General features: G+C 67.8%; 47 protein-coding genes (1 of these 47 only partly in view). 24 read left to right on the top strand and 23 right to left on the bottom strand.

All coding sequences use genetic code 11. The features are described 5' to 3' along the window. The 3 genes from fdxH to lipC all read right to left on the bottom strand — a co-directional run. Window positions 1–266, bottom strand: the 5' end (the start) of a protein-coding gene (gene fdxH / locus HMPREF3014_RS31950) for a formate dehydrogenase subunit beta (protein ID WP_003106793.1). It extends 664 nt beyond the left edge of the window; the window shows 266 of its 930 coding nt (coding positions 1–266); it begins with the start codon at window positions 264–266; its stop codon lies beyond the left edge, outside the window. A gap of 8 nt (window positions 267–274) precedes the next feature. Continuing rightward, complete coding sequence (gene fdnG / locus HMPREF3014_RS31945) at window positions 275–3,355, bottom strand: formate dehydrogenase-N subunit alpha (RefSeq protein WP_010895684.1); 3,081 nt, start codon at window positions 3,353–3,355, stop codon at window positions 275–277. 307 nt (window positions 3,356–3,662) lie between these two features. Further along, complete coding sequence (gene lipC / locus HMPREF3014_RS31935) at window positions 3,663–4,592, bottom strand: lipase LipC (protein ID WP_003095318.1); 930 nt, start codon at window positions 4,590–4,592, stop codon at window positions 3,663–3,665. A gap of 359 nt (window positions 4,593–4,951) precedes the next feature. Between lipC and HMPREF3014_RS31930 the strand changes: the two genes are divergently transcribed. The 4 genes from HMPREF3014_RS31930 (at window position 4,952) to HMPREF3014_RS31915 (ending at window position 9,517) form a co-directional block, all read left to right on the top strand. Then, a complete protein-coding gene (locus HMPREF3014_RS31930) occupies window positions 4,952–6,997 on the top strand; it encodes an NADPH-dependent 2,4-dienoyl-CoA reductase (RefSeq protein WP_016852172.1) in 2,046 nt (681 codons plus the stop codon). Window positions 6,998–7,205: 208 nt separating this feature from the next. Continuing rightward, window positions 7,206–7,655, top strand: coding sequence for a DMT family transporter (locus HMPREF3014_RS31925; RefSeq protein ID WP_003095321.1), 450 nt, complete (start codon window positions 7,206–7,208; stop codon window positions 7,653–7,655). Window positions 7,656–7,811: 156 nt separating this feature from the next. Continuing rightward, on the top strand, window positions 7,812–9,047 hold the full coding sequence (locus HMPREF3014_RS31920; protein ID WP_003116093.1) for a DUF1835 domain-containing protein: 1,236 nt from the start codon (window positions 7,812–7,814) through the stop codon (window positions 9,045–9,047). Next, the gene (locus HMPREF3014_RS31915) at window positions 9,023–9,517 is read left to right on the top strand and encodes a YkgJ family cysteine cluster protein (RefSeq protein ID WP_016852173.1); all 495 of its coding nucleotides are present in this window, start codon (window positions 9,023–9,025) and stop codon (window positions 9,515–9,517) included. Before HMPREF3014_RS31920 ends, HMPREF3014_RS31915 begins: the two co-directional genes overlap by 25 nt. A gap of 2 nt (window positions 9,518–9,519) precedes the next feature. Here HMPREF3014_RS31915 and HMPREF3014_RS31910 read toward each other — a convergent pair whose 3' ends face one another. The 3 genes from HMPREF3014_RS31910 to HMPREF3014_RS31900 are packed head-to-tail and all read right to left on the bottom strand — an operon-like array spanning window position 9,520 to window position 12,286. Beyond that, the gene (locus HMPREF3014_RS31910) at window positions 9,520–10,956 is read right to left on the bottom strand and encodes an ArnT family glycosyltransferase (RefSeq protein ID WP_023086687.1); all 1,437 of its coding nucleotides are present in this window, start codon (window positions 10,954–10,956) and stop codon (window positions 9,520–9,522) included. Then, a complete protein-coding gene (locus HMPREF3014_RS31905; protein ID WP_003107470.1) occupies window positions 10,953–11,927 on the bottom strand; it encodes a glycosyltransferase family 2 protein in 975 nt (324 codons plus the stop codon). Before HMPREF3014_RS31905 ends, HMPREF3014_RS31910 begins: the two co-directional genes overlap by 4 nt. Further along, window positions 11,924–12,286, bottom strand: coding sequence for a GtrA family protein (locus tag HMPREF3014_RS31900; protein ID WP_003095326.1), 363 nt, complete (start codon window positions 12,284–12,286; stop codon window positions 11,924–11,926). Before HMPREF3014_RS31900 ends, HMPREF3014_RS31905 begins: the two co-directional genes overlap by 4 nt. A 236-nt stretch (window positions 12,287–12,522) precedes the next feature. Between HMPREF3014_RS31900 and HMPREF3014_RS31895 the strand changes: the two genes are divergently transcribed. After that, on the top strand, window positions 12,523–13,884 hold the full coding sequence (locus tag HMPREF3014_RS31895) for an MATE family efflux transporter (RefSeq protein WP_003095327.1): 1,362 nt from the start codon (window positions 12,523–12,525) through the stop codon (window positions 13,882–13,884). On the opposite strand, the gene HMPREF3014_RS31890 is transcribed toward HMPREF3014_RS31895, so the two are convergent. From HMPREF3014_RS31890 to HMPREF3014_RS31860, 7 genes are all read right to left on the bottom strand, one after another. After that, entirely contained in the window at window positions 13,860–14,228 is a 369-nt protein-coding gene (locus tag HMPREF3014_RS31890) for an SLOG family protein (RefSeq protein ID WP_003104321.1), read from the bottom strand. The genes HMPREF3014_RS31895 and HMPREF3014_RS31890 overlap by 25 nt on opposite strands. Then, window positions 14,216–15,883, bottom strand: a complete 1,668-nt coding sequence (locus HMPREF3014_RS31885) for a Na/Pi cotransporter family protein (RefSeq protein WP_003104322.1) — start codon at window positions 15,881–15,883, stop codon at window positions 14,216–14,218. Before HMPREF3014_RS31885 ends, HMPREF3014_RS31890 begins: the two co-directional genes overlap by 13 nt. A 42-nt stretch (window positions 15,884–15,925) precedes the next feature. After that, window positions 15,926–16,135 (bottom strand): hypothetical protein, encoded by a 210-nt coding sequence (locus tag HMPREF3014_RS31880; protein ID WP_003104324.1) that lies wholly within the window; start codon window positions 16,133–16,135, stop codon window positions 15,926–15,928. 50 nt (window positions 16,136–16,185) lie between these two features. Next, on the bottom strand, window positions 16,186–16,962 hold the full coding sequence (locus tag HMPREF3014_RS31875) for a hypothetical protein (protein WP_023087848.1): 777 nt from the start codon (window positions 16,960–16,962) through the stop codon (window positions 16,186–16,188). A gap of 97 nt (window positions 16,963–17,059) precedes the next feature. Continuing rightward, window positions 17,060–19,771 carry a magnesium-translocating P-type ATPase gene (gene mgtA / locus HMPREF3014_RS31870; protein WP_003095335.1) on the bottom strand — a complete coding sequence of 904 codons (2,712 nt, stop codon included), beginning with the start codon at window positions 19,769–19,771 and terminating at the stop codon, window positions 17,060–17,062. 226 nt (window positions 19,772–19,997) lie between these two features. After that, entirely contained in the window at window positions 19,998–20,216 is a 219-nt protein-coding gene (locus tag HMPREF3014_RS31865; RefSeq protein WP_003095337.1) for a hypothetical protein, read from the bottom strand. Between the two features lie 329 nt (window positions 20,217–20,545). Continuing rightward, window positions 20,546–21,385, bottom strand: coding sequence for an arylamine N-acetyltransferase family protein (locus tag HMPREF3014_RS31860; RefSeq protein WP_003112337.1), 840 nt, complete (start codon window positions 21,383–21,385; stop codon window positions 20,546–20,548). Between the two features lie 124 nt (window positions 21,386–21,509). Here HMPREF3014_RS31860 and HMPREF3014_RS31855 point away from each other — a divergent pair, with 124 nt between their 5' ends. After that, the gene (locus HMPREF3014_RS31855) at window positions 21,510–21,965 is read left to right on the top strand and encodes a DUF2214 family protein (RefSeq protein WP_003112336.1); all 456 of its coding nucleotides are present in this window, start codon (window positions 21,510–21,512) and stop codon (window positions 21,963–21,965) included. Between the two features lie 4 nt (window positions 21,966–21,969). Here the strand turns inward: HMPREF3014_RS31855 and lpdA are convergent, their stop codons facing one another. After that, the gene (lpdA, locus tag HMPREF3014_RS31850) at window positions 21,970–23,373 is read right to left on the bottom strand and encodes a dihydrolipoyl dehydrogenase (protein ID WP_003095344.1); all 1,404 of its coding nucleotides are present in this window, start codon (window positions 23,371–23,373) and stop codon (window positions 21,970–21,972) included. A gap of 172 nt (window positions 23,374–23,545) precedes the next feature. Here lpdA and HMPREF3014_RS31845 point away from each other — a divergent pair, with 172 nt between their 5' ends. After that, a complete protein-coding gene (locus HMPREF3014_RS31845) occupies window positions 23,546–24,085 on the top strand; it encodes a PaaI family thioesterase (protein WP_003095346.1) in 540 nt (179 codons plus the stop codon). Window positions 24,086–24,152: 67 nt separating this feature from the next. Beyond that, window positions 24,153–24,713, top strand: a complete 561-nt coding sequence (locus HMPREF3014_RS31840; RefSeq protein WP_003112334.1) for a TetR/AcrR family transcriptional regulator — start codon at window positions 24,153–24,155, stop codon at window positions 24,711–24,713. A 4-nt stretch (window positions 24,714–24,717) separates the two neighbouring features. On the opposite strand, the gene HMPREF3014_RS31835 is transcribed toward HMPREF3014_RS31840, so the two are convergent. Then, entirely contained in the window at window positions 24,718–25,515 is a 798-nt protein-coding gene (locus HMPREF3014_RS31835) for an SDR family NAD(P)-dependent oxidoreductase (protein ID WP_003095350.1), read from the bottom strand. Between the two features lie 230 nt (window positions 25,516–25,745). Between HMPREF3014_RS31835 and HMPREF3014_RS31830 the strand changes: the two genes are divergently transcribed. Beyond that, complete coding sequence (locus HMPREF3014_RS31830; RefSeq protein ID WP_003095352.1) at window positions 25,746–26,363, top strand: PAQR family membrane homeostasis protein TrhA; 618 nt, start codon at window positions 25,746–25,748, stop codon at window positions 26,361–26,363. A 44-nt stretch (window positions 26,364–26,407) separates the two neighbouring features. Here the strand turns inward: HMPREF3014_RS31830 and cntI are convergent, their stop codons facing one another. Genes cntI through cntO form a run of 4 tightly spaced genes read right to left on the bottom strand, consistent with a single transcriptional unit; the run spans window position 26,408 to window position 31,489 of the window. Beyond that, window positions 26,408–27,262, bottom strand: a complete 855-nt coding sequence (cntI, locus tag HMPREF3014_RS31825) for a pseudopaline transport inner membrane protein CntI (protein WP_003104336.1) — start codon at window positions 27,260–27,262, stop codon at window positions 26,408–26,410. Further along, window positions 27,244–28,545, bottom strand: a complete 1,302-nt coding sequence (cntM, locus tag HMPREF3014_RS31820) for a pseudopaline biosynthesis dehydrogenase CntM (protein ID WP_003095356.1) — start codon at window positions 28,543–28,545, stop codon at window positions 27,244–27,246. The genes cntI and cntM overlap by 19 nt, the downstream gene beginning before the upstream one ends. Further along, window positions 28,542–29,333: a pseudopaline biosynthesis protein CntL gene (gene cntL / locus HMPREF3014_RS31815; RefSeq protein WP_004347777.1), complete on the bottom strand. Its 792-nt coding sequence runs from the start codon at window positions 29,331–29,333 to the stop codon at window positions 28,542–28,544. Before cntL ends, cntM begins: the two co-directional genes overlap by 4 nt. Window positions 29,334–29,362: 29 nt before the next feature. Next, the gene (cntO, locus tag HMPREF3014_RS31810; RefSeq protein WP_004347776.1) at window positions 29,363–31,489 is read right to left on the bottom strand and encodes a pseudopaline transport outer membrane protein CntO; all 2,127 of its coding nucleotides are present in this window, start codon (window positions 31,487–31,489) and stop codon (window positions 29,363–29,365) included. A 141-nt stretch (window positions 31,490–31,630) separates the two neighbouring features. On the opposite strand from cntO, the gene HMPREF3014_RS31805 reads away from it, so the two are divergent. Continuing rightward, window positions 31,631–32,785, top strand: coding sequence for an acetyltransferase domain-containing protein (locus HMPREF3014_RS31805; RefSeq protein WP_004347775.1), 1,155 nt, complete (start codon window positions 31,631–31,633; stop codon window positions 32,783–32,785). Between the two features lie 242 nt (window positions 32,786–33,027). On the opposite strand, the gene speA is transcribed toward HMPREF3014_RS31805, so the two are convergent. The 4 genes from speA to HMPREF3014_RS31785 all read right to left on the bottom strand — a co-directional run bounded on the left by speA (window position 33,028) and on the right by HMPREF3014_RS31785 (window position 37,374). Then, complete coding sequence (gene speA / locus HMPREF3014_RS31800) at window positions 33,028–34,938, bottom strand: arginine decarboxylase (protein WP_003121112.1); 1,911 nt, start codon at window positions 34,936–34,938, stop codon at window positions 33,028–33,030. Window positions 34,939–35,188: 250 nt separating this feature from the next. After that, complete coding sequence (locus HMPREF3014_RS31795) at window positions 35,189–35,560, bottom strand: translation initiation factor Sui1 (RefSeq protein ID WP_003106225.1); 372 nt, start codon at window positions 35,558–35,560, stop codon at window positions 35,189–35,191. Window positions 35,561–35,763: 203 nt separating this feature from the next. After that, complete coding sequence (locus HMPREF3014_RS31790; protein ID WP_003095369.1) at window positions 35,764–36,300, bottom strand: NUDIX hydrolase; 537 nt, start codon at window positions 36,298–36,300, stop codon at window positions 35,764–35,766. Between the two features lie 3 nt (window positions 36,301–36,303). Beyond that, on the bottom strand, window positions 36,304–37,374 hold the full coding sequence (locus HMPREF3014_RS31785; RefSeq protein WP_003106226.1) for a DUF2333 family protein: 1,071 nt from the start codon (window positions 37,372–37,374) through the stop codon (window positions 36,304–36,306). 352 nt (window positions 37,375–37,726) lie between these two features. Here HMPREF3014_RS31785 and gcbA point away from each other — a divergent pair, with 352 nt between their 5' ends. The 14 genes from gcbA (at window position 37,727) to retS (ending at window position 56,638) form a co-directional block, all read left to right on the top strand. Continuing rightward, window positions 37,727–39,355, top strand: coding sequence for a diguanylate cyclase GcbA (gcbA, locus tag HMPREF3014_RS31780; RefSeq protein WP_003106227.1), 1,629 nt, complete (start codon window positions 37,727–37,729; stop codon window positions 39,353–39,355). A 77-nt stretch (window positions 39,356–39,432) separates the two neighbouring features. Next, window positions 39,433–41,406 (top strand): methyl-accepting chemotaxis protein CtpL, encoded by a 1,974-nt coding sequence (ctpL, locus tag HMPREF3014_RS31775; protein ID WP_023087849.1) that lies wholly within the window; start codon window positions 39,433–39,435, stop codon window positions 41,404–41,406. A gap of 159 nt (window positions 41,407–41,565) precedes the next feature. Continuing rightward, on the top strand, window positions 41,566–43,341 hold the full coding sequence (locus HMPREF3014_RS31770) for a protein-disulfide reductase DsbD (RefSeq protein WP_003106232.1): 1,776 nt from the start codon (window positions 41,566–41,568) through the stop codon (window positions 43,339–43,341). A 143-nt stretch (window positions 43,342–43,484) separates the two neighbouring features. Next, complete coding sequence (gene aroQ, locus HMPREF3014_RS31765; protein ID WP_003095385.1) at window positions 43,485–43,928, top strand: type II 3-dehydroquinate dehydratase; 444 nt, start codon at window positions 43,485–43,487, stop codon at window positions 43,926–43,928. 23 nt (window positions 43,929–43,951) lie between these two features. Continuing rightward, window positions 43,952–44,422, top strand: coding sequence for an acetyl-CoA carboxylase biotin carboxyl carrier protein (gene accB, locus HMPREF3014_RS31760; RefSeq protein ID WP_003110495.1), 471 nt, complete (start codon window positions 43,952–43,954; stop codon window positions 44,420–44,422). A 17-nt stretch (window positions 44,423–44,439) separates the two neighbouring features. After that, entirely contained in the window at window positions 44,440–45,789 is a 1,350-nt protein-coding gene (gene accC / locus HMPREF3014_RS31755; RefSeq protein ID WP_003095391.1) for an acetyl-CoA carboxylase biotin carboxylase subunit, read from the top strand. A 110-nt stretch (window positions 45,790–45,899) separates the two neighbouring features. After that, the gene (locus HMPREF3014_RS31750; RefSeq protein WP_004347772.1) at window positions 45,900–46,766 is read left to right on the top strand and encodes an EI24 domain-containing protein; all 867 of its coding nucleotides are present in this window, start codon (window positions 45,900–45,902) and stop codon (window positions 46,764–46,766) included. Window positions 46,767–46,846: 80 nt separating this feature from the next. After that, window positions 46,847–47,731, top strand: a complete 885-nt coding sequence (gene prmA, locus HMPREF3014_RS31745; protein WP_003107506.1) for a 50S ribosomal protein L11 methyltransferase — start codon at window positions 46,847–46,849, stop codon at window positions 47,729–47,731. Window positions 47,732–47,826: 95 nt separating this feature from the next. Then, window positions 47,827–49,104 carry a DUF3426 domain-containing protein gene (locus tag HMPREF3014_RS31740; protein ID WP_003161322.1) on the top strand — a complete coding sequence of 426 codons (1,278 nt, stop codon included), beginning with the start codon at window positions 47,827–47,829 and terminating at the stop codon, window positions 49,102–49,104. Window positions 49,105–49,307: 203 nt separating this feature from the next. Next, on the top strand, window positions 49,308–50,306 hold the full coding sequence (dusB, locus tag HMPREF3014_RS31735; RefSeq protein ID WP_003095402.1) for a tRNA dihydrouridine synthase DusB: 999 nt from the start codon (window positions 49,308–49,310) through the stop codon (window positions 50,304–50,306). Then, window positions 50,303–50,626 (top strand): DNA-binding transcriptional regulator Fis, encoded by a 324-nt coding sequence (gene fis, locus HMPREF3014_RS31730; protein ID WP_003121116.1) that lies wholly within the window; start codon window positions 50,303–50,305, stop codon window positions 50,624–50,626. Before dusB ends, fis begins: the two co-directional genes overlap by 4 nt. Window positions 50,627–50,705: 79 nt before the next feature. Beyond that, window positions 50,706–52,313, top strand: a complete 1,608-nt coding sequence (gene purH, locus HMPREF3014_RS31725) for a bifunctional phosphoribosylaminoimidazolecarboxamide formyltransferase/IMP cyclohydrolase (RefSeq protein ID WP_003105151.1) — start codon at window positions 50,706–50,708, stop codon at window positions 52,311–52,313. 103 nt (window positions 52,314–52,416) lie between these two features. Next, the gene (gene purD, locus HMPREF3014_RS31720; protein WP_003121117.1) at window positions 52,417–53,706 is read left to right on the top strand and encodes a phosphoribosylamine--glycine ligase; all 1,290 of its coding nucleotides are present in this window, start codon (window positions 52,417–52,419) and stop codon (window positions 53,704–53,706) included. Between the two features lie 103 nt (window positions 53,707–53,809). Next, on the top strand, window positions 53,810–56,638 hold the full coding sequence (gene retS, locus HMPREF3014_RS31715; RefSeq protein WP_023087850.1) for a hybrid sensor histidine kinase/response regulator RetS: 2,829 nt from the start codon (window positions 53,810–53,812) through the stop codon (window positions 56,636–56,638). The last annotated feature ends 230 nt before the right edge of the window (window positions 56,639–56,868 follow it).

Below are 56,868 nucleotides of genomic sequence, written 5' to 3'. Positions count from 1 at the left end.
CACTCGAGGTTGCCGGCCTCGTTCTCGTGCTCGGTGAAACGCATCACCGTCCACGAGTCGGCCGTCAGGTCCATGGGGTTGTCGTAGGTGCCGTGGTTGTGGCCGACCTCGTCGCGCAGCTCGTTCCATTCCGAGCAGGCGACCTGGCAGGCCTTGCAACCGATGCACTTGGACACGTCGATCAGTTTCGCCACTTCCTCCTGATTCCGCACCGAGGGCATCGGCGTGGTGGTCGCGGAGCGGGCGTGGATGTCCTGACTACTCATGTTTCACCTCACGCCTTTTCCACGTTGACCAGGAATGACTTGAACTCCGGCGTCTGGGTATTCCCGTCGCCCACGAAGGGGGTCAGGGTGTTGGCCAGGAAGCCGTTGCGCGCCATGCCGGCGAAGCCCCAGTGGATCGGGATGCCGACGTGGTGCACGGTCTTGCCGTCCACCTGCAGCGGGCGGATGCGCTTGGTCACCACCGCCACCGCCTTGATGTAGCCGCGGTTGGAGGAGACCTTGACCTTGTCGCCGGCATTGATGCCCAGCTCCTTGGCCAGCGCCTCGCCGATCTCGACGAACTGCTCGGGCTGGGTGATCGCATTCAGCCGGCAGTGCTTGGTCCAGTAGTGGAAGTGCTCGGTGAGCCGGTAGGTGGTCGCCGCGTAGGGGAACTCGTCGGCCGTGCCGAACAGTTCCATGTCGTTCTTGAACACCCGTGCCGCCGGGTTGCTGATCGCCTTGCGGTTGTCGCGGTGCAAGGGGTTCACCCCGATCGGCGTCTCGAACGGCTCGTAGTGCTCGGGGAACGGGCCTTCGGCCATCTTGTCGACGGCGAACAGGCGAGCCACCCCTTCGGGGTTCATGATGAACGGGTTCATCCCGGCTTCCGGCGGTACGTCGGCCTTGTAGTCGGGCACGTCGGTGCCGCCCCAGGACTTGCCGTTCCACCACACCAGGCGCTTCTTCTCCGGGTCCCACGGCTTGCCGCTGACGTCGGCCGAGGCGCGGTTGTAGAGAATCCGCCGGTTCGCCGGCCAGGCCCAGGCCCAGCCGAGGGTCTGGCCCATGCCGTAGGGGTCGCTGTTGTCGCGGCGGCCCATCTGGTTGCCCTGCTGGGTCCAGGAGCCGGCGAAGATCCAGCAGCCGCTCGCCGTGCTGCCGTCGTCGCGCAGCAGGGCAAAGCCCGGCAACTGCTCGCCGGCCTTGGCCAGGATCATGCCGTTGGCCGGGTCGACCAGGTCGCTCAGGGCCTTGCCGTTGAACTCCCGGGCCAGTTCGTCCGGGCCCGGTTCGTCGGGCTTGAGGTAGGACCAGTCGAGGCCGAGGATCGGGTCGGGGAAGGCCCCGCCGTCCTTGCGGTACATCTCGCGCAGGCGGTGGAACAGCCCGGCCATGATGGCGATGTCCGGACGCGCCTGGCCCGGCGGCTCGGCGCCCTTCCAGTGCCACTGCAACCAGCGGCCGCTGTTGACGATCGAGCCGTCTTCCTCGGCGAAGCAGGAGGTGGGCAGGCGGAACACCGTGGTCTTGATGCTGGCGGTGTCGACGTCGTTGTACTCGCCGACGTTGCGCCAGAACTCCGAGGTCTCGGTCACCAGCGGGTCCATCACCACCATCCACTTCAGGCGCGCCAGCGCGGCGCCGACCTTGGCCTTGTTGGGGAACGAGGCGATGGGGTTGAAGCCCTGGCAGAAGTAACCGTTGACCTTGCCCTGGTACATCATGTCGAAGTAGCGCAGCACGTCGTAGCCGGCGCCCGGCATGTCGAGCTTGGGCAGCCAGTCGTAGCACCAGTTGTTTTCCTTGGTCGCCGACTTGCCGAACCAGGCCTTCATCAGGCTGACGTGGAACTTGCCGTAGTTCTGCCAGTAGGACAGCTGTCCCGGGCGCAGCGGCTTGGCCGTGCGCTTGGCGATGTAGGCGTCGTAGTCCTGCTCGGCGTCCATCGCCAGGGTCAGGTAGCCCGGCAGCGAGTTGGACAGCAGGCCGAGGTCGGTCAGGCCCTGGATGTTGGAGTGGCCACGCAGGGCGTTCATGCCGCCGCCGGGCATGCCGATGTTGCCCAGCAGCAGCTGGACCATCGCGCCGGTGCGGATCATCTGCGCGCCTACCGAGTGCTGGGTCCAGCCCAGGGCGTACATGATGGTCATGACCTTGCCCGGCTTGGAGGTCTCGGCGATTTCCGCCCAGACCTTGAGCATCATGTCCTTCGGCGTACCGCAGATGTTGCTCACCACGTCCGGGGTGTAGCGGCTGTAGTGCTGCTTGAGCAGGTTGAACACGCAGCGCGGGTGGGTCAGGGTCGGGTCGACCTTGGCATAGCCGTCCTCACCGATCTCGTAGCCCCAGGAGGACTTGTCCGGGTAGGTCCGCTTCTCGGCATCGTAGCCGTTGAACAGGCCGTCCTCGAAGCTGAAGCCTTCCTTCACGATGAACGAGACATCGGTGTAGTTGCGCACGTATTCGTGCTGGATCTTGTCGTTTTCCAGCAGGTAGTTGATCAGGCCGCCGAGGAAGGCGATGTCGGTGCCGGTCCGGATCGGCGCGTAGTAGTCGGCGACCGAGGCGGAACGGGTGAAACGCGGATCGACCACCAGCAGCCGCGCCTTGTTGTGCGCCTTGGCTTCGGTGACCCATTTGAATCCGCACGGGTGGGCTTCGGCGGCGTTGCCGCCCATGATCAGCACCAGATCGGCATTCTTGATGTCGGTCCAGTGGTTGGTCATGGCTCCACGGCCAAACGTCGGGGCAAGACTTGCCACCGTCGGGCCGTGTCAGACACGCGCCTGGTTGTCGAATCCCAGGATGCCGAGGGAGCGCATCACCTTGTGGGTGATGTAGCCGGCCTCGTTGGACGAGGCGGACGCGGCGAGGAAGCCGGTGGTCAACCAGCGGTTGACGGTCTGGCCCTGCTCGTTCTTCTCGACGAAGTTGGCGTCGCGGTCTTCCTTCATCAGCTTGGCGATGCGCTCGAGGGCTTCGTCCCACTCGATGCGCTTCCACTCGCTGGAGCCGGCCTCGCGCACTTCCGGATACTTCAGGCGGTTCGGGCTGTGGATGTAGTCCAGCAGGCCGGCGCCTTTCGGGCAGAGGGTGCCGCGGTTGACCGGATGGTCGGCGTCGCCCTCGATATGGATGATGTTCTGCGCGACGTTCTTGGCGCCGTCGCCCTGGCTGTACATGATCAGGCCGCAACCGACCGAACAGTAGGTACAGGTGTTGCGGGTCTCGACCGTGTGCGCCAGCTTGAAGTGGCGGACCTGGTCGGCGAAGGCCTCCGTGGGGGCCATCCCGAGCGCCGCAAGGCTCGATCCTCCAAGGCCTATACCGCAGACCTTGAAGAATTGCCGACGGTTCATATCCATCGTGCATCTCCTGCATCAGGCAAAGGACACCCGGGACATGGCCGGATGTCTCTGGTTAAAAGATAGCCAGCCTGGCGCGGTACGCCAGCCGGGCATGGCTACGGGGCAGCGAACCCTACACGAACGCTGGGTTTTTCTGCCTTGACCGGAGTCATTACACGGCGGCGCAAACCTTGTCCAGCAAGGTGCGCGGAATCGGGACAGGTCCGAACGCCGCGAGGCGCGCGAACAGGAGGTGATATCCAGGTGCCATTAGACCAAAGACTAATGCCGGGTCGCCTAGGGCTGCGGCGACCCGGCGAGCGGATCAGAGTCCGACGTTCCTGAGGCGATTGGCATGCTGCCGATAGACCTGGGTCGGGTCGCTCTCGAACAGGCTGACCAGGCCGAGCAACTGGTTGACTTCGTCCAGATGGTCCATCCGGTAGTTGTCCTTCACCACGCTGCCCAGGTGGCTGGAGCATTGGCCGACCAGACCGTCGTTGGCCTCGCCGAACAGCAGCCCGGTCACCGCCAGGCCGGCGGAGCTCGGGTCGAGCGCATTGGTCAGGGAGCCGGTGCCGCTCATCGAGTAGTAGCGCACCCCGGCTACCGTCTCCGCGCCCTGGCCACAGGCGCTGGCCGGGATCGCCTGCGGGAAGCGCTGGTTGAACCGCGCGGTGCCGGGAGTGTTGAGACTGTTCAGGGCAGCCAGCGCGTCGCCCTTGACCCACTCGCCGCCGTCGACGATGTCGACCACCGAGAACAGCGCCTCCACCGCCGAGGCGATCACCTCGGTGCCGATCGGCCCGAGGAACTCGCTGAAGCCGGTCACCGCGTCGGCTACCGGCGTGCCCTTGTGCGGCGTGCCCATGGTGGTGACCGAGGCCACCAGTTGCGGCGCCACCCCGGCGACGTAGCGCACGGTCATGCCGCCCTGGCTGTGGCCGATCAGGTTGACTTTCTCCGCGCCGGTCAGGGCCAGGACTTCCTCCACCTGCGCCAGTAGCTGTTCGCCGCGCACCTCGTTGCTGTTCACCGGCGACTGCGAGGTGGCGAAGACCTTCGCGCCGTCCTTCTCCAGGGCCGGCACGATAGCGTGCCAGTAGTCCACCGGGCCGACGCTCTTGAAGCCGAACAGACCGTGGGACAGCACGATGGGATAGCGCGTGCGGGTGTAGTCGGTCGCAGCGTGCACGGGAAGGCTGGCGGCCAGCGCTACCAGCGCCGCCGCGAGGAACGTCTTGTTCTTGTTCATCGTCGAGACTCCGTTCGGATTGGACAGGCAGTTGGCAAGGCACGTGCTGGGCGGGCCGGAACCCCAGCCTGACAGCGCCGCCAAAGGCGTCGAGCCGTGCTTAAGTTGGGCTCCCGGCGCACGCCATTACCCCGGGTAACAGCGCCGCCGTTCCCATTCCGCCCGCCGCGCCGCAAGTGCTGTCGGAGAGCTTTCGATGCCTGTCACCCGGGGCCACAGCGGTGCAGCGCAGCGAGCACCTATCCGATCAGCCAGTCCGCCGGCTTGACCGAAATGCCTGGCGGTTCCGGCAAGCGGGCCGCATTCGGCGGCGGCGCAACTTCCTATGGTGAAGCGTCCCTGGCTACCGGAACCGCGCCATGCGCAACCCCTACCCGCCGCTCGCCGCCGCTCCCTATCCGCACCTGCTGGCCCCGCTGGACCTGGGCTTCACCCGTCTGCGCAACCGCGTGGTGATGGGTTCGATGCACACCGGGCTGGAGGATCGTCTGTGGGACTTCGGCAAGCTCGCTGCCTACTACCGCGAGCGTGCCCGGGGCGGCGTCGGGCTGATCGTCACCGGCGGCTTCGCGCCCTGCCGCGAAGGTTGGCTGCTGCCCTTCGGCAGCAGCCTCACCAGCGCCCTGGAGGTGCCCGCCCATCGTCGCCTGACCCAGGCGGTGCATGCCGAGGGCGGCAAGATCCTGCTGCAGATCCTCCACGCCGGGCGCTATGGCTACCACCCGATGGCGGTGTCCGCCTCGCCGTTGAAGTCGCCGATCAGTTGGTTCACCCCGCACGAGCTCTCCGAGCGCGGCATCCGCAAGACCATCCGCGCCTTCGTCCGTTGCGCGCGGCTGGCCAAGGCCGCCGCCTACGACGGCGTGGAGGTGATGGGCAGCGAAGGCTACCTGCTCAACCAGTTCCTCTGCCCGCGCACCAATCGCCGCGACGACCAGTGGGGCGGCCCGCTGGAAAACCGCATGCGCCTGGCGCTGGAGATCGTCCGCGGCATCCGGCGGATCGTCGGCCAACGCTTCATCCTCTGCTATCGCCTGTCGCTGCTCGACCTGGTCGAGGGCGGCAATACCTGGGACGAGGTGCGGCGCATCGCCCTGGCCCTGGAGGAAGCCGGAATCACCCTGCTCAACACCGGCATCGGCTGGCACGAGTCGCGCGTGCCGACCATCGTCACCTCGGTGCCGCGCGCGGCCTTCGCCGAGGTCAGCGCACGGCTGCGCCACGAGTTGAAGGTGCCGGTGATCGCCAGTAACCGGATCAACACCCCCGAGGTCGCCGAATCCCTGCTCGCCACCGACAAGGCCGACCTGGTGTCGATGGCCCGGCCGCTGCTGGCCGACCCGCAGTTCGTGGCCAAGGCCGGCGCCGGCCGGGCCGAGGAGATCAACACCTGCATCGCCTGCAACCAGGCCTGCCTCGATCATGCCTTCGCCAACCGCCGCGCCACCTGCCTGGTCAACCCGCGGGCGGCCTTCGAGACCGAATTGCGCTACCGCAAGGCGCGCACGCAGAAGCGCATCGCGGTGATCGGCGCCGGCCCCGCCGGGCTCTCCGCCGCCTGCGTGGCCGCCGAGCGCGGGCATCGGGTCAGCCTGTTCGAGGCGAGCGGGGAAATCGGCGGGCAGTTCAACCTGGCCAAGCGGATTCCCGGCAAGGAGGAGTTCCGCGAAACCCTGCGCTACTTCCGCGTGCGTCTGGAACGCCTCGGCGTCGACCTGCGCCTCGGCCACCGGGTGCGCCAGGGCGAGCTGGACGGTCAGTTCGACGACGTGGTGGTGGCCACCGGCATCCAGCCACGCCGGCCAAGGATCGACGGCATCGGCGGACCGACCGTACTCAGCTACGTGGACGTGCTGCGCGGCGCGCCGGTGGGCGCGCGGGTCGCCATCGTCGGCGCCGGCGGCATCGGCTTCGACGTCGCCGCCTTCCTCGTCGCCGCGCCCAGCGACGGCCAGCCGCGGGCGCTCGGCGAATGGCTCGCGGAATGGGGCGTGGACCTCGACAACAGCCAGCCCGGCGGTCTCCGCGAACCCGCTCCGACGCGGCCGGCGCGCCAGGTCTGGCTGCTCCAGCGCAAGCCCGGCGCTCCCGGCGCGCGGCTCGGCAAGACCAGCGGCTGGGTACACCGCGCGCACCTCAGGCACAACGCCGTACGGATGCTCGGCGGGGTGGAGTACCTGAAGATCGACGAACGCGGCCTGTTGATCCGCGTCGACGGCGAGGAACGCTGGCTGGAGGTGGACAACGTGGTGATCTGCGCCGGCCAGGAGCCGCTGCGCGAGTTGCAGATCAGCCAGGCGGCGGAAAGCCTGCGCTTCCACCTGATCGGTGGGGCGCGGGTGGCAGGGGAACTGGATGCCAAGCGGGCGATTCGCGAGGGGGCCATGCTGGCGGCGCGCTTGTAGGGGGATAACGCCGCTGGCGGTATGGCTGCCGTAGAGCGAACAACCGCTCGCGGTTACCCGCCGGGCGGAATCCGAGGGCGTGCGATGGGGTCTCGCGTTTTCCTCCTCCGCCCCCGCCTGGTGCATACTGTGCGACTCCCCGTACCACTCCGGCCCGTCCCTCGCCATGCGCGGGGCGCGCTCGCCGTCATCGTTCCAGGAGTCTTGCATGCCCACTCCACCCTGGTGGCTGTTCGTCCTGCCCCTGCTCGCCGGCGCCTGCCTGCCGCTGCAGGCAGGGATCAACGGCCAGTTGGCCAAGCAGGTGTCCAGCGTCCTCGCCGCGGCACTGATCTCGTTCTTCGTCGGCACCCTCGGGTTGCTCGCCCTGACCCTCTCGCAGCGCGAGTTTCCCGGCCTGGCGGCATTGCGCGGGCTGAGCTGGTGGCACTGGTGCGGCGGTTTCCTCGGCATGTTCTTCATCTTCATCGCCGCCTTCGCCGCACCGCGCATCGGCGCGCTGATGTTCATGGTGCTGGTGCTTGCCGGCCAGCTGGGCATGGCCATGAGCCTCGACCACTTCGGTTGGGCCGGCTTCCGCGAGGCACCGATCAGCGCGCTGAAGCTGGGCGGGTTGGCACTGATCGGCGCCGGCATCTGGATGATCCGCAAGGGCTGAGTGCGTCTTGCCGCGGACGCGTCGGCCGGCCTATAGTCGGCCTCGGCGTTCTCCACGCCTCCCGTCCGCGGAAAGGGCAGCGCCCAGGCGATCCACCCCACGCATCGCGCATGCGACTCCAGGCCTGATGGCGGACAAGGCTGCAGAGGAGATCGTATGTCCTTTTCCCGCATTCTCGGCGACGGCCGGATCAATCTCGAACAGCAACGCAAGCGCGCCAAGGAGCTGTTGCGCCAGTGGCGCCGCGACCCGGCCAGCCGTACAGGGCTTCCGGGGCAGGCGCCGCGCCTGGCCGACGCCCAGTGGCAGGTGGCGCGCGAACTGGGCTTCGCCAGTTGGCCGCGACTCAAGGCGCATGTCGACGCCATCGCCTTCGCCAGCCGCCACCCCGATCTGGTCGGCGGCGATGAGGCCGCGACCCTGCACCTGCGCTGCGGCAACGACATCGCCCACGGCCTGAAGCTCGCCGGCTTTCGCGGCGGCTTCCGGATGTTCGCCGACCCGCTGACCATGGGACCGGTGCCGAACCTGCCGTTGCCCGAGTTCCTCGCCCTGCGCAGCGACTACCTGAGCCGCGCCTTCGACCTCGACCCGGCCGACGCCCAGGCCCGCCAGCGCCAGGAATACGCCGGGCTCGAGCGGCTCGGCGAATACTCGCGGGTGGCGCTCTGGTGCGAGGCGGATGCCTACGACCAGTTGTTCCTGGTCCGGGTGCTGGCAGGAATGCAGACGCCGCCGGAGCACCTGGAACTGATCGAGATCGACCGCGTGCCAGGCGTCGAGCGCTTCGTCGGCATCGGCCAACTGGCGCCTGAGCTGCTCGCCTGGCTATGGACCCGGCGTCGCCCGCTGGACGCCGAAGCCCTGGCGCTGGCCCGCGCGGCCTGGGACGCCTACCGCGATCCGGCGCCACTGCGCTGGGCGCAACTGGCCGCCGCGCCGACCCCGGCGCTACCGTTGCTGGGGCCGGCGCTGCGTCGGCAACTGCATGAACTGCCGGCCCTGCGCGACGGCCTGTCGCTGAGCGAACGGCTGACCCTGGAGATCGTCCGCGACAGCGAGCGGCCGAGCGCCGGCCAGGTCTTCGCCGAGCTGACCGCACGGCGCGAGCCGCTGCCCTATCTCGGCGACCTGATGTTCCGCGTCCTGCTCCGCGCGCTGCTGGAAGAGCCCGGCGCGCTGCTGCGCACGCCGGCGCCGGAACTGCCCTGGGAACGCCAGCCGCTGGCCCTGACCGCTGCGGGCCGCGAGGTCCTGGCCGGGCGGCGCTACCGCCTCGACCTCGGCGCCCCCGAACGCTGGGTCGGCGGCGTATGCCTGCGCGCCGGCACCGCGCACTGGGCGCTGGACGAGCAGGACCGGCCGGTATGGCGGGAGGACCCACGGCACTGACGCTCATCGCCCGGACGAGCGCAACGGGCGCGCAGCCACTATCATTGCGCGCCCGTTTTCCCCGCACCCGCCCGCCGATGAAGAAAATCCCGCTCGCCGCCGCCGACCCCGACCGCCTGGATACCTGGGTGAAATACCGCGAAGGCCTGTGCGGCGAGTGCAACGCGACCTGCTGCACGCTGCCGGTGGAAGTGCGCATCGACGACCTGATCCGCATGCGACTGGTCGACGAGTTCGAGCGCGAGGAGCCGGCCAAGCGAATCGCCAAGCGACTGGAAAAGGATGGCGTGATCGAGCACTTCAACCACAAGCGCGAGATCTTCACCCTCACCCGCATGGCCAACGGCGACTGCCTGTACCTCGACCGCAAGACCCGCCTATGCACCATCTATGCCCGCCGCCCGGACACCTGCCGCAACCACCCGCGCATCGGCCCGCGTCCCGGCTACTGCGCCTACCGGCCGAGGTAGTCTCAGCCAGGCGGCGCCACGCCCTGGCATAACTGGTACTGTCCCACCGGCGGCCGGCAGCGCAAGCGCTGGCGCACCTCGTCGGGCAAGGCGCCGAACGAACGCGAGCGGATCGCCAGCAGGGCGTCGCGACGCAACCAGCCGGCCAGCTCGCTGTCCTCCGCCCGTTGCGCCCGCCCGCCGCTGTAGAACACTGCCGAGTACGGCCGCTTCGGCCAGAACACCAGCGGCCGCTCGCGCCAGCCGGCGTCGCTGGCCAGCAGCGCGGCGGTGGACTTCTGCTCGGCGCGCGAGCCCAGCAGCAGGGAGCCGAGGAACAGCGCGAACAGCAATGGGGTCAGTGCCAGGCAAGCCAACCCGCCACGCCGCAGCCAGGCGCTGCGCGCCAGCGGCGCGCGCAGCAGGTCGGCGGCGAGCAACGCCAGGGCCGGCAGGCCGGGCAGCACGTAGGTCCAGAGGACGTTGCCGGCGAAGGTGAAGAACAGGCACGGCGCCAGTCCCCAGAACAGCCAGTAGCGCCTGCGCGAGGCGACGCCATCGACCACCTCCCCGCGCTGGCGCCAGCCCAGCCAGAGCAGCAGCGGCAGCCAGAGGCTCCAGGGAAACGCGGCGGCCAGCAGGAACAGCCAGACGCTGCCGTAGGGATAGGCGTGGGCATTGCCGTAGCGGTCGCCGTCCCAGCCGGCGGTGACGAAGCGCTGCCAATGCTCGCCGAGCAGGAAGTACTCGAGGAAGCCCGGCGTCTTCAACTCCGCCAGCAGGTACCAGGGCGCGGCCACCAGGAGCATCAGCAGGCTTCCGCGGATCCATGGCAGGCCTCGCCAGAGCGCGCGCCAGCGCCACTCCAGCAAGGCCCACAGGCCGATCGGCAATCCGGCGAGGATCAGCGTCAGCGGCCCCTTCGCCAGCAACCCGAGGCCGAGGCCGAGGAACATCAGCCAGCCCTCGCGGCGCCGGATTCCCTCCGCGCCATGCAGGCCCAGCCAGAAGCCGCGCATGGCCAGGACCAGCGCCAGGGCCAGGGCCATGTCGGTCATTACCGCCCCGGAGGCGACGAAGAACAGCGCCGAACTGCCCAGCAGGACGCAGGCGATCCGCGCCTGCCGACGATCTTCGCGAGCCTGCCAGTCCCATACCAGCCACAGCACCAGCACGCCCAGCAACCAGTGCGGCAGGCGGCTGGCGAACTCGTTGGCGCCGAGCAGAAGCTGGCCGCCGGCGCTGAGCCAGAAGGCCAGCGGCGGCTTGCCCCAGAACGGCACGCCGACGTCGTACCAGGGCGTGATCCAGTCGCCCAGTTCGGCCATCTTCCGCGCCACCTCGCCATAGCGGGCCTCGGTGGTGTCCATCAGCGGATAGCTGCCCAGGCTCAGCAGGCGGATGGCGAAGGCCAGGGCGAGCAGGAGCCAGGCCAGCGGCCAGCCGCGCAGCGCCCTCACGGATTGGCCCCGCCGACCTGAGCCGGCAGGTAGCGGTCGATCAGGTAGAGCGGGCGGCGCCGCGCTTCCATGGTCATCCGCCCGAGGTATTCGCTGCACACGCCGATGGCCAGCAGTTGCAGGCCGCCGATCAGGAACAGCGCGGCGATCACCGGCCAGTGTTCGTGGATCTCCTGCTGGCCGAAGATCCCGGCGAGCAGGGTCGCCAGGGCCGCCAACAGGCTGAGCAGGCCGAGGTAGCCGGCGACCTTCAGCGGCGCGGTGGAAAACCCGGTGATGCCTTCCAGGGCGAAGTTCCACAGCCGCCAGTAGCGCCACTTGCTGTGGCCGGCGACGCGGGCGGCGCGGCTATAGGCGATATCGACCTGGCGGAAACCGACCCAGGCGAACAGTCCCTTCATGAAGCGATTGCCTTCCGGCAGCTCGCAAAGGGCATCGACCACCCGCCGGTCGAGCAGGCGGAAGTCGCCGACGTCGCGCGGGATCGGCACCTCGCTGAGGCGGTTGATCAAACGGTAAAAGGCGCTCGCCGAGGCGCGCTTCAGCCAGCTTTCGCCGGCCCGGCTGCGGCGGCGCATGTTGACCATTTCGGCGCCGCCGATCCAGGCGTCGAGCATCTGCGGGATCAGTTCCGGGGGATCCTGCAGGTCGGCATCGATGACGATCACCGCGGCGCCGCGCGACAGCTTGAGCCCGGCGCTCATCGCCTGTTCCTTGCCGAAGTTGCGGGTGAAGCGGGCCACGCCCACCCGGCGGTCGGCGGCCTGTAGCTGGGCGAGGATCGTCGCGCTGCGGTCGGTGCTGCCGTCGTCGACATAGAGCACCTCGCAATCGTCGCCAAGGTCGCCGAGCACGGCGCCCAGGCGCTGGTGGAAGGCCGGCAGCACCGCCTCCTCGTTGAACACCGGCACTACCACGCTGAGCAGGCAGGGGGCCTCGAGCTTCGACGCCAGGGAAGGTTCGATCATCATGAGAAGGTCCAGAGTCGATGAAGGTGATAGGTCGCCAACAGCAGTGCGCCGGTCGCGGCGAGCTGGGCCAGGCGGTAGTCGAGTCCGGCGAGGTCGCCGAGCAGCAACACCAGGACGGCGTTGCCGAGTACGCAAAGCAGGCTGACGGCGAAGAAGCGCGGCAGCGAACGGAACACCGGGCCACGGTGGCGGAAAGTCTTCCGGCGATGCCCCAGGTAGGCAGCCAGAGCCCCGCAGCCTGCTCCCGTCGCGGCGGCCACGGCGGCGCCGACGGCGAAGCCCTCGACCAGGAGGGTCAGCACCAGGTAATGAACGGCGGTGGCACCGGCGCCGACCGAGACGAAACGCCCCAGGAGCATGCATGGCTTCCTCTGGAAACAACCGACGCCGGCATTCTAGGAAGGTGCGCAAAGCCCCGCGGTTAGCGCTGCGCAAGCTTCCTGACAGGTTTTCGCAGGGTTCCCCGCGGCAGGCCTGGAAGCCGCGTCGGACAAGGAATACACGGCAGGCAGAGGTCTGTTACCGGATATGAAAAACGGGTTTTCCGCAGGCCTCGCCGCCGTCGCTATACTGCCCGGCCGATCCGGAGGACCCCATGAGCCTGTTGCGCGATGCCTGGCGCCACGCCCCGACCCACCACAGGGTCTGGGCGCTGGCCGGGCCGATGATTCTGTCGAACGTTTCCGTTCCCCTGGTGCACCTGGTGGACAGCACGGTGGTCGGCCACCTGCCGCACGCCTACCAGCTCGGCGCGGTAGCCGTGGGCGGCAGCCTGTACACCCTGATGGTCGGCGTGCTCGGCTTCCTGCGCATGGGCACCACCGGCTTCGCCGCCCAGGCCGCCGGCCGCGACGATGGCGGCGCGCTGCGCCTGATCCTCGCCCAGGGCCTGGGCATGGCGCTGCTCCTGGCCCTGCTGCTCGGCGCGCTGGCCCTGCCCCTGAGCGGCTGGGCCCTGCAACTGATGCAACCTTCGGCGGAACTGACCGGCGAGGCCCGCGCCTTCTTCCATACCCGCCTGCTCGGCCTGCCGGCGGCCCTGGCCAGCTACGCACTGGTCGGCTGGTTCCTCGGCACGCAGAACGCACGGGCGCCATTGGCGATCCTGTTGACCACCAACCTGAGCAACATCGCCCTGGTGCTCTGGTTCGTCCACGGCCTCGACTGGGGCGTGCAAGGCGCGGCCCGCGCCTCGGTGCTGGCGGAATGGAGCGGCGCCCTGCTCGGCCTGGCCCTGACCCGCCGCGACCTGGCCCGGCGCCCCGGGCGGGCGCAGTGGCAACGCCTGCGCCACTGGCTGTCGTGGCTGCCGCTGCTGATGGTCAACCGGGATATCTTCATCCGCAGCCTGGCCCTGCAACTGGTGTTTTTCCTGCTCACCGTACAGGGCACCCGCCTCGGCGACGCCACGGTAGCCGCCAACGCCCTGCTGCTCAACGGCCTGCTCCTGACGTCCTACGCCCTCGACGGTCTCGCCCACGCGGTGGAGGCGCTCTGCGGCCACGCCATCGGCGCCCGCGACCGAGCCGCCCTGCGCCGCGCGCTGGTGGTAGCCGGTGGTTGGTCGCTGCTGGCAAGCCTGGCGTTCGCCGCGCTGTTCGCCTTGTTCGGCCACCTGTTCATCGACCTGCAGAGCGACATCGCCGGCGTCCGCGAAGTCGCCTACGCCTATCTGCCGTACCTGGCCTGCCTGCCGCTGCTGGGGATGTGGAGCTATCTGCTCGACGGCCTGTTCATCGGCGCCACCCGCGCCCGCGAGATGCGTAACGCGATGCTCGTCGCGGTGGCCGCCAGCCTGCCCCTCGGCTGGCTGTTGCAGGGGCTGGGCAACCACGGGCTATGGCTGGCGTTCCTCGCCTTCATGCTGCTGCGCGGGCTGGTCCTGGCCGCCTACGGCTGGCGCCTGACCCGCCGCGATGGCTGGTTCGCCGCTCAGGGCGCCGACAGCGGACGATAGGCGAGCATCAGCGGGACGTCGGCAGCGTGCGCGACCTGTACCAGTTCGCTGGCCAGGCGCCCACCGGGAAACACCAGCACCAGGTCCGGCGCGGCCTCGCCGAGGACGCCCTCGCCATACTCGCGCAGGGCGTTGTCGCTGCCACTGCGCTCCGGATAATCGTAGGCGCGCGAATCCGCGCCACGCTCGCGGCACCAGCGCTCGGCCTCGTCCGGCAGGCCGCTGCCGGCATGCAGCAGGTGGCCGAGCAGCGCCACCGGTTGCAGGCCGTGGCACTGGTCGAGCGCCAGGCGCAGGCGTTCGGCGTCCTTGAAATGGCGTCCGGCGCAGATCAGGAGGCGCATGCCGATCCCTCCCCTTGCCCTGGCTCGTCCGGCCGCTTCGCCATCGGATCGATGCCGCTGCGTTCGAGCAGCGGATAGGCCAGGGCGGTGACATGATGGTGGATGCGTCGGTAGTCGCGGAGAATGCGCTGGAACACGTCACCGGACTCCACCCAGGCACCACGATCGTCGCGCAGGCGACGGAAGCGCTCGCGACTGGCATCGGCCTCCAGTCGCTGCAGCAACTTCTTGCGCGCCACCAGGCGCAGCGCGGCGTCCAGGTCTTCGCGAAGGAACGCGCTGATCGCCAGGTGCAGGCTCTCCTCGATCGCCGCCTGCAACGGCAGCATGCGGCCCAGCTCGAACTCGCTGCCGGCGCGGCTGCGCCCGGCCCAGCGCATCGCCAGGGGCAGCAGGCTGTTGGCGACGAGATCGCCGATGTGCTCGATGTTGATGGCGAACAGAAGGATTTCCTGGGCACGATCGGCGTCGCTGTCGCCGAGGCCGTCCTGGCCGAGGTCTGCCAGGTAGGCGCGGATCGCCGCACTCAACTGGTCGAGGGCCTGGTCCTGGCGACGGATTTCCGCCGCCACCTTCGCCTCCGGTCGCTGCAACAGGCCGCTGGTGGCGCGCAGCATCAGACTGGCCATGTCGGCCAGCCGCAGGACTTCGCGAGTAGCGTTGGCCAGGCCGATGTTGGCCACCTCCAGCCCGGCTTCGTCGAGGTAGCGCGGCATGCCCGGCTCGTCGGACTGTGCCTCTTCCGGCAACAGGCGCGCGAGCAGCGCCGCAAGGGGTCCGGTGAAGCCGATCGCCAGCAGTGCCAGGGCCAGGTTGAAAGCACTGTGGAACCAGACCGCCGCCGCACCGCCGAGTGCGTTGGCCGGTTGCGCCAGCGCCGTCAGCCAGGGCAGCACCAGCAGGCAACCGAGCAGGCGCACCAGCAGGTTGCCCAACGGCAGGCGCCGCGCCACCCGGCTACCGGCCACCCCCAGCGCCGGCAAGGCGCCGCCGAGGTTGGCACCGAGCACCAGGGCCAGGGCGATGGGCAGCGAGACCAGTCCGGCCTGGGCCAGGGACGCCACCAGCAGTACCACCGCGACACTGGAATGGCAGGCCCAGGTCAGCAGCGCGGCGAGCAGCAGGGCGATCAGCGGATCGCCTTCGAGGCCGTGGATCACCGCGACAAAGGCTGGCGAGGCCTCGATCTGCTGCAGGGAATGGCCGAGCAACGCCAGCGCCAGAAGCATCAGGCCGAGTCCGATCAGGCACTGGCCAAGGCTCTCCAGGCGTGGACCGTCGCCCAGGCGGAACAGCAGCAGGCCGGACAGCAGGGCCAGCGGCGCCAGCAACGAGGTGTCGAAGCTGAGCAGTTGCACCACCAGGGTGGTGCCGACGTTGGCGCCGAGCATCACTGCCAGCGCCGGCGCCAGGCCCAGGGTGCCACTGGCAGTGAAGGACGCTGCCATCAGGCTGGTGGCGGTGCTGCTCTGCAGCAGGCCGGTGATGCCGAGCCCGGCGAGCAGGGCCAGCCAGCGGTTGCCCAGGTGGCGGCCGAGCCAGTTGCGCAGCACAGTGCCGAAACCGCGCAGCACGCCGCTGGAGACCATGTGCGTGCCCCACAACAGGAGGGCCACGGCACCGGCCAGGTTGATCAGGAGGATGGTTCCCAGCATGGCGGAACTCCCGGTTCGGAATGGATCGTGAAGGGAACGGGCTCATTGACCCATGGCCAGCCTGAGCGATGCACGGTTGAGCGCGCTCGAGCAGTCCAGCAGGTATTTCACTTCGACCTGGCTCAGGCGGCCGCTGGCGTATGCGCGCACGCTGACCACCATCAGCAGGTGCGCGGCCTTCGCCAGCAGCCGTGCTGCCAGGCCACAGAGCGCGCGGCGAGACGCGCCCAGGCATTTGCGTACGACGTTCATGGCTGCTTCCTCGGTGGAGGAGCGCGCCGCAGCGCGGCACGCCCTTGGGCTCAGAAACGCAAGGTCGCTCCCGAGACCAGCCATCGCTCGCGCTCGCCGCGCAGGTGGCCGCCGAGCAGCAGATCGAGGTCCAGCCGTTCGCCCAGGTGCAGCCGCGGTCCGGCCTGCCAGCCGCTGTCGCCGGCCGACTCGCCGAAGCGTTCGGCGATCAGGGTCAACGGCTGGCCGACCCGGTATTCCATGCCCACGCCCCAGTTCCAGCGATGCCGGCGCTCGCCCTCGGCGTAGGCATGCCCCAGGCCGACCCCGGCGTTCAGGCGCAGGGCCTCGAACGGCTGGTAGCTCAGCGGCAGGTTGAAGCCGGCGCCTTCGAAGGCGTGCCGGCGGTCCAGGTAGAGATCCGCCGAGAGCGCGAAGGCCAACGCCAGGCCGAGGTCGTCGCGGGCCAGCAGCGGTGTCTTCAGCTCGGGGCTGAGGCGGCTGTGCCGATCGCCTGCGTCGCCCTCGCGCACCAGCGCCGCGCCGAGCTGCACCGATGGTAGGGCGGAGAAGGTGCAGGCTGGCGACAGCACCGACTGGTAGCGGTTGCCGTGGTGGCGTTCGCGCTGGTGCCAGGCGTCCAGGTTGCATTCGCCGACGGGGTCGATCTCGCCGTCGTCGACCCGGTAGGCGCCGCCCGCGGCGCGAGCCTCGGACAGCAGCGCCAGCAGCAGGACGCAGGCGAGCGCGGCGGCGACGAAGCCCAGGCGCCAGGACAGGGCGCGTCGCAGCGCGGCCGGCAGCGGTTGGAAAAGGGGCGCCCGCGGGCGCCGGTCGTGCAGGGTCATGATGCGTCTCTCCATGCGTGGGTCCGGTGTGCGTTGCGCGGCGCGGCGAGGCTTGCCGACGCGCCGGGAAAGGCCGGGACGAAGCCCGGCCGATCGCTCAGAACCACTGGCCGAAGCGGCGGATGTAGAGGGTCTTCATGGTCTGCGCGGTGACGCAGTAGCAGAGCAGCGTGCCCACCAGCCAGGGGAAGTACTCCCACGGCAGCGGCTGCAGGCCGACCATCGCTCCCAGCGGCGAGAACGGCACGTAGATGCCCAGCGCCATCACCAGCCCGGTCATCAGCATCACCGGCAGCGCCGCGGTGCTCTGGATGAAGGGAATCTTCTGGGTACGCAGCATGTGCACCACCAGGGTCTGCGAGAGCAGGCCCTCGATGAACCAGCCGGACTGGAACAGCGACTGCATTTCCGGGCTGTTGGCGGCGAACACGAACCACATCAGCGCGTAGGTGGTGATGTCGAAGATCGACGAGGTCGGGCCGATCCAGACCATGAAGCGGCCGATGTTCTTCGAGTCCCACTTGCGCGGCTTGGCGAGGAATTCCTTGTCCATCTTGTCCCACGGCAGCGACAGCTGGGAGATGTCGTACATCAGGTTCTGCAGCAGCAGGTGGATCGCCAGCATCGGCAGGAAGGGGATGAAGGCGCTGGCCACCAGTACCGAGAACACGTTGCCGAAGTTGGAGCTGGCAGTCATGTTCAGGTACTTCATGATGTTGCCGAAGGTCTCGCGGCCCTTGATAACGCCCTCCTCCAGGACCATCAGGCTTTTTTCCAGGAGGATGATGTCGGCCGATTCCTTGGCGATGTCGGTGCCGCTGTCCACCGAGATGCCGACATCGGCATCTCGCAGCGCGGGGGCGTCGTTGATGCCGTCGCCGAGGAAGCCAACGGTGTGTCCGTTGCCCTGCAGGGCCTTGAGCACCCGCGACTTCTGCAGCGGCGTCAGCTTGGCGAACACCGTGCGCTCCTCGGCCAGGCGTTGCAGGGTGGCATCGTCCATCAGGTCGATGTCGCGACCGAGCAGCGGCTCGCCGACGTCCAGGCCGACCTCGCGGCAGATCTTCGCGCTGACCACCGGGTTGTCGCCGGTGAGCACCTTCACCGCCACGCCGTTCTCGCGCAACGCGGCGATGGCCGGGCCGGCGGTTTCCTTCGGTGGATCGAGGAAGGTCAGCAGGCCGGCGATCACCAGGTCGCGCTCGTCGCTGGCGCCGTACTGGGCCTGGGACTCCGTGCGCGAGAGGCTGCGGGTGCCGAGCAGGAGCACGCGGAAGCCGTCGCGGTTGTATTGCTCGGCCAGCGCCAGCAGGGCCCGGCGGCGTTCCTCGTCGAGCGGCAGGTCGACACCGTCCTGGTGCACGCGGGTGGCGATCTCGAGCATTTCCTCGACCGCGCCCTTGCACACCAGCAGGTGTTCGCCGTCCTTGCCCTCGAGGATCACCGAGAGACGCCGACGGACGAAATCGAAGGGCAGTTCGTCGACCTTGCGCCAGGCATCCGACGGCGTGATGCGCGGGTTCTGTTCGACGAAGGCGACCACCGCGCGGTCCATCAGGTTCTTCATCCCGGACTGGTGGAAGCTGTTCAGCCAGGCCATTTGCAGGACCCGGTCGCAGCGCCGGCCGGCAACGTCGACGTGATGCTCGAGGATGATCCGGTCCTGGGTCAGGGTGCCGGTCTTGTCGGTGCAGAGCACGTCCATGGCGCCGAAGTTCTGGATCGCGTTGAGGCGCTTGACCACCACCTTGCGCCGCGACATCGCCACCGCGCCCTTGGCCAGGTTGGCGCTGACGATCATCGGCAGCATTTCCGGGGTCAGGCCGACCGCCACGGCGAGAGCGAACATGAACGCCTCGGTCCAGTCGCCCTTGGTGAAACCGTTGATCAGCAGCACGATCGGCACCATCACCAGCATGAAGCGGATCAGCAGCCAACTGACGCTGTTCACCCCACGGTCGAAGGCGGTCTGCGCCCGCGAACCGACGATGGAACGGGCCAGCGAACCGAAATAGGTGCGCGCACCGGTGGCGACCACCACCGCGGTGGCCGTGCCGCTGACCACGTTGGTGCCCATGAAGCAGATGTTCGGCAGTTCGAGCAGGTCCTGCTGGTCGGCGGCGATCCGCTTGGCGGACTTCTCGCGGACCGCGCCGAGGGTGTCGTATTTCTCCACCGGCAGCGCCTCGCCGGTGAGTACGGCCTGGCTGATGAACAGGTCGCGCGATTCGATCAGGCGGATGTCGGCGGGGATCATGTCGCCGGCGGACAGGCGCACGATGTCGCCGACCACCAGTTCGCCCATGGGGATTTCCCGCAGCTCGCCGCGCATCCCGCGCTCGTCGCGGCGCAGCACGGTGGCGGTGTTCCGCACCATGGCCTTGAGCGCCTCGGCGGCCTTGCCCGAACGGTATTCCTGCCAGAAGCGCATCAGGCCGCTGACCAGGACCATGCAGAGGACGATGATGACGCCGGTGAGATCGGTTTCCTCACCGTCCTGCAGGGGCAGCCAGAAGTCGGTGAAGAAGCTGATCGCAGAGAGCGTCATCAGCACGTAGATGAAGGGGTTGTTGAACGCCTGCAGCAATTGCACCAGGACGTGTGGCGGACGGTCGTGGGCCACTTCGTTGGGGCCGTCGGCGTGCAGCCGGGCGGCGGCCTCGGCCTGGTCGAGGCCATCCTGGCGACCGCGGACGTTGGTGAGGGTGGTTTCCAGGCTGTTCTGCGCTTCGCGGGCGGCGCGCATGGACAGTCGGTCGTTGCGGCGCTCGGTATCGAGCTGGGTATTGCGTTGGGTCGCTACGCTCATGACTCGGTCTCCTGTCGCGAGCTGCGCGACGGCGACACGAGTCGGTTGCCGGTCAGGTGACAGGCAAAGGCGTGCCGGGTCGCGATGTTCGCGATCGGTGGGAAGAATGTTCGGCTTGTCCGGGTGAGGCCCACTGCGCGCGGCCGCTCAGGCGGCACGCAGCAGGCCGACTTGGTGGTTCGTCCATGGCAGGCTCCTTGTGCGAAGGGTTGGGCAGGAGAAAGGGTCAGCCGCGCATCGGGCGGCGACCGCTCTCAGGGTTCTCTTCGACCTGCGTCTCCAGGCGGCGATACTCCAGGCGACCGCCGGCCGGGTCGACACGCCAGGCGAGGCTCGCAGGATGGCCGTGGCCGGGAAGGATCGCGCCGGGGGACTGCGCGGCGCGCACGCGCATCTTCGCCACGAAGGCGGATACGCCGGGGGATACCGAATTCTCGAAGTTCATGACTCACCTGTACCCGGCGTGCCGGACACGGGTGAGAAGCAGTGGGTCAGCCCAGGATGCCGCTCAACCGACCGACCCGTTGCGGGTTCCGTCGTGCGTTGGTTTGGGTCATCGCACCAGCCGGCATCTGCTGGGCCGGGCGACGACTACTGGGAATACTGTCCATGGCTCTCTTCGTAGGGGGAAAGAAAGTGCCCGGCTCTGCGGGCGGGGGTTTTATAGACCTCTTGCCAGACGAGGTCAACCGAAAAAGCCGTTTCGTTCAGGCTTCTATGGAACATCGGAAAATTCCCGCAGGAGTCCGGCGAAAAGACACCGGCCAAAAGCGCTCAGGCGGAGATCAGTCCCGCCAGCCGTCGCGCCAGCGCCGGCACTTCGGAGGCCGGGTCGAGGCGCAGGCGAAAACGGGTCTGCAGGATGTCCAGCAGTTCCTCGACGTCGCGCAGTTGGCGCTGCAGCGTCTCGCCGTTGCCGGCGCGCTGGCCGAACAGCCCGTCGGCCAGGGTCAGGCGCAGGTCGCCCTCGGTTATGGCGGCCTTCAGGCCCTGGCGGAATACGCTGTGCGGGTGGGTCGAGGTGTACCAGTTGCGCGGGATGTAATCGATCCACAACTGCGGGCGCAGGTCGAAGCGGTACAGCGGCAGCCAGCCGCTGCGACCGCGCACGGCGCTTTCGTAGAGACCGGCGTGCGGGTCGACCAGGCGCACGCAATGCACCTGTCCGGCGTCCGCCTCGTCGCCCGGCAAAGGCAGTGCTCGCGGCGGATTGGCCGAGCCGAAGCCGACATCCACCAGGAACTCGCCCTCCGCCAGGTACAGACGCAGCATCAGATGCGATTGCTGGGTCAGCGGCGCGTCGTCCGGGAGTCCCCAGCGTACCCGTGCCACCAGCAGTTCCAGCTCGTAGCCGAGGGCCAGCAGCAGGCGGGCGAACAGCGAGTTGAGTTCGAAGCAATAACCGCCGCGGCTGCCCTCGACGACCTTGGCGAAAACCTTGTCGGCGTCGATCTCGATGGGACGGTCGAGCAGCACGTCGAGGTTCTCGAAGGCGACCCGACGCAGATGCGCGTCGATCAGTCGGTCGAGATTCGCCAGACTCGGCGGACCGGGATCGTCGATGCCGATATGGTGCAGGTAGGCATGGGTCTGCTCGGGCGTCAGCGGGGTCATGGCGGGCTCCGGAAAATGGCCAGCTCGATTCTAGACGCATTCTCGGGGAATACCGGAAGCGCCGTCAGGCACATTGGCCCGGGGTCTGCTTGACTGTGCCCATCCCACCCCGAGGAGCGCCGCCATGGCCCAGGCAATCGTCGCCTACCTGCACTACCTGTCGATCTTCCTGCTGTTCGCCCTGCTGGTGTTGCAGCACCGCCTGCTGCGCCTGCCGCTGGACCTGGAGCGCGCCCGCAGCCTGGCGGCGATCGACCGCGGCTACGGCCTCTGCGCCCTGGCGGTACTGGCCAGCGGGTTGGCGCGGGTGCTGTGGTACGGCAAGGGCGTCGACTATTACCTGCACAATGGTCTGTTCCACGCCAAGGTCGGGCTATTCGTCCTCGCTGCCCTGGTCTCGCTGTTGCCGACCGTTACCTTCCTTGGCTGGCGCGGCGCCCTCAAGGCCGGCGAAGTGCCGGCGGTGACGCCGGCCCGGGGCCGGCGGGTGGTCATGGCGGTGCGCCTGCAACTGCTCCTGCTGCTGGTCATTCCGTTGCTGGCTACGCTGATGGCGCGCGGCTTCGGCATGCGCGGCTGAGCCCTCAGTTCTGCATGGCCCGGCCATGCACGTCCATCGCCGCCTGGCGCAGCGCCTCGGAGCGGGTCGGATGCGGATGGCAGGTCAGCGCGAGGTCCTCCGCCGAGGCGCTGAACTCCATGGCCACGCAGGCTTCGCCGATCATCTCGCTGACGCCCGGCCCGATCATGTGCACGCCGAGCACCTGGTCGCTGCGGGCATCGGAGAGGATCTTGATGAAGCCTTCGCTCTCGTGGTTGATCTTCGCCCGGCTGTTGGCGCTGAACGGGAAGCGTCCGACCTTGTACTCGCGCCTCGCCGCCTGCAGCTGCTCCTCGCCGAGGCCGACGCTGGCCACTTCCGGCTGGGTGTAGATGACCGACGGAATCACCTCGGCGTTCATCTCCGCCGCATGCCCGGCGATCCGCTCGATGCAGACGATCGCCTCTTCCTCGGCCTTGTGCGCCAGCATCGGTCCCGAGGTCACGTCGCCGATCACCCAGACGCCCGGCGCCGCGCTGCGCTGTCCCTGGTTCTCCAGCATGCCGCGACGATCGCTGGCCAGGCCGACCGTCTCCAGCCCCAGTCCTTCGGTATAGGGGCGCCGGCCGATGGCCACCAGCACGTAGTCCGCCTGCAGCGATTCCGTAGCGCCGCCGGCGGCCGGTTGCAGGTCGAGTTCGACGCCCTGCTCGCCACTGCGCGCGGCGACCACGCGGGTGCCGAGGCGAAACCGCATGCCCTGGCGGGTCAGGGCGCGCTGCAGGGTCCTTGCGGTTTCCCCATCCAGCCCCGGGCAGATCCGCTCGAGGTACTCCAGCACCGTGACCTGTGCGCCCAGCCGGCGCCAGACCGAACCAAGCTCCAGGCCGATCACGCCGGCGCCGATCACCACCAGGTGGCGAGGCACTTCGACCAACTCCAGGGCGCCGGTGGAGTCGAGGATGCGCTGGTTGTCCACAGGCACGCCGGGCAGCGGCGCCGGTTCCGAACCGGTGGCGATAACGATGTCGCGCGCCTCCAGTTGCGCGTGGCCGCCGTCGGCAAGGGCCACGCCGACCCGGCCCTCGCCTTGCAAGCGCGCCCAGCCCTTGATCCACTGCACCTTGTGCTTGCGGAAGAGGAATTCGACGCCACGGGTCAGGGCGGCGACGCTCTCGTCCTTCTGCTTCATCATCTGCGCCAGGTCCAGTTCCGGGCTGACCCGGATGCCGAGCCGGGCGAACTCGCCGCCGCTCGCCGCGGCGTATAGCTCCGAGGCGTGCAACAGGGCCTTGGACGGCATGCAGCCGACGTTCAGGCAAGTCCCGCCAAGGGTTTCGCGACCCTCCACGCAGGCCACCTTCAGGCCCAGCTGGCCGGCGCGAATGGCAGCGTTGTAGCCCCCCGGACCGGCGCCGATCACGATCACGTCATAGCTTTCCATCATCCTGCTCCTCGGTTGTCCCGCCACGGCCCCCTCAGCGTAGGCGACGCCGGCGCAAATAGAGGAAACGCCGCGTAGAGGGACCGAAAGCGATTGTATTTCGCTCGTCATGCAAAGCTTATATGATGACCGTAATTTTCCTGCAACCCTTTCCCACCACGACAGGAGCACTACCATGGAACAGCCCGGCCGCGAAGATCGCCTGAACGCCTGGATCGCCACCGAACGGGCCGCCCGCGCCCGCCTCGGCGCCAGCGGAACCCTGGAGCTGGCGCAAGTCGCCGCGCTCTCCCCGCAGGAGTTCTTCGACCGCATCGGCAGCGGCCAACTGCCCTGTCCGCCCTACGGCGAACTGGTCGACTTCGTTCCCATCGAGTGGTCCGAAGGGCGCTTCCTGTTCCAGGGCACCCCGGACCGCCGCCACTACAATCCGCTGGGTAGCGTGCACGGCGGCTACGCCGCGTCGCTGCTGGACTCCTGCATGGGCTGCGCGATCCATACCCGGCTCCAGGCCGGCCAGGGCTATACCACCACCGACCTGCGGATCAGCTACCTGCGCGCGCTGACCGACAAGGTCGGCCCGGTGCGTGCCGAAGGCCGGGTGGTGCACCTCGGCCGCTCGACGGCGGTCGCCGAGGGCCGGTTGTACGATGTCGACGACCGTCTCTACGCCGTCGGCTCGACCACCTGCCTGGTCCTGCACATGGCCGGATGAACGCGGCTTCGCCAGGGAAGGCCGCCAGGCGTTAAGATGACGACCTGCATTCCAAGGTATCGAAGCCATGCGTTATCCCGAAGACCACAAGCAGAAGACCCGCCGGCGTATCGTCGAGGAGGCTGCCCGGCTGTTCCGCCAGGACGGCGTCGGCGCCACCGGGCTGCAACCGCTGATGAAGGCCCTGGGCCTGACCCATGGCGGCTTCTACGCGCACTTCAAGTCCAAGGACGACCTGGTGGAAACCGCGTTGCGGCATGCCGCGGCGCAACTCGACGAAATCACCGCGCCCCTGGCGGAGGCGGAACGACCGCTGGCGCTGCTGATAGAGCAGTACCTGTCGCCGCGTCACCGCGATAACCCCGGCGCCGGCTGCCCGTTGCCGACCCTGTCGGCGGAACTCGGCCAGCGCGGCACGCCGAGCCCGACCACCGACAGCATCGTGCGCAAGCGCCTGGCGATGATCGAAGCGGCCCTGGAGGGCGAGGACGCAGGCGAGCGCGCCGTGCTGCTGCTCGCTTCGCTGGTCGGCGCGCTGCAACTGTCGCGCAGCGTGCAGGATGAGGCGCTGTCGCAACGGATACTGGAAGCGACGCGCAAGAAGCTGCTGGAGCAGATGGAGCGCTAGGGCCTCAGCCGAGGTAGCGCTCGGCCGGCCGCTGCCGCGACAGATTGGGCGCGAGCCTGGCCCGCGCCGTCATCAGCGCCTGCCAATCGGCCGCATCCGGCAACGACGGGATGGTCACCGCTTCACGCCGATCGAAACCGACCAGCGCCGCCTCCACCAAGTCCTCGACCTCCATCACCATCTCCGCGGGAATCCCGGCGATTCCGGTGCCGCTGCGCTCCCAGATCTCGGTACGGGTGACGCCGGGCAGCACCGCCTGGACGTAAACGCCGCTGCCGGCCAGCTCGTGCTGCAGCGACTGGCTCAGGCTCAGCACGTAGGCCTTGGTCGCGCTATAGACGGCATTGAACAACTCCGGCGCCAGCGCCACCACCGAACCAAGGTTGACGATGGCGCCGCCGCCACGCCGGCGGAACCCCTCCGCCGCGCCGGCAGCCAGGCGGGTCAGGGCCACCACGTTGAGGGCGATCATCCGCTCCGCCCGGTCCATGTCGGCATCGGCCAGCGGACCGTTCATCGCCACGCCGGCGTTGTTCACCAGCAACGCGATCGAGGCGTCGTCGCGCAACCGTCGCTCGACCCGCAACCTATCGTCGCGCTCGGACAGGTCGGCGCGCAGGATCTCCACCCTGACCCCGTGGGCTTGGCGAAGTCGATCCGCCAGGGCTTCCAGGCGTTGCCGGTCGCGCGCCACCAGCAACAGGTCGTGGCCACGGCGGGCCAAGTGCTCGGCGTAGGTCGCGCCGATTCCGGAAGAGGCGCCGGTGACCAGGGCGACGCCATTGCCAATCTGTTCGTTCATGTGGGTTCTCGCTGGAAAAAAGCCTGACCGCTGACAGCGGCTGTTTATATTACACACTTAATATTATGACCATAATTAAAACCGTCAAGCCTTTATCCGTTCCAACGAGCAGGGAGGGATGAGGAAAACCTTCATGCAACCGTCACGGAAAACGCCAATAAAAGGTCAGGACCCACACCACCCCGACATGCCCTACCATGGCGTTGTCTATCGCGGGAGGATCATGCGTCATGTATCACGGTGAAAGACTCAATGCCTGGACCCACCTGATCGGTGCGGTCGCCGCCTGTACCGGCGCCGTCTGGCTGACGGTCCAGGCGAGCCTCAACGGCAGTCCGTGGAAGATCGTCGGGGTCGGCGTCTACGGCGTCACCCTGACGCTGCTCTACAGCATCTCGACCGCCTACCACAGCGTGCGCGGGCGAGCGAAGGTGGTGATGCGCAAGCTCGACCACCTGTCCATCTACCTGCTGATCGCCGGCAGCTACACGCCTTTCTGCCTGGTCACGCTGCGCGGTCCCTGGGGCTGGACGCTGTTCGGCATCGTCTGGGGCCTGGCGGTACTCGGCATGCTCCAGGAGATCAAGCCACGCTCCGAGGCGCGAGTGCTGTCGGTGGTGATCTACGCGGTGATGGGCTGGATCGTGCTGATCGCGGTGAAACCGCTGCTCGCCGCCCTCGGCAGCGCCGGCTTCACCTGGCTGGCGGCCGGCGGCGTGCTCTATACCGTAGGGATCGTCTTCTATGCCTATGACCACCGCTTCCGCCACTGGCATGGCATCTGGCACCTGTTCGTGATCGCCGGCAGCCTCCTCCACTTCGTGGCGATCTGGCGCTACGTACTCTAGGCGCGGTCCGGCGCGAAGCAGCGGGAGCTGGTCGCGCCGGAGGCTCAGCCCTTCTTCGTCCGCGACAGCGCGATGCACGCCACCACGATCAGCACGCCGCCGGCGATGGTCAGCGCGTCCGGCACCTCGCTCCAGAACAGCCAGCCCCAGCCGGCGTTGAAGACGATGCCGATATAGCGGGTCACCGCAACGATGGTCGCGCTCTCGTGACTGAAGGCGCGGGTTAGGAACACCTGGCCGAGTAGCGATACCACCCCGATGGCCAGCAGCAGCCCCCACTCGCGCAGCGTCGCCGGCACCACGAAGTCGTTCCACATCAGCGGGATGGCCACCAGGGTGGCCACCGCCAGGAAGTAGAAGACGATCTCGTAGGTATGGTGCCGCGCGCTCAGTTGGCGGATCGCCACCGAGGCACCGGCGGCGAACACCGCACTGAGCAGGCCGACCACGGCGTATACCGAGTAGCTGGAATAGCTGAACGGCTTGACGATCATCAGCGCGCCGAGCACCACCACCAGCAACAGCCAATAGACCGCCCGGGGAATCCGCTCGCCGAGGAACAGCGCGGAGAAGAGGATGACGAAGAACGGCGACATGTGCGCCAGGATGCTCGCGTCCGCCAGCGGGATATGGGCGATGGCGTAGAAATAGCAGACCAGGTACAGCGCCCCCATCACCCCGCGCACCAGCAGCATCGGCACGCCCTGGCGCGACAGGGCGACACCGGCCTGGCGCATCAGCAGATAGATCAGCAGGGTACCGATGGCGCTGCGGAAGAACACGATCTCGGCAGCCGGCAGGGTGGCGCTGGCTTCCTTGACCAGGGCGTTCATCACGCTGAAGGTGAAGGACGCCAGCACCGCCAGCAGCACCCCGCTCTTCAGCAGGTCGAGCACCATTGGCGATAGATGGCGTCCGCCGCCGGACGGCTGTCGATCGGATACAGGCTTGGATGGCACTGGCTCGCTCCTTGGCAATCGATGAATCGGGACACGGCGTTCTCGTAGCTCGCCAACAGGCTGCGCGCCTGCGGCATGGCCAGGTCGAAGTGGGCGGCCAGCGCGACGATCAGCGCCAGCTTGCGATAGTCCTCCAGCGGCACCCGCGGGAGCCGCCAGAGTCCGTCTTCGTCGCGACTGACGCGGCGGAACGGCACGGCGGAAAAGTCGAAGTGGCGACCCTGCTCGTCGGCCGGAGAGAACGGATCGACCAGCAACGCCGCATAGCGCACGAACAGCAGGTATTCCTGGCGCTCGGCGCCCGCCTCGGCGAAGCCGTCGATGGCCGCGCGCGGCAGCATCGTCTCGTGCACCGGGTAGTTGTCGTCGTTGAGGAACCGCAGCAGGTTCAACGGCTCGGCGCCCATCCGCCGCAACAGTTCGCTCAGCTCGCACCACAGCCGCCGCATGGCGCCAATGGCCCCGGGGGTGATAGGTCCCTCCGGGTAGAGCTTGTACATGAAACCGGGCGGCCCCTGCTCGGAAAGTATCCGGGCGAGGGCGAACTCGCCGAGAAAGAACGGACTGTGCACGTAGGTGGTGACGTTGCGGCCCTCCGCCGCTTCCGGCGTCGCCAGGGGTACCACCTCCACCCCGCTGCCGGCCAGGACTCGCCGCCAGGTCTCCCGCGCCGGGCAGTCCGGCCGGCTGGAACCCAGGTAGACCCTGCGCTTGACCGCCTTGGTCAGGGCCCGCAGCGGTTGTGTCTCGTCGATCACCTTGGTCGCCGCGTAGTAGCTGGACAGGCTCAGCACGGTCGCCTGGCACCCCGCCGGCAGGGCGCTGCGCACCAGCAGGTTGGCGCCGATGAAGGCGGACACCAGCAGCAGCGTGCGCACCCCGCCGAGTCGCTCCCAGGGCAACCCGCGGACCACGTCCAGGTAACTGTCGGCCGGCACGCAGAGCACCAGGGTCTGCCAATCGTCGCGAAGCTCAGCGGGGTCCTGGTGGAAGACGTCCAGCGCGGCGTTGCCGGACAGCCAGCGATGCTGCCCCTGCCCTTCCAGCTGCAGGCAGGCGCCGCGCGCCAGGGCCTCGGCGATCCGCTGGCTGCGCCGGCCGGGATGGTTCAGCGCGCCGAGGCGACCGGCACCGTGGCGGCGCAGGTCCAGCGCGACCTGGATCGCCACCGCGCCCAGACCGACCAGCAGGACGTTGCCCAGGCTCTCATCAGCGGCATTCATCGACCGGACTTCTCCAGGATCAGGGTGTCGTACAGCGGCTGGCTGACCCGCTCCGCGCAAACCCGCCAGCCATCCAGTTCGGCCGGCTCCACCGGATAGTTGAACAGTCCCTTGATGCCGCTGCCGTGACGCAGCAGGACCTTGGCGTCGGCGCGCATGACCTGGCGGATCTGCGCCAGCACCGCGCTTTTCTGCTGCACCAGCGAAGCGATCAGGAAATGCGTGGCATCGCGGGAAAACGCCAGTTCCGCCGGCGGCAGCGAGGAAAACTGCATGCGCGCCTCCAGCCCCTGGCAGCGGGCGATCTCGCGGGCACAGCCCAGGGCCTCCTCGTCGATGTCCAGGCAGCACAAATGTGCGCCGACCTCCCGCGCCAGCACCAGGGCCGAGGTCGGCAGGGCACCGGAGCCGACGAACAGGACCCGTGCATCGGCATCTATCCCGGCGCTGTCGAGTTCGCCGCGGATGGATTCCAGCAGGCTACCCAGGTAGCGGCCCATCTCGCCGGGCTCATGCAGCACGCCCTGGCAAAGGTGCTTCTCCAGTTCGCAGAGGGCCTGCACCGCCGCGTCGCGCAGGCGCAGGCCGAGCGCCTGCAACGCAGGGTCGTCCGAATCGGCCTGCCACTGCGCCCGGCTGCAATCCTCCCCGATCAGTCCGCTCAGACGGTCGAGCTTGCGCCTGAGGATCTCGTAGCAGCCGCAACACTCGCGGGCATAGACGGTGAGCAGGCGAATCTCGCATTCCAGTTCGCGGAGGGTTTCCAGCAGCGGTGTGCGTCCTTGCATGGCATGGCTTCCTGGCGGCGGTAGAGGGCTCAGTAGTTCAGGGTCAGGCTCATGGTCAGGTTGCGCGGCTCGCCGGGGGCGACCCAGACGTTGTTATAGGAACGCTCGTAGTAGCGACGATCGAAGAGGTTGTTGACGTTCACCCCGAGGGTGGCATTGCTCGCCAGCGGATAGCGCGCGAGCAGGTCGACGGTGGTGTAGGCCGGCAGTTCGAAGCCGCTGTCGCTGCTGTCGCCGGCGCGCTCGCCGACATAGTTGACCGCCGCGCCGGCATCGGCGCCGTGCAGCCAGCCTTCGCGGAACTCGTAGACGCCCATCAGGCTGCCGCTGTGCTTCGGCACGTTGAGCAGGCGGCTGCCGCGAGCGATGTTCTCATCCTTGGTCACTTCGGCGTCGATATAGGCGTAGGCGCCGATCAGCCGCAACTGCTCGGTGAGCTGGCCGCTGAACTGCAGGTCGAAGCCCTGGCTGCGCGCCTCGCCGGCGGTCTGCTGGTAACCGGGATTGCTCGGGTCGGCGGTGAGCACGTTCTTCTTTTTCAGGTGGAACGCGGCGAGGGTCATGCCCAGCCGGCCATCGAGCAGGTCGAGCTTCACCCCCGCCTCGTAGCCGCGCCCCTCCTCCGGGTCGAAGGCCTTGCCGGCCATGTCGGTACCGCCATTGGGCTTGAAGGATTTCGAGGCGTTGGCGAACAGGCCGACCTCCGGGGTCGCCTGGTACAGCACGCCGATGCGCGGGGTGGCGGCACGCTGGGTCTGCTGCGAGCTGGTGTCGCGGAAGCGGCCATTGTTCAGGCGCGTGGCGTTCATGTCCTGGCGGTAGCGGTCGAAGCGCACGCCGAGCAGGCCGCGCCATTTCTCGCTGAACTCGATCTGGTCCTGCAGGTTGAGGGCCATCGCGTCGACTTCCTCGTGGTTGCGGTCGTCGCGTCCGAAGGGTGGTTTCGGCTGGCCGTAGACCGGCCGGCGGATGTCGATGGCATAGGGGTTGCGCGACGGGATGCTACGCAGGATCAGTTCGTCGTTGTGGTAGCGCTCGTACTCGAGGCCCATCAGCAACTGGTGGCGGATCGAGCCGGTATGGAGGTCGCCGAGCAGGTCGAGCTGGGTGATGCTGTCGTGCCACTCGAAGTCGCGGTAGCGGTACTCCCGGCGCAGGCTGTAGCCGTCGGCGGCGAGGCTGGAGTTCTCCGAGGCGTAGCCGTCCAGGTGGCCATGCTTGTAGTGGCTGGCCAGGCGCAGGCTCCACTGCTCGTTGAAGTGATGGCGCAGGGTGGCCTGGAGGGTTTCGTTGTTGTTGTCGATCTTGCCGTCGTCCGGTTCGCCGAAGAACCGCGAGCGCGGCAGGCTGCCCAGGTGGTTGTGCGGCGCCACGGTGCCGCGGTCGAAGACCTGGCGGTTGCGCACCACCTCGGCTTCCACCAGCAACGAGGTGTCCGGGTCCAGTTGCCAGCTGAACGATGGCGCCACCAGCAGGCGCTGGCCGTCGGCGTAGTCGCGGAAGCCCTTGCTGTCCTCCACCGCCAGGTTCATCCGGTAGAGCAGGTCGCCCTCTTCGTCCAGCGGCGTGTTCAGGTCCAGGGTCGAGCGGTAGCGGTCCCAACTGCCGGCGCTGGCATGCAGGCGGGCGAAGCGCTCGGCCTGGGGCTTCTTGGTCACCAGGTTCACCGTGCCGCCGGGATCGCCGCGCCCGTACAGGCTGGAGGCCGGTCCCTTGAGGATTTCCACGCGCTCGATGGTGGCGCTGTCCGGGGCGTTCATATAGCCGCGGTTGGCGCTGAAGCCGTCGCGGTAGAACTCCGAAGTGGTGAAGCCACGGACGTTGTACTCGAACATCGTCAGGCCGCCGAAGTTGTTCTGCCGCGAGACCCCGCCGGCGAAGTCCAGCGCCCGTTCGATACGAGCGCTGTCAAGGTCGTCGAGCACCTGGCGCGGCACCACGCTGATGGCTTGCGGGATGTCCTCGATACGGGTGTCGGTGCGCGTCGCGCTGGCCGTCCGATTGGCCCGGTAGCCCTGCACCGGGCCCTCCGCGCGCTCCGCTTCGGCGGTGACAGTGAGGACCTCCAGCTCCGCGGGACTTTCCGTTTCCGCCCAGAGCGCCGGACTGCTGCAACCGAGGCCGACACCGAGGACAAGCGACACACTGACTCTCATGGGAAATCGCACCAGAAAAGAAATGATATACTATAACGCTACCAGTTCGATTCCGGCCTCGCAATACAATGCCCGGCTCTATCTCGCTTCTCGCCGCCAGGCTGTGATACTCATCCCTCTTTTCCGACGACCAGCCCAGCCATGCCCAACTCCGTCTCCAATTCCTCCCGCCTGCACAGCATCGACGCCCTGCGCGGCCTGGTGATGCTGTTCATGCTGCTCGACCATGTCCGCGAGACCTTTTTCCTGCACCGCCAGGTCGGCGACCCGATGGACGTCGCCAGCACCGAGCCGGCGCTGTTCCTCAGCCGCACCCTGGCGCACCTGTGCGCGCCGGTGTTCGTCTTCCTCACCGGCCTGTCGGCATTCCTCTACGGCGAGAAGCACCAGGGACGCCGGGCGGTCTCGGCGTTCCTGTTCAAGCGCGGGTTGTTCCTGGTGGCGCTGGAACTGACCCTGGTGAACTTCGCCTGGACCTTCCAGTTGCCGCCGACGGTGATCTACCTCCAGGTGATCTGGGCGATCGGCCTGAGCATGCTCGCCCTGGCCGCCCTGCTCTGGTTGCCGCGCCCTCTGCTCGCGGCGCTCGGCGTGCTGCTGGTGGCCGGCCACAACCTGCTCGATCCGCTGCATTTCGCTCCCGGCTCGGCCTGGCACCTGCCGTGGGCGGTGCTCCACGACCGCGGCTGGATCGAAGCGGGCGACGCCCTGCGCCTGCGCACCTCCTACCCCCTGCTGCCGTGGATCGGTGTGATCGCCCTGGGCTATGCCGCAGGCAACTGGTTCAGCGGCGCCACGCCGGCAACCACGCGCCGACGCTACCTCCTGGCGGGCGGTGGCGGGCTGCTGCTCGGCTTCATCCTGCTGCGCCTGCTCAACGGCTATGGCGAGAAACCCTGGGCCTTCGGCGAGACGCCGGCGATCACCCTGATGGGCTTCTTCAACGTCACCAAGTATCCGCCGTCGCTGCTGTTCCTCGCCCTCACCCTGGGAATCGGCCTGCTGCTCCTGGCCTGGTTCGAACGCCTGGACTGGAGCGGTCGCGGCAAGGCCCTGGTGGCGTTCGGCGGAGCGCCGATGTTCTTCTACCTGCTGCATCTCTACCTACTGAAGCTGCTGTACCTGCTGGCGCTGGCGATCTGGGGCGCCAACCGGGGCGACTACTTCGGTTTCTCCTCGGTGCCGGCGCTATGGCTGTGCAGCATCCTGCTGGCCGTGGCGCTGTACCCGGCGGTGCACTGGTTCGCCGGTTTCAAGGCGCGGCGGCGGGATATCGCCTGGTTGAAATACTTCTGAGGCGCGGAGCATCCAGGAGCCGCTGGAAACGTCCGGCCCTTCCCCCCCACGGGTAGGACGAATGATGCGAAGCGTTATCCGCCGGACACAGCAGGCAACCACGCCGACGTCCACCGCCGGCAGGGAAGTAGAAATGAAGGGTTGCGCGGAACTCCCAGACAACGGAAACGAAACGGCCGGCGGGCGCCTCGCGCCCGCCGGCCATTGCCTGGTTCGCTTCCCGTCGCCGACGGGCTAGCCAGTCAGGACAGGTACGCCGAGCGGGTCAGCCCCAGGCGCAGCGCATCCAGGTACTGGTTGCGCTCGCGGGCGGTGAGCTTGGCCCCGGCGACCTTGTCGCGGTAGAGGGTCATCAGTTCCTCCGGCGACAGGTGCACGTAGCGCAGCATGTCCTCGATGGTGTCGTGGGTCTCAATGCCGGCGTGATAGATGCCGCCGTCTGCGCGCTGGTAGACGTTCACCGAGTCGGTGTCGCCGAACAGGTTGTGCATGTCGCCGAGGATCTCCTGGTAGGCGCCGACCAGGAATACCCCGATCAGGTAGTCCTCGCCCTCCTTCACCTCGTGCACCGGCAGGCTGGTCTCGATGCTCTGCTCGTCGACGTACTGGGTGATCTTGCCGTCGGAGTCGCAGGTCAGGTCCTGCAGTACCGCGCGCCGATCCGGCTCCTCGCCCAGGCGGTGCAGCGGCAGGATCGGCAGCACCTGGCCGATGGCCCAGGTATCCGGCAGGCTCTGGAACACCGAGAAGTTGCAGATGTACTTGTCGGCGAGCTTGTCGTTGAGTTCGTCGAGGACCTGCCGGTGGGAGCGCTGGCGGGCCTTGAGCTGGTTGTGCAGGCGCCGGCAGATAGCGAAGTAGCACTGCTCGGCGAGGGCTTTCTGCGCCAGGCTGATCTTGCCGTCGGCATACTGCGCGGCGGCGTCGCCGATGTAGTGGGTGGCGCGCCAGTAGGTCTCGGTGACCATCTCGGCATCGGTCGGGCCGAGCAGTTCGGCCAGCCAGCGAACGATCTCCGGCTGCTCGTCGAGATCGACGATCTTCGGCACGTCGTCGTTGTGCCGCTCGACGTCGGTGACCTGGGTGATCAGCACCGCATGGTGCGCGGTCAGCGCCCGGCCGCTCTCCGAGAAGATGTGCGGATGCGGCAGGCCCTGGGCGTCGCAGAACTCCTTGAGCATGCCGACCACCACGCCGGCATAGTCATCGATGTCGTAGTTGATCGAGCTGGCGTTGCGCGAATGGGTGCCGTCGTAGTCGACGCCGAGGCCGCCGCCAACGTCGATGTGATCCACCGGCAGGCCGAGCGCGCGCAGCTCGCCGTAGTAGCGGATGGCTTCCTTGAAGCCGTGCTGGTAGTCGGCCAGGTTGGCGATCTGCGAGCCCATGTGGAAATGCAGCAGGCGCACGCCCTGGTCGAGACCGGCCTGGCGGAAGCGCTCGACCACCGACAGGAGCTGGGCGGCGGAAAGGCCGAACTTGGCCTTCTCGCCACCGGTGTCTGCCCACTTCGACGAAGCCAGCGAGGACAGCCGCACGCGCAGGCCGACCTGGGGCTGCACGCCGACGTTGGCGGCCTCCTCGATCACCAGCTGCACCTCGGATTCCTTCTCGATCACGATGAACACGTTGTGCCCGAGCTTCTGCCCCATCAGCGCCAGCTTGATGAACTCGCGGTCCTTGTAGCCGTTGCAGACGATGGTGCCGCCCTTCGGGGCCAGCGCCAGCACCGCCATGAGTTCCGGCTTGGAGCCTGCCTCCAGGCCGATGGAGACGTTCTCGGTGGCGATGATGTTCTCCACCACCGCTTCCTGCTGGTTGACCTTGATCGGATACAGCGCGGTATAGCGGTTCTGGTATTCGAGGCGCTCGATGTTCGCGTCGAAGGCGCCGGTGAGCTTGCGCACGCGGTCCTGCAGGATATCCGGGAAGCGCACCAGCAGCGGCAGGCTCAGGCCCGCCTCGCGCAGCTGGCCGACCAGCTCGTAGAGATCGATGGGCGTCGAGTCGGCACCCTGCGGACGCACTTCGACATTGCCGCCATCGTTGATGGCGAAATAACCCGCACCCCAGTGGCGGATGCCGTATACGCCGCGGCTGTCGGCCACGGTCCAGTTGCTGCCATCGTCTTTGCGAGTCCGTCGAGCGGCCATGCGCGGTGATCTCCTCAATGTTCGGGGTCGGGCGGGCGCCGGGATCTCCGGATGGCCCTGGGCCGGCACGCCTGTGGTGGAGGCTAGCCGGAGGATGTGACGTTGCCGTGTTGACCGCCACTCTGGGCGGTAGTTTAGGAAAGCCGAGGAAATCCGCTCATGCGGGTATCCGCAGTCTCCCATCTAGGGAAAGGGCTGGTGCGGCCTTCGCGGTGCCGGACCTGCCCGCTCTCTGCAGGGGAGAACGCGGTCAGCCGCCGGACTTCTTCGCCTTGAAACCGCGCTTGAGGAGTTCGTCGATCAGCAGTTCGACATGCTCGCCCTGGATCTCCACCACGCCGTCCTTGAGACTGCCGCCGGTGCCGCAGCGCCGCTTCAGCGCGCTGGCCAGCTCCTTGAGCGCATCGCCGGCGAGCGGCAGGCCACTGATGGTGGTCACCGTCTTGCCGCCGCGGCCCTTGGTCTCGCGGCGCACGCGCGCGATCCCGTCGCCGACAGGCGCTACGGCCTGCCCGCAGATGCAGGCGTCTTTGGGTTGCTGGCAGTCCGGGCAATGCCGGCCGCCATCCGTGGAATACACCAGCCCGCCGAGGGCGGACAGGGACGAAGCTTTTTTGACCACCGGGCGTTTCCCCCAGAATGGCCTCGACGGGCCAGGTCAACAACGATGGCCGGCGGGAGCCGACCGCGACGCCCCACTCAGGCAGGGGCTGCGCAGGGGCGGCATGGGGACCGCCCGAAAAGGTCGCGCAATTTAGCAGCATTGCGAGCAAATGCTAAGAGCGAAAATGCGCCATTGATCGGTGAAATGGCGACATCCGCGGCTCAGGCGTCCAGGTACAGGCGCAACGCCTGCAGGGAATCGGGGCAGTATGGCAAGCTGCGAGCCTCCTCCAGCGCCAGTTCGGGACGGATGAAGCGGGCCTCGGAGATTTCCTCCGCCTGCAGGCGCAAGGGCGCATCGGAGACGGCGGAAAACACCGCGCACCAGAGCCGGTTGCCCGGTTCGTCGAAGAAGAAGCGACCATGTTCGCGCAGGACCGCGTCGCGGATTCCCAGCTCTTCCTCCAGTTCGCGGGCGGCGGAGTCGGCGTAGGGCTCGCCGGCCTGGACCATGCCGCCGGCGGCGAGGTCCCAGTACCCGGGATAGACCGCCTTGCTCAGGGTCCGGCGCTGCACGCACAGCTCGCCGGCGGAGTTGAACAGCAGGATGAAGGTGCCGCGACCGATCAGCCCGCGCTCGCGCAGCTCCGCGCGCGGCAGGCTACCGAGCGGGCGGTCCTGCTCGTCGACCCAGGCGATGAGTTCGGCGTCGGAGGCGGCCCGGTGGGCCACCTCTTCGGCGCTGATCGGCGCGGCCATGGGTCAGCCCTGGGAAAGCAGCTGGCGCAGGTCGATCACCGCGGCGTTGGCGCGGGAAATGTAGTTGGCCATCACCAGCGAGTGGTTGGCCAGGATGCCGTAGCCGCTGCCGTTCAGCACCATCGGGCTCCACAACGGCTCCTGCGCGGCCTCCAGTTCGCGGATGATCTGCCGCACGCTGACCGTGGCGTTCTTCTTCGCCAGCACGTCGGCGAAGTCGACCTCGATGGCGCGCAGCAGGTGCGACAGCGCCCAGGCCTGGCCCCGGGCCTCGTAGAAGACGTTGTCGATCTGCAGCCAGGGGGTTTCCTGGACCACTTCCTCGACCTTGGGCGCCTCGCCCGGCTGTACCTCTTCGGGGTTCTTGATGTTGGTGTTCAGCTTGACCCGGCCGACGCTCGCCGACAGGCGCTGGGACAGCGAGCCCAGGCGGGTGGCGACGTCGCCCAGCCAGTTGTTCAGGTTGTCGGCGCGGGCATAGAACTGCGCGTTGGGCTGGTTCGGGTCGGACAGCCGGGCCAGGTAGCGATCCAGCGACTTGATGCCTTCCTGGTACTCCGACTCGGACGCCGGCAGCGCCCAGCTCTTGTTGTCGAAGTTGAAACGCGGCTCGGCGCGAGCCAGGTCGGCGTCCTCGGTGGACTGCGACTGCGAACGGGCGAAATCCTTGCGCAGCGCCCGGCTGATGTCGCGCACCTGGACCAGCACGCCATACTCCCAGCTGGGCATGTTGTCCATCCAGATGCCCGGCGGGAAGATGTCGTTGGAGATGTAGCCGCCCGGCTTGGTCAGCAGGGTATCGACTACTTCCTTGAGGGTCTCCACCGTGGTGTAGCCGGTGACCATCTGCCGCCCGGCGCGCTCGGCGGCGGCCTGGGCGTCCTGCTGCACGGGGAACAGGTCGGGTTCCTGGCTCCAGTACCAGCCAACCAGCATCGCCACCAGCAGGTAGATGCCCAGCAGGCCTCCCACCACGCGCACCAGCCAGGGGCCGCCGAAGTAGGTACGCACATCATCCACGGAATTGTCCACGCGATCGCGCATGGTCCCACGACGCTTCTTCCAGTCCAGCATGGCAAGGGTCCTTAAAACAGCTCGATAGATGGGGGATTGGACCATGGCGAACGCGTTCCGTGCCAAGCGCCAACCCTTCCAGGACGCCGAAAACCTCGGCATCGTCGGCTTTCAGCGTAGTGGAAGCCGGTTTTGTGCCGGAATGCTCAGTGAGAATTTTCCGAAACAGGCATAAGCATGCCGTAGTCCGTCGCACAAAGGCACCCACCAACAGGTGGGGATGACATTTGGAAAAGAAAAGGCTCCTCTCGTCAGCCGCCCAACGGCCGCTGGCTTTCATGGCGATAGATGATAGCATAGAGCCATCATTCGCAGCGACGCTCTGCCGCGAAGACCACGAAAGAAGCGCGTCATGATGACCGAGCACGATGACCCGACCCTGGACCGCCTGAAGCACCACTTCGCCCAGCGAGTGATCAACCAGGCGCGCCAGGTTCTGGAGGTCTGGCAACGCCTGACCCGCGCGGAGTGGAACAGCGACGGCATGGAAGAACTGGCCGACGCCACCCTGCGCCTGCAGCGCTACGCCGAACGCTTCGAGCAAGCCGAGCATGCCCAGTTGGCCGGTGCCATCGACCGTACCCTGGACGTCGTCGAGGCCAACCGCGGCCGGCTTTCCAGCGAGTCGATCAGCGAACTCAACCAGTTGATGCAGCGCCTGTCGCGCACCGGCCTGCGGCATGGCGACCAGCTCGAGCACACCGTCCTGCCGCCGTTGCGCAAACCGGTCTACCTGGCACTGAAGGACCGCGAACGCGCCGAGCGCCTGGCCCAGCAACTGGAGTTCTTCGGTCTGCAGGCGCTGAGCTGCGAGACCGCCGACGCCTTCCGCGCCAGCATGCGCGAACGCTACCCGGCGGCGATCGTCATGGAAGTCGACTTCGCCGGCCCCGACATGGGCCTGCGACTGGCCAGCGAGGCCCAGGCCGGCCTCGAACACAAGCTGCCGGTGCTGTTCTTCAGCGACAGCGAGACCGACACACCGACCCGCCTGGCCGCGGCCCGCGCCGGCGGCCAGGAATTCTTCACCGGCACCCTGGACGCCTCCAGCGTGCTGGAAAAGATCGAGACCCTCAGCCGCCTGAGCTTCTACGAGCCCTACCGGGTACTGATCGTCGACGACTCCCGGGCCCAGGCGCTGCACACCGAGATGGTCCTCAACAGCGCCGGGATCATCACCCGCGCACTCACCGAGCCACTGTCGGTGATGGCCGAGCTGAGCGACTTCCAGCCCGACCTGATCATCCTCGACATGTACATGCCCGAATGCCTGGGCACCGAATTGGCCAAGGTGATCCGCCAGCACGAGCGCCACGTCAGCGTGCCGATCATCTACCTGTCCGCCGAGGACGACCTGGACAAGCAGCTGGACGCCATGAGCGAAGGCGGCGACGACTTCCTCACCAAGCCGATCCGCCCGCGCCACCTGATCGCCACCGTGCGCACCCGCGCCAGCCGCGCGCGCAGCCTGAAGGCGCGGATGGTGCGCGACAGCCTGACCGGCCTGTACAACCACACCCATACCCTGCAACTGCTCGAGGACGCCCGTCTGCGCGCACGTCGCGATGGCCGTCCGCTGAGCTTCGCGATGCTCGACATCGACCACTTCAAGCAGGTCAACGACCGTTTCGGCCACCCCATGGGCGACCGGGTGATCAAGGGCCTGGCGCTGTTCCTCAAGCAACGCCTGCGCAAGACCGACCACATCGGCCGCTATGGCGGCGAAGAGTTCGCCGTGGTCCTTCCGGACACCGACCTGGACGCCGCGCGCCTGGTGCTCGACGAGATTCGCCAGCGCTTCGCCGAGATCCACTACCCGGCGCAACCGACCGACCTGCGCTGCACCTTCAGTTGCGGCATCGCCGAGCTGACCCCGGACCTCGATATCAAGAGCATGGCCAAGCAGGCCGACGAAGCGCTGTACCGGGCCAAGCACGGCGGGCGCAACCGGATCGAGGTATATCGTCCCGACGCTCGATAATGGCCTTTTGTCATCAGTCGGTAACCGAACGGAAATAACCTGCGGTCTCGCCGTTCCGTAGTCGGACGAGACTCGCCATGCGCCTCAAGCAACTCACCAACCTCAACACCCTGCTCCTGCTCACCGTCTGCCTCGCCCTGGGAATCACCCTGTGGTGGTCGCAACGCGCCATGGAGCGGCCCTTCCAGTTGCTCGACCAGTACCTGGAGCTGTCGCAGCGCTTCGACGAACAGGTCGCGCGCAACATCCGCCAGTACCTCGGCAGCGGCGACGCCGTGCGCCAGCAGGCCGCGCTGCAAGCCCTGGAAAGCCTCGCCGAGGCCTTGCCGGAGCTACCGCCGGACCTCGCCCGGACCCTCGCGCCAAGCCTCGCGGAGTTGCGCGAATTCAGCGCCGGCGACCTGCTCGCCGCCGGCAAGCTCGCCGGCGACCCGCAGGGCCTGCTGCTACAGGCCGAGCGCGACCTCACCGGCAACCTGGAACAATGGTCCGCCTACCTGGACGCCGCGGCGGGGCAGCCCCAGGCCGGCGCCTGCCGCACCCCGCTGCTGCTCGCCAGCCTGCACCTGACCCGCCTCAGCCTGGCCCGCGCCAAGCTGGTGGAAAGCGCCAACCCGGCCCTGGCCGGCGACGTCGAGCGCGAATTGGCCAACCTGCGCGAGCAGGCCGGGCGGATCGAGGCCTTGCCGCTGCTCGGCGTGCTCGACGAGCAACGCTCGGCCAGCGACGACTTCGCCGCCATGATGGGGCTGGCCGGCGACGCCGAGGCTGGCGCCGGCAATGCCGAAGACCGCGGCGTGGCGCTGCGGCGCGAACTCGCCAGCCTGCTGCAACGCTATCCGGACGAGTTGCGCCGCACCCGCGACCTGATCGAGCGTCGCCAGCAACTGTCCGCCGACACCGGCGCCAGACTGGACGCGGTGCGCCAGGCCCTGGCCACCCTGGAACCGCAGGTGCGCGGCGAACGCCAGCGCCTGCAAGGCCAGGTACGCCTGATCCAGGGTGGGATGATCGCCCTGATCCTGCTCATCGCCCTCGCCATCGACAGCCTGCAAAGACGCCTGGCGCGGGTCCTCGGGCAACTGGTGCCGGCGCTCTCGGCCTGGGCCGACGGCGACTTCTCGCGCCCCATATCCCTGCGTACCCGCACCGAGGACCTGCGCAACCTGGAAGATTCGCTGAACCGCCTGCGCAGCTTCCTCGCCGAGCTGGTCGGCGCGATCCACCGCCGCGCCGAACAGGTCGCCGGCAGCAGCCAGACCCTGGCCGAGGTCAGCAGCGGCCTGCACGCCGGGGTCGAGCGCCAGGCCGGCGATACCGGGCAGATCCGCGACGCCCTCGGCGACATGGAAGCGGCGATCCAGCAGGTCGCCGGAGACGCCAGCCAGACCGCCGACGCCAGTCGCAGCGCAGGCCAGGCAGTGGAGCATGGCCAGCGGGTGATCGGCGAGAGCCTGGGCGGCCTGCGCGAGCTGGTCGACGAGGTGCAAGGCAACGCCCAGTCGATCGAGCGCCTGGCCGAGGAGTCGGCGACCATCGGCAGCGTGCTGACGGTGATCCGCTCGATCGCCGAACAGACCAACCTGCTCGCCCTCAATGCCGCCATCGAGGCCGCCCGCGCCGGCGACCAGGGCCGCGGCTTCGCCGTGGTCGCCGAGGAAGTCCGCTCGCTGGCCCAGCGCACCGCCGGCGCCACCGAGGAGATCCAGCAGCTCATCGGCCGCCTGCAACAGGCCGCGCGGCAATCGGTGGAGGCCATGCGCAGCCAGGTCGAGCATGCCGAACGCACCGCCGAACAGGCCGGCGCGGCGGAAGGCGCGCTGGACGAAGTGGTCGCCGCGATCCATACCATCGGCGTGATGGCCGAACGCATCGCCGAAGGCTCGACCCAGCAGAGCCAGGCGGTCGGCGAGATTCGCTCGCACAGCGAACGCATCCACGCCCTGGGCGGGGAAAACCTGCGGCTGATCGGCCATAGCCGCGAACAGGGCGAGCAACTGCGGCAACTGGGCGGCGACCTGCGCACCACGGTGCAGGCCTTCCGCCTGTGACCCTGCGGCGACGTGCCGCAAGGCGCCAGAGGAACCGTCTGGCTTCGGACCGGTCGGATACCGCTCAGCGGAACCGGGGCAGGACCTGATCAGCCGCACGGGGCTCGATCGGGCCCGGCTTTCCGCTATCATTCCGGCTTTTGATCCGACGAGATATCCATGCGCCGCCTGCTGACCCTGATCCTCCTGCTGGTCGCCCTGCCCGCCGGCGCGGGCCTGTTCGACAGCCGTCCCGGCGCCTCCCTCGGCGGCGGCCTCGATGGCGGCGGCTTCCTCAAGGTCGACCAGGCGTTCAAGCCCAGCGTCGAGCGCAGCGACGCGCAGCACGTGCTGCTGCGCTTCGTCAACGCCGAGGGCTACTACCTCTACCGCCACCGCTTCCAGTTCAAGGTCGAGCCAGCCCAGGTCAGCCTCGGCCAGGTGCAGCTGCCGGCGGGCAAGCAGCACCACGACGAGTACTTCGGCGATACCGAGGTCTACTACAACATCGTCGACCTGAAGATTCCCCTGAACAATCCGGCCCGGCAGCCCTATACCCTCGTGGTGACGTACCAGGGCTGCGCCGACAAGGGCCTCTGCTACCCCCCGGAAACCAGGCGCTTCGACATCGACGGCGGTGCCGCGACGCCAGCCGCGAGCGACGCGGCCGGCAAGGGCCCGCTCGAGCACAAGGGCAAGCGCAGCCTGCTGTTCTTCTTCCTCGCCGGCCTGACCCTGACCTTCACCCCCTGCGTGCTGCCGATGCTGCCGATCCTCTCCGGAGTGGTCCTGCGCGGCCGGCCGGGCGGTGGTCGCGGCTTCGTCCTGTCGCTCGCCTACGTGCTGCCGATGGCGCTCTGCTTCGCCCTGCTCGGCGCGCTGATGGGCATGTTCGGCGCCAGCCTCAATCTCCAGGCGCAATTGCAGTCGCCCTGGGTACTGGTGCCATTCGCGGCGTTCTTCGCGCTGTTCGCCGTGGCCATGTTCGGCTTCTTCGAGCTGCGCCTGCCCGGCTTCATCCGCGAACCGCTCGACCGTCTGGCCGGCGATGCGCGCGGCGGCTCGATCCTCGGCGCGGCCACCCTCGGCGTGCTTTCCAGCCTGCTGGTCTCGCCCTGCGTCTCCGCCCCGCTGGCCGCCTCGCTGCTCTATATCAGCGCCAGCGGCGATGCCTGGGGGGGCGGCCTGCAACTGTTCGCCCTCGGCCTGGGCATGGGTACGCCGCTGGTGGTGTTCGGCGCCGGCGGCGGCGCCCTGCTGCCCAAGAGCGGAGCCTGGATGAATGGCGTGCGCAACGCCTTCGGCGTGCTGTTGCTGGCGGTCGCCGTGTGGCTGCTGGAGCGGGTGGTGTCCGGCCCGGTGGCGCTGATGCTCTGGGGCATGCTCGCCGGCGGCGCCGGCCTGGCCCTGGGCGCCCTCGAATTCACCCCGAAGAGCGCCGCACGCCGCCTGCTGCAACTGCTTGGCCTGATGTTCCTGACCTACGCGGTGGCCGCCTGGATCGGCGCCCTGCAGGGCGAGTCGGACCCGATCCATCCGCTGGGCCGCTCGGTGCCGTCGATCCATGCCGGGCCGCCGAGCACGCCCGGCGAATGGCAGAACCTGACCACCCCGGCGCAGTTGGACGCCGCCCTGGCCGAGGCACGTCAGGCCGGCAAGCCGGTGCTGCTGGACTGGTATGCGGACTGGTGCATCAGTTGCAAGGTCATCGAGCGCCAGGTTCTCACCGATCCCACGGTGCAGGCACGACTGCCGGCCTACCGCCTGCTGCGCTTCGACATCACCGAAAGCAACCCGGCCCAGCGCGGCCTGCTGGACCGCTACAACCTGTTCGGTCCGCCGGCGATCCTGTTCTTCGCCCCGGGCGGTGACGAATGGAGCGACTTGCGCGTCATCGGAGAGATCGACGCCGCCGGGCTCGCCGAACGACTGCGCCGGGCCGCTACCCGGCAGTGACATGCGCTGACATACTTCTGCCGCAATTGCCGGTCAACATGCGGCGATCTACTGCAATCTAACAGTGACTGGACAGTCATACGGAAATTCCGGCATAGTGCCCGCTTGCCGTTTGCAGCCTGTACAGGACAATCAACAAGACAATGGCGACCCTCCTCGTATTGCACGGGCCGAATCTGAACCTGCTGGGCACCCGCGAGCCCGGCACCTACGGTTCGACCACCCTCGGGCAGATCAACCAGGACCTCGAGCGCCGCGCCCGCGAAGCCGGCCACCACCTGCTGCATCTGCAAAGCAACGCCGAATACGAACTGATCGACCGGATCCATGCCGCGCGCGACGAAGGCGTGGACTTCATCATCATCAATCCGGCGGCATTCACCCATACCAGCGTCGCGTTACGTGACGCGCTGCTTGCGGTGAGCATCCCATTCATCGAAGTGCACCTGTCGAACGTGCACAAACGTGAACCTTTCCGGCATCACTCCTACTTCTCCGACGTGGCGGTAGGGGTGATCTGCGGTCTCGGCGCCACAGGCTACCGCCTGGCCCTGGAATCCGCCCTTGAACAACTTCAACGCCCCTGACCTCACTGGGAGTGCTAGCGCTAATGGACATTCGTAAAGTCAAGAAACTGATCGAGCTGCTGGAAGAGTCCGGTATCGACGAGCTGGAAATCCGCGAAGGCGAAGAGTCGGTACGCATCAGCCGCCACAGCAAGACCGCCGCCCAGCCGGTGTACGCACAGGCTCCGGCCTTCGCCGCTCCGGTCGCCGCGCCGGCGCCGGCAGCCGCCGCTCCGGCCGCCGCTGCCGCGGAAAGCGCCCCGGCCGCGCCGAAGCTGAACGGCAACGTGGTTCGCTCGCCGATGGTCGGCACCTTCTACCGCGCCGCCTCGCCGACCTCGGCCAACTTCGTCGAAGTCGGCCAGAGCGTGAAGAAAGGCGACATCCTGTGCATCGTCGAAGCCATGAAGATGATGAACCACATCGAAGCCGAAGTTAGCGGCACCATCGAGTCGATCCTGGTGGAGAACGGCCAGCCGGTTGAGTTCGACCAGCCGCTGTTCACCATCGTCTAAGCCGCGGGGAACCTGCGATGTTGGAAAAAGTGCTGATCGCCAACCGCGGCGAAATCGCCTTGCGCATCCTTCGCGCATGCAAGGAGCTGGGGATCAAGACGGTGGCGGTACACTCCACCGCCGACCGCGAGTTGATGCACCTGTCGCTCGCCGACGAATCGGTGTGCATCGGTCCGGCCCCGGCCACCCAGTCGTACCTGCAGATCCCGGCGATCATCGCCGCGGCCGAGGTCACCGGCGCCACCGCGATCCACCCCGGCTACGGCTTCCTCGCCGAGAACGCCGACTTCGCCGAGCAGATCGAACGCTCCGGCTTCACCTTCGTCGGCCCGACCGCCGAGGTGATCCGCCTGATGGGCGACAAGGTCTCGGCCAAGGACGCCATGAAGCGCGCCGGCGTCCCCACCGTGCCGGGCTCCGACGGCCCGCTGCCGGAAGATGAAGAAACCGCCCTGGCGATCGCCCGCGAGGTCGGCTACCCGGTGATCATCAAGGCCGCCGGCGGCGGCGGTGGTCGCGGCATGCGCGTGGTCTACGACGAATCCGAGCTGATCAAGTCGGCCAAGCTGACCCGCACCGAGGCCGGCGCGGCGTTCGGCAACCCGATGGTCTACCTGGAGAAGTTCCTGACCAACCCGCGCCACGTGGAAGTCCAGGTGCTTTCCGACGGCCAGGGCAACGCCATCCACCTCGGCGACCGCGACTGCTCCCTGCAGCGCCGCCACCAGAAGGTGATCGAAGAGGCGCCGGCCCCCGGCATCGACGAGAAGGCTCGCCAGGAAGTCTTCGCCCGCTGCGTCCAGGCCTGCATCGAGATCGGCTACCGCGGCGCCGGCACCTTCGAGTTCCTCTACGAGAACGGCCGCTTCTACTTCATCGAGATGAACACTCGCGTGCAGGTGGAGCACCCGGTATCTGAGATGGTCACCGGTGTCGACATCGTCAAGGAGATGCTGCGCATCGCCTCCGGCGAGAAGCTCTCGATCCGCCAGGAGGACGTGGTCATCCGCGGCCATGCGCTGGAATGCCGGATCAACGCCGAAGACCCGAAGACCTTCATGCCCAGCCCGGGCAAGGTCAAGCACTTCCACGCCCCCGGCGGCAACGGCGTGCGCGTCGACTCGCACCTCTACAGCGGCTACAGCGTGCCGCCGAACTACGACTCGCTGGTCGGCAAGGTCATCACCTACGGTGCCGACCGCGACGAGGCGCTGGCGCGGATGCGCAATGCCCTGGACGAGTTGATCGTCGACGGTATCAAGACCAATACCGAACTGCACAAGGACCTGGTGCGCGACGCCGCCTTCTGCAAGGGCGGGGTGAACATCCATTACCTGGAGAAGAAACTGGGTATGGACAAGCACTGATCCGTCAGTCGCTGCGCACAAGGGCTGCCTCCGGGCGGCCCTTGTCGTTTCCGCCTGCCGGCCGCCCCAACGGTGCTATCCTCGTCGCCCCTCCACCACCGGACTCCTGCATGGAACGCATCCGCCGCTGGTACCGCCAATCGCTGGCCGCCGCGACCGAGGCCGCGACCTGCTTCGCCCTGGGTTTCAGGGAAAGCCTGCAACCCGCCGCACTCTTCCGCTCCGCGAGCCTGTGCATTCTCGTCAGCGTGCTGTGCACCTGGCTGTTCGTGCATTTCTTCGAACCGATCATCCGCCTCTGCGGCTGGGCCGCGCTGTACACGGCATTCAGCGTGGCCAACTTCGCCCTGATCCCCAGCGGCTCGCTGATCGAGGCCGGCAGCGGTGGCCCGTACTTCGATCCGCTGGCGGCCTTCAACGGCCTGGCGGGACTGGCGCAACTGGCGTTCTATTTCGTCGGCTATGCCGCGCTGTTCTTCGTCGTCCTGTACGCCGCCAGCATCGTCTTCGGCATCCGCCTGGGCCTGCGCATCGGCCTGCTCGGACAACTGAAGGAACAGGTCCGCCAACGCTACCCGCGACTGGCACCTGCCTCCGGCGAAAGGATCTCGCTGTGGCGTGCCGCCGGCTTCCGCCTGGCACCCTGGCTGGGCGTTTCCGGATCGATCCTGGTCGGCCTGCTGGTTCCGCTCTACAACGGTGTACTCCTGCTGCTGGCGCTGGCCTACCTGAACATCCGCTTCCTGCTGCCCGCCACGCTGGCCGGGCTGGCCGATGCCGGCGAGCAGCTCGCCGTACTTCGTGCTCGCCGCGGCAGCCTGTTGCTGTTCGGCCTGCTGATACTGCTCCTGGCGCTGGTGCCGCTGCTCAACCTGCTGCTGCCGGCGGTGCTCGGCGGCGGTACCTGCCACCTGGCCAATCGCGGCCTGGCGCAACTGCGCGGCGAGGCCACGGCAGAGAGTGGCAGCGCCGGCTAGCCTCAAGTAAGCTTGCGCGGTGGAAAACGGGTCGCCCCTGGGCGGCCCGTTTCGTTTACAGCCGCAACAGAGGTCGCCCCATGCCCTGGTTACAAGTTCGCCTGGCCATCACCCCGGAACAGGCCGAAACCTACGAAGACGCCCTGCTCGAAGTCGGCGCCGTCTCCGTGACCTTCATGGACGCCGAAGACCAGCCGATCTTCGAGCCGGACCTCGGCACCACCCCGCTGTGGTCGCGCACCCACCTGCTGGCGCTGTTCGAAGCGGACACCGACGAGACCGCCCTGCTCGCCCACCTCGCCTTGCTTACCGGCGGCGACCTGCCCGAGCACCATGTCGAGGAAATCGCCGACCAGGATTGGGAACGCAGCTGGATGGACAACTTCCAGCCGATGCGTTTCGGCCGCCGCCTGTGGATCGTGCCGAGCTGGCACGCCGCCCCCGAGCCGGACGCGGTCAACCTGCTGCTCGATCCGGGCCTGGCCTTCGGCACCGGCACCCACCCGACCACCGCGCTGTGCCTGGAATGGCTCGACGGCCAGGAACTGGCCGGCCGGCAGGTGCTCGACTTCGGTTGCGGCTCGGGAATCCTCGCCATCGCCGCGCTGCTGCTCGGCGCCGAACGGGCGGTCGGCACCGACATCGATCCACAGGCCCTGGAAGCCTCGCGCGACAATGCCTCGCGCAACGGTATCGAGCCCGCGCGGTTCCCTGTCTACCTGCCGGCGGACCTGCCGCAGCGACAGGCCGACGTGCTGGTCGCCAATATCCTCGCCGGCCCGCTGGTTTCCCTCGCCCCGCAACTGACCGGCCTGGTACGTCCCGGCGGCCTGCTGGCGCTGTCCGGCATCCTCGCCGAGCAGGCCGCGGAGGTCCGCGCGGCCTACTCCGCACACTTCGATCTCGACCCGACCGCCGAGCGCGAAGGCTGGATCCGCATCAGCGGCCGCCGCCGCGCCGATTGATGGCGCGCCGCCAGCCACCACTGATCCCGCCCCACTGCCTTCGTGCAAGAAGCTTGGGGTAGACTAGCCGCCGGATTTTCCCTACGGATCGCCGCATGAGCGAAAGCGTCATCACCCAATGTCCCCATTGCAGCACCAGTTTCCGCGTCAACGACGCGCAACTGGGCGCCGCCAATGGCGCGGTCCGCTGCGGCACCTGCCTGAAAGTCTTCAACGCCCTGCAACACCAGGTCGGTGGCGCGCCGCGCGCGAACGCTCCTTCGGCAGCCGAAGCGAAGCCGGCCGCCGCTCCGCCACCCGCGCCCAGCGTCGCGGCCGCCACCTCGGCCGCGCCCCCGGCAGCGCGCCCGCGCGACGAAACCCTGTGGATCCATGACGACCTCGACCTGGACAGCCTCAACCTCGACGAGGAACTGGCCAAGCTCGACGAATTCGAGCTGAACCAGGAATTCTCCAGCATCGAGAAGGCCCCGCGACCGGCGGAAAGCCTGCTGGCGCGCCGCGACGACGAACGCGATCCACATGACGAACGCTGGGCCGAGGCGCTGATCGCCGATGCCGAACCGGCCCAGCCGGCGCGCGGCAATCCGCGCCAGGAACCGAGCCTCGGCGAACCGCTGGCGGAAGAGCGGGTATCCTTCGTGCCGCTGCGCCGCGCCGAGGATCCGCCGGAACTTCGCCTCAGCCTCGATGACGACGATGACGACGAGCCCAGCCTCGGCAAGCGCCGCCACGGCCTGAGCGCCCTGGATGAAGACGACGAGGAAAGCGCCGAGGAACAGTCCGTCGCGCCCCTGGGCAGCGCCCGCAAACCGGACGAGGCGCCGGTCGAGAGTCTCGACCAGTTGCGCGACGAGCCGCTGCAACTGGCCTGGGAGAAGCCCCGGCGCCAATGGCCGCGGCGTCTCGGCTGGCTGCTGCTGATCCTGCTGGCGCTGGGCGGTCTCGCCGCTCAGTACATCGCCTACCATTTCGACGAACTGGCGCGCCAGGACGCCTATCGCCCCTGGTTCGCCCAGCTCTGCCCGGAAATCGGCTGCACCCTTCCCTCCAAGGTCGACGTGGAGCAGATCAGGAGCAGCAACCTGGTGGTCCGCAGCCATCCCGAATTCAGCGGCGCGCTGGTGGTCGACGCGATCATCTACAATCGCGCCAGCTTCTCGCAGCCGTTCCCGCTGCTGGAACTGCGCTTCGCCGACCTCAACGGCCACCTCATCGCCAATCGCCGCTTCAAGCCCGGCGAGTACCTCGGCGGCGAGCTGGCCGGACGAACGGAAATGCCACCGCAGGTACCGATCCACGTGTCGCTGGACATCCTCGACCCGGGTCCGAAGGCGGTGAACTACAGCCTGAGCTTCCATTCCCCGGAGTGACCGGAAAGACCTCGCCGGTCGCCGCCGGGCCGCTACGCCCACCCGCTCGCGCGGAGCGCCAGGCGCAAGTGCCGCTCGTCTTCCAACTGTAAGAACTAAGGAATCGGCTGTTCAGAATTTATCCAAAACAGCCTTTATCCGGTCATCCAGAGCGGGTATCATGCCCTCCCTTTTTTCGCAGCACCGCAAGACAGGGAAGCCCCATGTCGGTGGTACGCATCGGCCCATATACACTGCCCAACAGACTGATCCTCGCGCCGATGGCCGGGGTGACCGATCGTCCGTTCCGTCAGCTTTGCCGTCGCCTTGGCGCCGGGATGGTGGTATCGGAGATGGTGACCAGCGACGTCCGCCTGTGGAACAGCCGCAAGTCGCGCCTGCGCCTGATCCACGATGGCGAGGACGAGCCGCGCTCGGTGCAGATCGCCGGCGGCGATCCGGCCATGCTGGCCGAGGCCGCGCAGCGCAATGTGGAACTCGGTGCGCAGATCATCGACATCAACATGGGCTGCCCGGCGAAGAAGGTATGCAACAAGGCAGCGGGGTCCGCCCTGCTGCGGGACGAGGCGCTGGTCGCCGAGATCCTCGATGCCGTGGTCAGGGCGGTCGACGTACCGGTCACCCTGAAGATCCGGACCGGCTGGGACCGGGACAACCGTAACGGCGTCACCGTCGCGAAGCTCGCCGAACAGGCGGGGATCCAGGCTCTTGCGGTGCATGGCCGGACCCGCGCCGACCTGTACACCGGGGAGGCGGAGTACGAGACCATCGCGGCGATCAAGCAGGCCGTGTCGATACCGGTGTTCGCCAATGGCGACATCGATTCGCCGGAAAAGGCCAGGAAAGTCATCGAGCAGACCGGGGTGGATGCCCTGCTGATCGGTCGGGCCGCCCAGGGAAGACCGTGGATTTTCCGCGAGATCGACCATTACCTGCGGACCGGCGAGCACCTGCCGGCGGCGCCGCTTCCCGAAGTGCAGAGCATCCTGCTCGAACACCTCGCGGAGCTGCACCTTTTTTATGGGGAAGAAATGGGTGTGCGGATCGCCCGCAAGCATGTGGGGTGGTATCTCGCGACTCTGCCGGGCGCAAGGGAATTCCGCGCCCAGTTCAATCGCTTGCAGGACACGGATGCGCAGTGCGCCAGCGTCAGGCAGTTCTTCGCCGAGCGCCAGAACAACGGAACAGGGGTGGCCGCATGACAACGATGACGACCGAGACTTTAGTGAGTGGAACAACGCCCGTGAGCGACAACGCCAACCTGAAACAGCACCTCACCACGCCGACGCAAGAAGGGCAGACCCTGCGCGACAGCGTGGAGAAGGCATTGCACAACTACTTCGCCCACCTCGAAGGGCAGCCGGTCACGGACGTTTACAACATGGTGCTCTGCGAAGTCGAAGCGCCGCTGCTGGAAACCGTCATGAACCACGTCAAGGGGAACCAGACCAAGGCCTCCGAGCTACTCGGCCTGAACCGCGGGACCCTGCGCAAGAAACTCAAGCAATACGATCTTCTTTAAGAGCGGCGGCGGGCTCCGGCCAAGGGCGCGCGTCCCGGCCGGCACCCGCGGCCGGAAGCCAGCCCTCAGGACCCTTGCAATGACCGACCAAACCACCCGCCTGCCCATCCGCCGCGCGCTGATCAGCGTTTCCGACAAGACCGGCGTCGTCGACTTCGCCCGTGAGCTGGTCGCCCTCGGCGTGGAAATCCTTTCCACCGGCGGCACCTACAAGCTGCTCCGGGACAACGGCATCTCTGCCGTGGAAGTGGCCGACTACACCGGCTTCCCGGAAATGATGGACGGTCGGGTGAAGACCCTGCACCCGAAGGTGCATGGCGGTATCCTCGGTCGCCGCGACCTCGACGGCGCGGTCATGGAGCAGCACGGCATCAAGCCGATCGACCTGGTGGCGGTCAACCTGTATCCCTTCGAGGCCACGGTGGCCCGGCCCGACTGCGACCTGCCTACCGCCATCGAGAACATCGACATCGGCGGGCCGACCATGGTCCGTTCGGCGGCGAAGAACCACAAGGATGTCGCCATCGTGGTCAATGCCGGCGACTACGCCGCCGTGATCGAATCCCTCAAGGCCGGCGGCCTGACCTACGCCCAGCGTTTCGACCTGGCCCTCAAGGCGTTCGAGCACACCTCCGCCTACGACGGCATGATCGCCAACTACCTGGGTACCATCGACCAGACCCGCGATACCCTAGGCACCGCCGACCGCGGCGCCTTCCCGCGCACCTTCAACAGCCAGTTCGTCAAGGCCCAGGAAATGCGCTACGGCGAGAACCCGCACCAGAGCGCGGCGTTCTACGTCGAGGCGAAGAAGGGCGAGGCCAGCGTCTCCACCGCCATCCAGTTGCAGGGCAAGGAACTGTCGTTCAACAACGTCGCCGACACCGACGCCGCCCTGGAATGCGTGAAGAGCTTCCTCAAGCCGGCCTGCGTGATCGTCAAGCATGCCAACCCCTGCGGCGTCGCCGTGGTGCCGGAAGACGAAGGCGGCATCCGCAAGGCCTACGACCTGGCCTACGCCACCGATAGCGAATCGGCGTTCGGCGGCATCATCGCCTTCAACCGCGAGCTGGACGGCGAAACCGCCAAGGCCATCGTCGAGCGCCAGTTCGTCGAGGTGATCATCGCGCCGAAGATTTCCGCCGCCGCCCGCGAGGTGGTCGCCGCCAAGGCCAACGTACGCCTGCTCGAATGCGGCGAATGGCCAGCCGAGCGCGCCCCGGGCTGGGACTTCAAGCGGGTCAACGGCGGCCTGCTGGTACAGAGCCGCGACATCGGCATGATCAAGGCCGAGGACCTGAAGATCGTCACTCGCCGCGCGCCCACCGAGCAGGAGATCCACGACCTGATCTTCGCCTGGAAGGTGGCCAAATTCGTCAAGTCCAACGCCATCGTCTACGCCAGGAACCGCCAGACCGTCGGCGTCGGCGCCGGCCAGATGAGCCGGGTCAACTCCGCACGGATCGCCGCGATCAAGGCCGAGCACGCCGGCCTGGAAGTGAAAGGCGCGGTGATGGCTTCCGACGCCTTCTTCCCGTTCCGCGACGGCATCGACAACGCGGCCAAGGCCGGCATCACCGCGGTGATCCAGCCGGGCGGCTCGATGCGCGACAACGAAGTGATCGCGGCGGCCGACGAGGCGGATATCGCGATGGTGTTCACTGGCATGCGCCATTTCCGCCATTGAGTATCACGGCGGCTGAGCGCGATGCGGTCAGCCGCCCTACCCACGAATTTCACGCAGGGCGGATAACGCGGCGCGTTACCCGCCGTTGCGCCAGGAGAACCCCATGAACGTACTCATCATCGGCAGCGGCGGTCGTGAACATGCCCTGGCCTGGAAAGTCGCCCAGGACCCGCGCGTGGCGAAGGTCTTCGTCGCCCCGGGCAACGCCGGCACCGCCACCGAAGCCAAGTGCGAGAACGTCGCCATCGACGTGCTGGCCCTGGAGCAACTGGCCGACTTCGCCGCGAAGAACGTCCAGTTGACCATCGTCGGTCCCGAGGCGCCGCTGGTGGCAGGCGTGGTCGACCTGTTCCGCGAGCGCGGCCTGGATATCTTCGGCCCGACCGCCGGCGCCGCCCAGCTGGAAGGCTCGAAGGCCTTCACCAAGGACTTCCTCGCCCGCCACCGGATCCCCACCGCCGCCTATCGCAACTTCACCGAGGTCGAGCCGGCCCTGGCCTACCTGCGCGAGCAGGGCGCACCCATCGTCATCAAGGCCGATGGCCTGGCCGCGGGCAAGGGCGTGATCGTCGCCATGAACCTGGACGAAGCCGAAGCCGCCGTGCGCGACATGCTCGCCGGCAATGCCTTCGGCGACGCCGGCTCGCGCGTGGTGATCGAGGAGTTCCTCGATGGCGAGGAGGCCAGCTTCATCGTCATGGTCGACGGCCAGAACGTGCTGCCGATGGCCACCAGCCAGGACCACAAGCGCGTCGGCGATGGCGACAGCGGGCCGAACACCGGCGGCATGGGCGCCTACTCGCCGGCCCCGGTGGTCACCGCCGAGGTCCACCAGCGGGTGCTGGACGAAGTGATCTACCCGACCGTGCGCGGCATGGCCGAGGAAGGCAACGTCTATACCGGCTTCCTCTATGCCGGCCTGATGATCGACAAGAGCGGCGCGCCCAAGGTCATCGAATTCAACTGCCGCTTCGGCGATCCGGAAACCCAGCCGATCATGGTCCGCCTGGAGTCCTCCCTGGTCCTGCTGGTCGAGGCCGCCCTGGCCAAGGCGCTGGACAAGGTCGAGGCGACCTGGGACCCGCGTCCGACCGTGGGCGTGGTACTGGCCGCCGGCGGCTATCCGGGCGACTACGCCAAGGGCGAGGTCATCGAAGGCCTGGCCGAGGCCGCCGCGCTGGACGGCAAGGTGTTCCACGCCGGCACCGCGCTGAAGGATGGCCAGGTGGTCACCTCCGGCGGCCGCGTGCTCTGTGCCACCGCCATCGGCGAGAGCGTGTCCGCCGCCCAGCAACAGGCCTATCGCCTGGCCGAGAAGATCCGCTGGAACGGCTGCTTCTACCGCAAGGACATCGGCTACCGTGCCATCGCCCGCGAGCGCGGCGAGTCCTGACCGGGCCCGAAGCCGCGGGCGCCGCACGGCGCTTCCGCGGCCTATGCCGTTGCCACGGCCACTTGGCTATAATCCGGCCATTCACCTTCGAAGGGACTTCGCCGTGGTACGGCTTCGGATCGCCATAGGACTACTCGTCAGCTTCCTGCTGCTTCTGCTCGGTCCGATGTCGCCGGCGGTCGCGGACGACGCCGGCGTTTCCAGCGTTCCCCTGCAAACCACCGCCACCACCCCCAGCGTCAACCAGAACTGGCGCCTGCTGCGCGACGAGAGCGCGCAACTGCGGATCGCCGACGTCCTCCAGCGCAAGGAGCAGTTCCGCCCGCTGGCCAAGCGCTCCTTCATCTTCCCCGCCAGCCCCCAGGCGGTCTGGCTGCAGGTCCAGCTTCCCGCGCAGAAGGTGCCGAGCTGGCTGTGGATCTTCGCCCCGCGGGTGCAGTACCTGGACTACTACCTGGTGCAGGACGGCCAACTGGTGCGGGACCAGCACACCGGCGAGTCGCGACCGTTCCAGGAGCGCCCGCTGCCCTCGCGCTCCTACCTGTTCTCGCTGCCGGTCGACGGCAAACCGATGACCCTGTACGTGCGGATGACCTCCAACCATCCGCTGATGGCCTGGTTCGACCAGATCGACGAAGCCGGCCTGGTCGGCCTGGAGAAGCCCGCCTACGCCTTCGGCATGCTGCTCGGCGGCATGCTCCTGCTGCTGATGTACAACCTGATCCGCTTCGCCTACTCGCGCAGCGCCAGCAGCCTGTGGCTGGCGGCGGTGCACGCGGCGCTGGCGGTCTGCGCCGCGGCGAACCTGGGGCTGGTGGCGTTCTGGCTGCCGGGACTCAAGTTCAACCAGTCGCTGACCGCCGACCTCGGCGCCCTCGGCGCCGCGGTGAGCCTGCTGTGGTTCGCCTGCAGCTTCTTCCGCGGCACTGCGGAAAGCCGCCTGAACCGCCTCCTGCAAGGCGAGGCGCTGTTGATCCTGGCGGTCGGCGCGATCATCGCCTTCACCCAGCAACTCTGGTTCAGCTGGCTGATCTACCTGCTGGTGATCCTCAGTTCGCTCAGCGTCCCGCTGATCGCGGCCTGGCACTGGTATCGCGGCTACCAGCCGGCGCGCCTGATCGTTGCCGGGATGATCGTGTTCAACGCCGGCTTCATGGTGTTCCTGCCGGTACTGTTCGGCACCAAGCAACTCGATCCGGGCTGGCTGGTGCTCGGCGTGTTCAGCTTCGCCACCCTCGCCGGGCTGGTCCTGAGCGTCTCGCTCACCGAACGCCAGCGGCTGATCCAGCAGCTCAACCTGCAACAGCGCACCAGCGAGGCGGCGCACACCGCGGAATTGCAGACCAAGGCCGAGTTCCTGGCCAAGATCAGCCACGAGATCCGCACGCCCATGAACGGCGTGCTGGGGATGACCGAACTGCTCCTCGGCACCCCGTTGTCGGCGAAGCAGCGCGACTACGTGCAGACCATCCACAGCGCCGGCAACGAGCTGCTCACGCTGATCAACGAGATCCTCGACATCTCCAAGCTGGAGTCCGGGCAGATCGAGCTGGACGAAGTGCAGTTCGACCTCAACGCGTTGATCGAGGACTGCCTGGATATCTTCCGGGTCAAGGCCGAGCAGCAGCGCATCGAGCTGATCAGCTTCACCCAGCCGCAGGTGCCGCGGGTCATCGGCGGCGATCCGACGCGCCTGCGCCAGGTGGTCCTGAGCCTGCTGGACAACGCGTTCAAGCAGACCGAGGAAGGCGAGATCCTGCTGGTGGTGGCCCTCGACCACCAGGGCGAGACGCCACGCCTGCGCATCGCCGTGCAGGACAGCGGCCACCCGTTCGACGCCAAGGAGCGCGAGGCGCTGCTCACCGCCGAGCTGCACAGCGGCGACTTCCTTTCCGCCAGCAAGCTCGGCAGCCACCTCGGCCTGATCATCGCCCGCCAACTGGTGCGGCTGATGGGCGGGGAGTTCGGCATCCAGTCCGGCAGCAGCCAGGGCACCACCCTGTCGCTGACCCTGCCGCTCGACCCGCAGCAGCTGGAGAACCCCACCGCCGACCTCGACGGCCCGCTGCAGGGCGCCCGGCTGCTGGTGGTGGACGACAACGAAACCTGCCGCAAGGTGCTGGTGCAGCAGTGCAGCGGCTGGGGCCTGAACGTCAGCGCGGTGTCGTCCGGCAAGGAGGCGCTGGCCCAGTTGCGCACCAAGGCGCACCTGCGCGAGTACTTCGACGTGGTCCTGCTCGACCAGGACATGCCCGGCATGACCGGCATGCAACTGGCGGCGAAGATCAAGGAAGACCCCAACCTCAACCACGACATCCTGCTGATCATGCTCACCGGGATCAGCAACGCGCCGAGCAAGATCATCGCCCGCAACGCCGGGATCAAGCGCATCCTGGCCAAGCCGGTGGCCGGCTACACGCTGAAGGCGACCCTCGCCGACGAACTCGCCCAGCGCGGCGTCAGCGGCGTCACCAACTACCTGCAACCGGCCAAGGAAGCGCAGGCGCCGAGCCTGCCGAGCGACTTCCGGATCCTCGTCGCCGAGGACAACAGCATCTCCACCAAGGTCATCCGCGGCATGTTGAACAAGCTCAACCTCCAGCCGGACACCGCCAGCAACGGCCAGGAGGCGCTCAGCGCGATGAAGGCGACCCAGTACGACCTGGTGCTGATGGACTGCGAGATGCCGGTTCTGGACGGCTTCTCCGCCACCGAGCAGCTCCGCGCCTGGGAAGCCCACGAACAGCGCCCGCATACCCCGGTGGTGGCGCTCACCGCGCACATCCTCAGCGAACACAAGGAACGCGCGCGGCTGGTCGGCATGGACGGGCACATGGCCAAGCCGGTGGAGCTGTCGCAATTGCGTGAGCTGATCGCCTACTGGGTCGGCGAACGCGATCGCCGCCGCCAGGGCGACGCCCTGCCCTCCTGAGGGCAGCGACGTGCTCCGGCGCTGCACCCGGCCTCCGCCACGGCGGATAACCGCACGCGGCTATTCGCCCTACGCCCCGGTGGTCCCGGCTCCCGTAGGGCGCATGACGCCAACGGCGTTATCCGCCGATACCGCCACTTCCGCCACGGCGGATAACCGCACGCGGTTATTCGCCCTACGCCCCGGTGGTCCCGCCTCCCGTAGGGCGCATAACGCCAACGGCGTTATCC

The sequence above is a fragment of the Pseudomonas sp. HMSC065H01 genome, from assembly GCF_001815235.1.
GTDB classification, from domain to species: Bacteria; Pseudomonadota; Gammaproteobacteria; order Pseudomonadales; family Pseudomonadaceae; genus Pseudomonas; species Pseudomonas aeruginosa.
This window is presented reverse-complemented; position numbering and strand designations above follow the sequence as displayed.

Excerpts from the sequence above, each read along its gene's own strand:
- HMPREF3014_RS31830 (WP_003095352.1), top strand. The coding sequence starts at position 25,746 with ATGTATCACGGTGAAAGACTCAATGCCTGGACCCACCTGATCGGTGCG.
- prmA (WP_003107506.1), top strand. The coding sequence starts at position 46,847 with ATGCCCTGGTTACAAGTTCGCCTGGCCATCACCCCGGAACAGGCCGAA.
- HMPREF3014_RS31925 (WP_003095321.1), top strand. The coding sequence starts at position 7,206 with ATGCCCACTCCACCCTGGTGGCTGTTCGTCCTGCCCCTGCTCGCCGGC.
- HMPREF3014_RS31805 (WP_004347775.1), top strand. The coding sequence starts at position 31,631 with ATGCCCAACTCCGTCTCCAATTCCTCCCGCCTGCACAGCATCGACGCC.
- cntM (WP_003095356.1), bottom strand. The coding sequence starts at position 28,545 with ATGAATGCCGCTGATGAGAGCCTGGGCAACGTCCTGCTGGTCGGTCTG.
- lipC (WP_003095318.1), bottom strand. The coding sequence starts at position 4,592 with ATGAACAAGAACAAGACGTTCCTCGCGGCGGCGCTGGTAGCGCTGGCC.
- HMPREF3014_RS31880 (WP_003104324.1), bottom strand. The coding sequence starts at position 16,135 with ATGAACGTCGTACGCAAATGCCTGGGCGCGTCTCGCCGCGCGCTCTGT.
- cntL (WP_004347777.1), bottom strand. The coding sequence starts at position 29,333 with ATGCAAGGACGCACACCGCTGCTGGAAACCCTCCGCGAACTGGAATGC.
- HMPREF3014_RS31865 (WP_003095337.1), bottom strand. The coding sequence starts at position 20,216 with ATGAACTTCGAGAATTCGGTATCCCCCGGCGTATCCGCCTTCGTGGCG.
- dusB (WP_003095402.1), top strand. The coding sequence starts at position 49,308 with ATGTCGGTGGTACGCATCGGCCCATATACACTGCCCAACAGACTGATC.
- cntO (WP_004347776.1), bottom strand. The coding sequence starts at position 31,489 with ATGAGAGTCAGTGTGTCGCTTGTCCTCGGTGTCGGCCTCGGTTGCAGC.
- accB (WP_003110495.1), top strand. The coding sequence starts at position 43,952 with ATGGACATTCGTAAAGTCAAGAAACTGATCGAGCTGCTGGAAGAGTCC.
- HMPREF3014_RS31750 (WP_004347772.1), top strand. The coding sequence starts at position 45,900 with ATGGAACGCATCCGCCGCTGGTACCGCCAATCGCTGGCCGCCGCGACC.
- HMPREF3014_RS31890 (WP_003104321.1), bottom strand. The coding sequence starts at position 14,228 with ATGCGCCTCCTGATCTGCGCCGGACGCCATTTCAAGGACGCCGAACGC.
- aroQ (WP_003095385.1), top strand. The coding sequence starts at position 43,485 with ATGGCGACCCTCCTCGTATTGCACGGGCCGAATCTGAACCTGCTGGGC.
- HMPREF3014_RS31920 (WP_003116093.1), top strand. The coding sequence starts at position 7,812 with ATGTCCTTTTCCCGCATTCTCGGCGACGGCCGGATCAATCTCGAACAG.
- accC (WP_003095391.1), top strand. The coding sequence starts at position 44,440 with ATGTTGGAAAAAGTGCTGATCGCCAACCGCGGCGAAATCGCCTTGCGC.
- HMPREF3014_RS31845 (WP_003095346.1), top strand. The coding sequence starts at position 23,546 with ATGGAACAGCCCGGCCGCGAAGATCGCCTGAACGCCTGGATCGCCACC.
- purH (WP_003105151.1), top strand. The coding sequence starts at position 50,706 with ATGACCGACCAAACCACCCGCCTGCCCATCCGCCGCGCGCTGATCAGC.
- HMPREF3014_RS31860 (WP_003112337.1), bottom strand. The coding sequence starts at position 21,385 with ATGACCCCGCTGACGCCCGAGCAGACCCATGCCTACCTGCACCATATC.
- HMPREF3014_RS31835 (WP_003095350.1), bottom strand. The coding sequence starts at position 25,515 with ATGAACGAACAGATTGGCAATGGCGTCGCCCTGGTCACCGGCGCCTCT.
- HMPREF3014_RS31740 (WP_003161322.1), top strand. The coding sequence starts at position 47,827 with ATGAGCGAAAGCGTCATCACCCAATGTCCCCATTGCAGCACCAGTTTC.
- ctpL (WP_023087849.1), top strand. The coding sequence starts at position 39,433 with ATGCGCCTCAAGCAACTCACCAACCTCAACACCCTGCTCCTGCTCACC.
- HMPREF3014_RS31875 (WP_023087848.1), bottom strand. The coding sequence starts at position 16,962 with ATGACCCTGCACGACCGGCGCCCGCGGGCGCCCCTTTTCCAACCGCTG.
- lpdA (WP_003095344.1), bottom strand. The coding sequence starts at position 23,373 with ATGATGGAAAGCTATGACGTGATCGTGATCGGCGCCGGTCCGGGGGGC.
- HMPREF3014_RS31905 (WP_003107470.1), bottom strand. The coding sequence starts at position 11,927 with ATGATGATCGAACCTTCCCTGGCGTCGAAGCTCGAGGCCCCCTGCCTG.
- purD (WP_003121117.1), top strand. The coding sequence starts at position 52,417 with ATGAACGTACTCATCATCGGCAGCGGCGGTCGTGAACATGCCCTGGCC.
- gcbA (WP_003106227.1), top strand. The coding sequence starts at position 37,727 with ATGATGACCGAGCACGATGACCCGACCCTGGACCGCCTGAAGCACCAC.
- HMPREF3014_RS31790 (WP_003095369.1), bottom strand. The coding sequence starts at position 36,300 with ATGGCCGCGCCGATCAGCGCCGAAGAGGTGGCCCACCGGGCCGCCTCC.
- HMPREF3014_RS31900 (WP_003095326.1), bottom strand. The coding sequence starts at position 12,286 with ATGCTCCTGGGGCGTTTCGTCTCGGTCGGCGCCGGTGCCACCGCCGTT.
- cntI (WP_003104336.1), bottom strand. The coding sequence starts at position 27,262 with ATGGTGCTCGACCTGCTGAAGAGCGGGGTGCTGCTGGCGGTGCTGGCG.
- HMPREF3014_RS31895 (WP_003095327.1), top strand. The coding sequence starts at position 12,523 with ATGAGCCTGTTGCGCGATGCCTGGCGCCACGCCCCGACCCACCACAGG.
- HMPREF3014_RS31915 (WP_016852173.1), top strand. The coding sequence starts at position 9,023 with ATGGCGGGAGGACCCACGGCACTGACGCTCATCGCCCGGACGAGCGCA.
- HMPREF3014_RS31770 (WP_003106232.1), top strand. The coding sequence starts at position 41,566 with ATGCGCCGCCTGCTGACCCTGATCCTCCTGCTGGTCGCCCTGCCCGCC.
- fis (WP_003121116.1), top strand. The coding sequence starts at position 50,303 with ATGACAACGATGACGACCGAGACTTTAGTGAGTGGAACAACGCCCGTG.
- HMPREF3014_RS31930 (WP_016852172.1), top strand. The coding sequence starts at position 4,952 with ATGCGCAACCCCTACCCGCCGCTCGCCGCCGCTCCCTATCCGCACCTG.
- mgtA (WP_003095335.1), bottom strand. The coding sequence starts at position 19,771 with ATGAGCGTAGCGACCCAACGCAATACCCAGCTCGATACCGAGCGCCGC.
- HMPREF3014_RS31855 (WP_003112336.1), top strand. The coding sequence starts at position 21,510 with ATGGCCCAGGCAATCGTCGCCTACCTGCACTACCTGTCGATCTTCCTG.
- HMPREF3014_RS31785 (WP_003106226.1), bottom strand. The coding sequence starts at position 37,374 with ATGCTGGACTGGAAGAAGCGTCGTGGGACCATGCGCGATCGCGTGGAC.
- HMPREF3014_RS31885 (WP_003104322.1), bottom strand. The coding sequence starts at position 15,883 with ATGCTGGGAACCATCCTCCTGATCAACCTGGCCGGTGCCGTGGCCCTC.
- HMPREF3014_RS31840 (WP_003112334.1), top strand. The coding sequence starts at position 24,153 with ATGCGTTATCCCGAAGACCACAAGCAGAAGACCCGCCGGCGTATCGTC.
- speA (WP_003121112.1), bottom strand. The coding sequence starts at position 34,938 with ATGGCCGCTCGACGGACTCGCAAAGACGATGGCAGCAACTGGACCGTG.